At 70.8% G+C, this 56350-nt stretch carries 52 protein-coding genes and 1 pseudogene (2 of these 53 running past the window's edge); 35 read left to right on the top strand and 18 right to left on the bottom strand.

The annotated features are described in order from the left end of the window. The 6 genes from rsfS to HDC36_RS00745 form a co-directional block, all read right to left on the bottom strand. Nucleotides 1-377 carry the 5' portion of a ribosome silencing factor gene (gene rsfS / locus HDC36_RS00770; RefSeq protein WP_179563780.1) on the bottom strand. It extends 37 nt beyond the left edge of the window, so only the first 377 of its 414 coding nucleotides appear in the window; its start codon is at nt 375-377; its stop codon lies beyond the left edge, outside the window. A 59-nt stretch (nt 378-436) separates the two neighbouring features. Beyond that, on the bottom strand, nt 437-1183 hold the full coding sequence (nadD, locus tag HDC36_RS00765; RefSeq protein WP_343204305.1) for a nicotinate-nucleotide adenylyltransferase: 747 nt from the start codon (nt 1181-1183) through the stop codon (nt 437-439). Between the two features lie 50 nt (nt 1184-1233). Next, complete coding sequence (holA, locus tag HDC36_RS00760) at nt 1234-2268, bottom strand: DNA polymerase III subunit delta (protein ID WP_179563778.1); 1035 nt, start codon at nt 2266-2268, stop codon at nt 1234-1236. A gap of 86 nt (nt 2269-2354) precedes the next feature. Further along, on the bottom strand, nt 2355-2957 hold the full coding sequence (lptE, locus tag HDC36_RS00755; protein WP_179563777.1) for an LPS assembly lipoprotein LptE: 603 nt from the start codon (nt 2955-2957) through the stop codon (nt 2355-2357). A gap of 151 nt (nt 2958-3108) precedes the next feature. Beyond that, nucleotides 3109-5751 carry a leucine--tRNA ligase gene (gene leuS, locus HDC36_RS00750; protein WP_179563776.1) on the bottom strand — a complete coding sequence of 881 codons (2643 nt, stop codon included), beginning with the start codon at nt 5749-5751 and terminating at the stop codon, nt 3109-3111. 266 nt (nt 5752-6017) lie between these two features. Further along, a complete protein-coding gene (locus HDC36_RS00745) occupies nt 6018-6641 on the bottom strand; it encodes a DUF998 domain-containing protein (protein ID WP_179563775.1) in 624 nt (207 codons plus the stop codon). A 210-nt stretch (nt 6642-6851) separates the two neighbouring features. On the opposite strand from HDC36_RS00745, the gene trxA reads away from it, so the two are divergent. The 7 genes from trxA (at nt 6852) to HDC36_RS00715 (ending at nt 15894) form a co-directional block, all read left to right on the top strand. Further along, a complete protein-coding gene (trxA, locus tag HDC36_RS00740; RefSeq protein WP_179563774.1) occupies nt 6852-7715 on the top strand; it encodes a thioredoxin in 864 nt (287 codons plus the stop codon). Between the two features lie 157 nt (nt 7716-7872). Beyond that, nucleotides 7873-9552, top strand: coding sequence for a FecR domain-containing protein (locus tag HDC36_RS23370; RefSeq protein WP_255432558.1), 1680 nt, complete (start codon nt 7873-7875; stop codon nt 9550-9552). Then, nucleotides 9549-11198 carry a CHASE2 domain-containing protein gene (locus HDC36_RS00735; RefSeq protein WP_255432557.1) on the top strand — a complete coding sequence of 550 codons (1650 nt, stop codon included), beginning with the start codon at nt 9549-9551 and terminating at the stop codon, nt 11196-11198. Before HDC36_RS23370 ends, HDC36_RS00735 begins: the two co-directional genes overlap by 4 nt. Nucleotides 11199-11400: 202 nt before the next feature. Continuing rightward, nucleotides 11401-11850: a DUF4442 domain-containing protein gene (locus HDC36_RS00730; protein ID WP_179563773.1), complete on the top strand. Its 450-nt coding sequence runs from the start codon at nt 11401-11403 to the stop codon at nt 11848-11850. Between the two features lie 416 nt (nt 11851-12266). After that, complete coding sequence (locus tag HDC36_RS00725; RefSeq protein ID WP_179563772.1) at nt 12267-12944, top strand: DUF502 domain-containing protein; 678 nt, start codon at nt 12267-12269, stop codon at nt 12942-12944. A 10-nt stretch (nt 12945-12954) separates the two neighbouring features. Beyond that, nucleotides 12955-13728, top strand: coding sequence for a queuosine precursor transporter (locus tag HDC36_RS00720; RefSeq protein WP_179563771.1), 774 nt, complete (start codon nt 12955-12957; stop codon nt 13726-13728). A 294-nt stretch (nt 13729-14022) separates the two neighbouring features. Continuing rightward, complete coding sequence (locus tag HDC36_RS00715) at nt 14023-15894, top strand: DUF885 family protein (protein WP_179563770.1); 1872 nt, start codon at nt 14023-14025, stop codon at nt 15892-15894. 165 nt (nt 15895-16059) lie between these two features. Here HDC36_RS00715 and mmuM read toward each other — a convergent pair whose 3' ends face one another. Further along, nucleotides 16060-16986 (bottom strand): homocysteine S-methyltransferase, encoded by a 927-nt coding sequence (mmuM, locus tag HDC36_RS00710; RefSeq protein WP_179563769.1) that lies wholly within the window; start codon nt 16984-16986, stop codon nt 16060-16062. Between the two features lie 225 nt (nt 16987-17211). On the opposite strand from mmuM, the gene HDC36_RS00705 reads away from it, so the two are divergent. The 17 genes and pseudogenes from HDC36_RS00705 to HDC36_RS00625 all read left to right on the top strand — a co-directional run bounded on the left by HDC36_RS00705 (nt 17212) and on the right by HDC36_RS00625 (nt 32875). Next, nucleotides 17212-17577, top strand: coding sequence for a VOC family protein (locus tag HDC36_RS00705; protein ID WP_179563768.1), 366 nt, complete (start codon nt 17212-17214; stop codon nt 17575-17577). Further along, the gene (locus HDC36_RS00700; protein ID WP_179563767.1) at nt 17574-17969 is read left to right on the top strand and encodes a VOC family protein; all 396 of its coding nucleotides are present in this window, start codon (nt 17574-17576) and stop codon (nt 17967-17969) included. Before HDC36_RS00705 ends, HDC36_RS00700 begins: the two co-directional genes overlap by 4 nt. Before the next feature lie 245 nt (nt 17970-18214). Next, nucleotides 18215-18667: a DUF2147 domain-containing protein gene (locus HDC36_RS00695; protein ID WP_179563766.1), complete on the top strand. Its 453-nt coding sequence runs from the start codon at nt 18215-18217 to the stop codon at nt 18665-18667. A gap of 180 nt (nt 18668-18847) precedes the next feature. Then, entirely contained in the window at nt 18848-20917 is a 2070-nt protein-coding gene (metG, locus tag HDC36_RS00690; RefSeq protein WP_179563765.1) for a methionine--tRNA ligase, read from the top strand. Between the two features lie 87 nt (nt 20918-21004). Beyond that, nucleotides 21005-21607: an HAD family hydrolase gene (locus HDC36_RS00685; protein ID WP_179563764.1), complete on the top strand. Its 603-nt coding sequence runs from the start codon at nt 21005-21007 to the stop codon at nt 21605-21607. After that, nucleotides 21501-22067, top strand: coding sequence for an Rnf electron transport complex subunit RnfB (gene rnfB / locus HDC36_RS00680; protein ID WP_255432556.1), 567 nt, complete (start codon nt 21501-21503; stop codon nt 22065-22067). Before HDC36_RS00685 ends, rnfB begins: the two co-directional genes overlap by 107 nt. 294 nt (nt 22068-22361) lie before the next feature. Further along, nucleotides 22362-23150, top strand: a complete 789-nt coding sequence (locus HDC36_RS00675) for a hypothetical protein (RefSeq protein ID WP_179563762.1) — start codon at nt 22362-22364, stop codon at nt 23148-23150. A gap of 88 nt (nt 23151-23238) precedes the next feature. After that, nucleotides 23239-23610, top strand: coding sequence for a DUF4345 domain-containing protein (locus tag HDC36_RS00670; protein ID WP_179563761.1), 372 nt, complete (start codon nt 23239-23241; stop codon nt 23608-23610). A 58-nt stretch (nt 23611-23668) separates the two neighbouring features. Then, nucleotides 23669-24226 carry a sigma-70 family RNA polymerase sigma factor gene (locus HDC36_RS00665; RefSeq protein WP_179563760.1) on the top strand — a complete coding sequence of 186 codons (558 nt, stop codon included), beginning with the start codon at nt 23669-23671 and terminating at the stop codon, nt 24224-24226. Continuing rightward, a complete protein-coding gene (locus HDC36_RS00660; RefSeq protein ID WP_179563759.1) occupies nt 24223-25005 on the top strand; it encodes an anti-sigma factor in 783 nt (260 codons plus the stop codon). The genes HDC36_RS00665 and HDC36_RS00660 overlap by 4 nt, the downstream gene beginning before the upstream one ends. A gap of 1060 nt (nt 25006-26065) precedes the next feature. Further along, nucleotides 26066-26971 carry an acyl-CoA desaturase gene (locus tag HDC36_RS00655; protein ID WP_218848011.1) on the top strand — a complete coding sequence of 302 codons (906 nt, stop codon included), beginning with the start codon at nt 26066-26068 and terminating at the stop codon, nt 26969-26971. Further along, on the top strand, nt 26968-28230 hold the full coding sequence (locus tag HDC36_RS00650; protein WP_179563757.1) for an FAD-dependent oxidoreductase: 1263 nt from the start codon (nt 26968-26970) through the stop codon (nt 28228-28230). Before HDC36_RS00655 ends, HDC36_RS00650 begins: the two co-directional genes overlap by 4 nt. An 80-nt stretch (nt 28231-28310) precedes the next feature. Then, nucleotides 28311-29090: pseudogene (locus HDC36_RS00645) on the top strand (DUF1365 domain-containing protein); the annotation flags it as partial. Continuing rightward, nucleotides 29087-30448: a cyclopropane-fatty-acyl-phospholipid synthase family protein gene (locus tag HDC36_RS00640; protein WP_255432555.1), complete on the top strand. Its 1362-nt coding sequence runs from the start codon at nt 29087-29089 to the stop codon at nt 30446-30448. The pseudogene HDC36_RS00645 and the gene HDC36_RS00640, both read left to right, overlap by 4 nt. Then, a complete protein-coding gene (locus tag HDC36_RS00635) occupies nt 30445-30996 on the top strand; it encodes a DUF2878 domain-containing protein (protein ID WP_179563755.1) in 552 nt (183 codons plus the stop codon). The genes HDC36_RS00640 and HDC36_RS00635 overlap by 4 nt, the downstream gene beginning before the upstream one ends. Further along, on the top strand, nt 30993-31775 hold the full coding sequence (locus HDC36_RS00630) for a DUF1295 domain-containing protein (RefSeq protein WP_179563754.1): 783 nt from the start codon (nt 30993-30995) through the stop codon (nt 31773-31775). Before HDC36_RS00635 ends, HDC36_RS00630 begins: the two co-directional genes overlap by 4 nt. A 23-nt stretch (nt 31776-31798) precedes the next feature. After that, a complete protein-coding gene (locus HDC36_RS00625) occupies nt 31799-32875 on the top strand; it encodes a cyclopropane-fatty-acyl-phospholipid synthase family protein (protein ID WP_179563753.1) in 1077 nt (358 codons plus the stop codon). A 163-nt stretch (nt 32876-33038) separates the two neighbouring features. On the opposite strand, the gene HDC36_RS00620 is transcribed toward HDC36_RS00625, so the two are convergent. Both HDC36_RS00620 and HDC36_RS00615 read right to left on the bottom strand, forming a co-directional pair. Then, on the bottom strand, nt 33039-33383 hold the full coding sequence (locus tag HDC36_RS00620) for a RidA family protein (RefSeq protein ID WP_179563752.1): 345 nt from the start codon (nt 33381-33383) through the stop codon (nt 33039-33041). Continuing rightward, complete coding sequence (locus HDC36_RS00615; RefSeq protein ID WP_179563751.1) at nt 33380-34066, bottom strand: DUF998 domain-containing protein; 687 nt, start codon at nt 34064-34066, stop codon at nt 33380-33382. Before HDC36_RS00615 ends, HDC36_RS00620 begins: the two co-directional genes overlap by 4 nt. A gap of 281 nt (nt 34067-34347) precedes the next feature. Here HDC36_RS00615 and mprF point away from each other — a divergent pair, with 281 nt between their 5' ends. Further along, the gene (mprF, locus tag HDC36_RS00610) at nt 34348-36918 is read left to right on the top strand and encodes a bifunctional lysylphosphatidylglycerol flippase/synthetase MprF (protein ID WP_179563750.1); all 2571 of its coding nucleotides are present in this window, start codon (nt 34348-34350) and stop codon (nt 36916-36918) included. 213 nt (nt 36919-37131) lie between these two features. On the opposite strand, the gene HDC36_RS00605 is transcribed toward mprF, so the two are convergent. The 5 genes from HDC36_RS00605 to HDC36_RS00585 form a co-directional block, all read right to left on the bottom strand. Beyond that, entirely contained in the window at nt 37132-38583 is a 1452-nt protein-coding gene (locus tag HDC36_RS00605) for a virulence factor family protein (protein ID WP_179563749.1), read from the bottom strand. Between the two features lie 133 nt (nt 38584-38716). Then, nucleotides 38717-38905 carry an oxidoreductase-like domain-containing protein gene (locus tag HDC36_RS00600; RefSeq protein WP_179563748.1) on the bottom strand — a complete coding sequence of 63 codons (189 nt, stop codon included), beginning with the start codon at nt 38903-38905 and terminating at the stop codon, nt 38717-38719. Nucleotides 38906-38975: 70 nt separating this feature from the next. Next, nucleotides 38976-39581 (bottom strand): hypothetical protein, encoded by a 606-nt coding sequence (locus HDC36_RS00595; protein ID WP_179563747.1) that lies wholly within the window; start codon nt 39579-39581, stop codon nt 38976-38978. Beyond that, on the bottom strand, nt 39578-40219 hold the full coding sequence (locus tag HDC36_RS00590) for a 2'-5' RNA ligase family protein (RefSeq protein ID WP_179563746.1): 642 nt from the start codon (nt 40217-40219) through the stop codon (nt 39578-39580). Before HDC36_RS00590 ends, HDC36_RS00595 begins: the two co-directional genes overlap by 4 nt. Before the next feature lie 223 nt (nt 40220-40442). After that, entirely contained in the window at nt 40443-40898 is a 456-nt protein-coding gene (locus tag HDC36_RS00585) for a PA2169 family four-helix-bundle protein (protein ID WP_179563745.1), read from the bottom strand. Nucleotides 40899-41367: 469 nt separating this feature from the next. Here HDC36_RS00585 and HDC36_RS00580 point away from each other — a divergent pair, with 469 nt between their 5' ends. Next, a complete protein-coding gene (locus HDC36_RS00580) occupies nt 41368-42471 on the top strand; it encodes a tetratricopeptide repeat protein (protein ID WP_255432554.1) in 1104 nt (367 codons plus the stop codon). Between the two features lie 136 nt (nt 42472-42607). Here the strand turns inward: HDC36_RS00580 and HDC36_RS00575 are convergent, their stop codons facing one another. Next, nucleotides 42608-43816, bottom strand: a complete 1209-nt coding sequence (locus tag HDC36_RS00575; protein WP_179563744.1) for an MFS transporter — start codon at nt 43814-43816, stop codon at nt 42608-42610. Nucleotides 43817-44130: 314 nt separating this feature from the next. Between HDC36_RS00575 and HDC36_RS00570 the strand changes: the two genes are divergently transcribed. Continuing rightward, nucleotides 44131-45219 (top strand): alkene reductase, encoded by a 1089-nt coding sequence (locus tag HDC36_RS00570; RefSeq protein ID WP_179563743.1) that lies wholly within the window; start codon nt 44131-44133, stop codon nt 45217-45219. A gap of 45 nt (nt 45220-45264) precedes the next feature. Here the strand turns inward: HDC36_RS00570 and HDC36_RS00565 are convergent, their stop codons facing one another. Both HDC36_RS00565 and HDC36_RS00560 read right to left on the bottom strand, forming a co-directional pair. Then, nucleotides 45265-47772 (bottom strand): alpha/beta fold hydrolase, encoded by a 2508-nt coding sequence (locus HDC36_RS00565; RefSeq protein ID WP_179563742.1) that lies wholly within the window; start codon nt 47770-47772, stop codon nt 45265-45267. Nucleotides 47773-47855: 83 nt separating this feature from the next. Beyond that, entirely contained in the window at nt 47856-48734 is an 879-nt protein-coding gene (locus HDC36_RS00560; RefSeq protein WP_179563741.1) for a LysR family transcriptional regulator, read from the bottom strand. Nucleotides 48735-48845: 111 nt separating this feature from the next. Here HDC36_RS00560 and HDC36_RS00555 point away from each other — a divergent pair, with 111 nt between their 5' ends. Both HDC36_RS00555 and HDC36_RS00550 read left to right on the top strand, forming a co-directional pair. Beyond that, entirely contained in the window at nt 48846-50039 is a 1194-nt protein-coding gene (locus HDC36_RS00555) for a serine hydrolase domain-containing protein (protein WP_179563740.1), read from the top strand. Continuing rightward, nucleotides 50036-51229 (top strand): MFS transporter, encoded by a 1194-nt coding sequence (locus HDC36_RS00550; RefSeq protein ID WP_179563739.1) that lies wholly within the window; start codon nt 50036-50038, stop codon nt 51227-51229. The genes HDC36_RS00555 and HDC36_RS00550 overlap by 4 nt, the downstream gene beginning before the upstream one ends. Nucleotides 51230-51381: 152 nt before the next feature. Here the strand turns inward: HDC36_RS00550 and HDC36_RS00545 are convergent, their stop codons facing one another. After that, the gene (locus HDC36_RS00545; RefSeq protein WP_179563738.1) at nt 51382-51723 is read right to left on the bottom strand and encodes a zinc ribbon domain-containing protein YjdM; all 342 of its coding nucleotides are present in this window, start codon (nt 51721-51723) and stop codon (nt 51382-51384) included. A gap of 101 nt (nt 51724-51824) precedes the next feature. Here HDC36_RS00545 and HDC36_RS00540 point away from each other — a divergent pair, with 101 nt between their 5' ends. The 6 genes from HDC36_RS00540 to HDC36_RS00515 all read left to right on the top strand — a co-directional run. Continuing rightward, a complete protein-coding gene (locus HDC36_RS00540) occupies nt 51825-52781 on the top strand; it encodes a cation diffusion facilitator family transporter (RefSeq protein WP_179563737.1) in 957 nt (318 codons plus the stop codon). A 123-nt stretch (nt 52782-52904) separates the two neighbouring features. After that, the gene (locus HDC36_RS00535; protein ID WP_179563736.1) at nt 52905-53375 is read left to right on the top strand and encodes a peptidylprolyl isomerase; all 471 of its coding nucleotides are present in this window, start codon (nt 52905-52907) and stop codon (nt 53373-53375) included. A gap of 172 nt (nt 53376-53547) precedes the next feature. After that, entirely contained in the window at nt 53548-54906 is a 1359-nt protein-coding gene (locus HDC36_RS00530) for an Hsp70 family protein (RefSeq protein ID WP_179563735.1), read from the top strand. A 242-nt stretch (nt 54907-55148) separates the two neighbouring features. Further along, entirely contained in the window at nt 55149-55829 is a 681-nt protein-coding gene (locus HDC36_RS00525) for a methyltransferase domain-containing protein (RefSeq protein ID WP_179563734.1), read from the top strand. After that, entirely contained in the window at nt 55826-56161 is a 336-nt protein-coding gene (locus tag HDC36_RS00520) for a YkgJ family cysteine cluster protein (protein WP_179563733.1), read from the top strand. Before HDC36_RS00525 ends, HDC36_RS00520 begins: the two co-directional genes overlap by 4 nt. Nucleotides 56162-56177: 16 nt before the next feature. Beyond that, nucleotides 56178-56350 carry the 5' portion of a hypothetical protein gene (locus HDC36_RS00515; RefSeq protein WP_179563732.1) on the top strand. Its footprint extends 25 nt past the window's final position, so 173 of the gene's 198 nt are visible here — the first part of the coding sequence; the start codon lies at nt 56178-56180; the stop codon falls past the right edge of the window.

The raw sequence follows: 56350 nt of genomic DNA, 5'->3' as shown, positions 1-56350 counted from the left end.
GGCTGGTCGCCGACCGTCCACAGCCGCTCCAGCGCATAGAACTCGCGCACCCGCGGCAGCATCACGTGCACCACCACGTCGCCGAGATCGACCAGCACCCACTCGGCCTCGCGCTCGCCTTCCACGCCCAGCGGCATCACGTCCAGCTTCTTGGCGTGCTTGATCACTTCGTCGGCGATCGACTTGACGTGGCGGGTGGAGGTACCGGAGACGACGATCATGTAGTCGGTGACGCTGGACTTGCCGCGCACGTCGATTTCCACCGCGTCCTTGGCCTTGAGCTCGTCGAGCGCGTTGCGGACGTGGGCGAGCAGTACCGGCAACGACGGCGGCGGGTTGGGCAGTTGGGTCTTGATGACGTGGGCTTGACTGGACAAAGGTGCGAACTCGATGGAATGGGCGAATTATAGGGAACTACGCGAAGACGCGTATTCAGCTAGTCGGCGCGGGCGCCGCTGGGGGCCGCCGCATACAGCCCGGCGGCACGGATGTAGTCCGCGACCGCGGCCGGCACCAGCGCCGCCCAGTCGCCGCCGGCGGCGATGCGCTCGCGCACCTGGCTGGCCGATTCGCTGCGCAGCGGCTGCCGCAGGCACCACAGCAGGCCACCCGGCGCGCCGGCCAGCGCCTGCGGCGACGCCGCCCAGCGCCCGGCCACCGCCTGCGCCAGTTCGGCCGGCAAGGCGCGTTCCCAGCCGCTGCCGGCACGGTCGGCGACGACCAGGTGCGCCGTGTCGAGCAGGCTGCGCCAGTCGCGCCAGGCGTTGAAGCCGACGAAGCTGTCGGCGCCGATCAGCAGCGCCAGCGGCGCGGCGGCGCCGAGTTCGGCGCGCAGCTCGCGCACCGTGTCGATGCTGTACGAGGCCACGCCCGGCTGCGCCAGCGCTCGCTGCAGTTCGTGCCGGTCGAGCAACAGCCCGGCTTCGCCGTCGATCGCCAGCGCCAGCATCTCGCAGCGCTGCCGCGCATTGGCGCCCGGCGCGTCGCGATGCGGCGGATCGGCGGCCGGCATCAGCCGCACCGGCACCCCGAACGCATCGCGCGCCGCCCGCGCGATCGCCAGGTGGCCGTTGTGGATCGGGTCGAAGGTGCCGCCGTAGATCAGGCTGAGAGGCCGGGATTGGGGATTCGGGATTCGGGATTCGTCAACGGCGGCAACTTCTGCGCGGACATCCGACGCCACGGGATCGCCGCTGTTGCCAATCCCGAATCCCGAATCCCCAATCCCGGCGGTCATACCACCAACAACCGCACCGCCCGCGCCTCGGCGATGGCCAGCAGCAGGCGCTCCAGCGCGATCCAGGCGTCGCCGTCGGCGCGGCCCTTGGCGATGCGGTCGATGCGTCCTGCTTCGGCGGCGAAGCGCTCCCAGCGGCGCGGTTCGGCATGCCGCTGCAGGGCGCGCTTGAACGGCGCCTGGCGCGACTCCCAGATGCCCTGCCCCTTCATCTCCGCGGCCAGGTTGCCGCCGGCCGCCTGGACCTTGGCCAGCGCCGCGGTGCGCAGCAGTTCCTTGATCAGGATCGGCAGCAAGGCCGCCACCGCTTCGCCCTCGGCGCGCAGCCCGGCGAGCATGCGTCCGACCACCGGCGCCTGCCCGGCCAGGGTGGCCTCGGCCAGGCGGAACACGTCGTAGCGCGCGGCGTCGGCGACCAGCGACTCCATCGCCGCCACGTCCAGGCTCTGCCCGTCGGCCAGCAACGCCAGCTTGTCGATCTCCTGCGCGGCGGCCAGCAGATTGCCTTCGACCCGCTCGGCCAGGCGCTGCACCGCGCCGGCATCGGCGCGCAGGCCCTTGCTGCGCAGGCGGCGCTCGATCCAGTCGCCCAGTTCGTGCGGCTTGATCGCCCAGGCCACCGCGATCACCCCGAGCCGGCCGACCGCGTCGGCCCACTTGCCCTGGTGCGCCTTGCTCCATTCGTTGCAGGTGATCAGCAGCACCACGTCCGGCGGCGGATCGGCGCAGAACGCGCTGATCACCTCGCCGCCTTCCTTGCCGGGCTTGCCGCTGGGCAGGCGCAGTTCGATCAGCCGGCGCGGGCTGAACAGGCTCGGCGCATTGAAACTGGAATACAGCTGGCTCCAGTCGAACTCGCGGCCGTCGGCGTCGAACACCTCGCGCTCGCCGATGCCTTCGGCGCGCGCACGCGCACGCACCGCGTCGGCGGCCTCGAGCACGCGCAGGGTTTCCGGGCCGGCGATCAGGTAGACCGGATGCAGCGGCTGCGCGGCCGGCTGGGTGACGAGTTGTTCGGGACGCAATTCCATGGCGGCAACCTAGGGCCTGTCGCTGCGCGCCGCCAGCGGATCGCCCGCTACGGGCGAGCGGCGGGCGGCGGGCGGTGGCCGGCGGATCAAGGCTGCGGCGAGGTCGCCGGCGGCGTGCCGGGGTCCGGCTTGCCTTCGACCGGCGTGCCGGTGGCGGCAGGCGGCGCCTCGTTGACGTTCTTGCCGTTGCGCACTTCGGCGCGCACCACGCTGTCGATCCGGCGCAGCATCGAGGCCGACATCTCGCGGCGCAGTTCGTCGGCGAGGATCTCGCGCTCGGTGGTGGTGCCGGTGGCGTCGGTCGGCGGCGACACGTAGTCGCGCGACAGCTCGATCACCTGCTGCGGCACCAGCACGCTGCCGTCGGCGCGGCGGAACACGAAGATCGCCGCATAGCGCAGGCTGTACTCCTGGGCGCGGCCTTCGGCGTCGAGCGCGATCGGCAGGTCGCCCCAGCGCTCGGACAGCACTTCCAGGCGCGCCACGCCGGTGTTGACCTCTTTCGGCGCGATCTCCGCGCCGGCGGCGCGCAGGCCGCGTTCGAGCAGCTTCACCAGCTCGCTGTACGGCGCCGAGGAGACCACCTTCACCGAGGGCGTGCCGGCCGGCAGGGTCAGCTTGTCGCGCAGATGGAAACCGCAGGCGGTCAGGGTCGTCGCGAGGACGAGGGCGAGCAGGAGTCGGGTCATGGACACAGTCTGGAGGAGCCGGCTGGGCGCGGCAACAGGCGGCTAGCCTGCCCGATGCCGCGTGAACGAGGGTTGAGACGAGCCGAAGCGCGCGCCGACGGCGCCGCCGCAGCCGGCGCCGCGGCAACGCGTACGACCGCGGCGGCGCGGTTCACGCCGCCACCAGGTTCACGATCTTGCCCGGCACGATGATGATCTTGCGGATGCTCAGGCCTTCCAGGAACTTGGCGGTGTTCGGCTCGGCCTGGGCCAGCGCCTCGATCTGCTCGCGCGGGGCGTCGGCCGCGACCTCGATGGTGCCGCGCAGCTTGCCGTTGACCTGCACCGCCAGGGTCAGCGCGTCGCGCACCAGCGCGGCCGGGTCCGGCTGCGGGAACGGCAGATCTTCCAGCAGCGTCGGCGCATGTCCCAGCGCCTGCCACAGCGCGTGGCTGGCATGCGGAGTGATCGGGTTGAGCAGCAGCACCGCCGCTTCCAGCGCTTCCTGGCGCACCGCGCGGCCCTGGTCGCCGGCGTCGTCGAACTTGGCCAGCGCATTGGTCAGCTCCATCACCGCGGCGATGGCGGTGTTGAAGCTGTGGCGGCGGCCATAGTCGTCGGCGACCTTGCCGATGGTCTCGTGGGTCTTGCGCCGCAGCGCCTTGTGCTCGGCGCCCAGCGCGGCCGCATCCAGCGCCGGGGCGGCACCGTCGGCGACATGCTTGTGGACCTGCGCCCACAGCCGGCGCAGGAACCGCGCCATGCCGTCCACGCCGGCCTCGTTCCACTCCAGCGACTGCTCCGGCGGCGCGGCGAACATCGAGAACAGGCGCACCGTGTCGGCGCCGTACTTGCCGACCATCGCCTGCGGGTCCACGCCGTTGTTCTTGGACTTGGACATCTTCTCGGTGCCGCCGATCTGCACCGGCTGGCCGTCGGCGACCAGGGTGGCGCCGACGATGCGGCCGCGCTCGTCGCGCTGCACATCCACGTCGGCAGGGTTGATCCAGTCCTTGGAACCGTCACCGTTGTCGCGGTAGTAGGTCTCGGCGATCACCATGCCCTGGGTCAGCAGGTTGGTCGCCGGCTCGTCGCTGTCCACCAGGCGCGCGTCGCGCAGCAGCTTGTGGAAGAAGCGGAAATACATCAGGTGCAGGATCGCGTGCTCGATGCCGCCGATGTACTGGTCCACCGGCAGCCAGTAGTTGCCGCGCTTGTCGACCATGTCCTTGGCGCCGGGCGAGGTGTAGCGCGCGTAGTACCAGCTCGACTCCATGAAGGTGTCGAAGGTGTCGGTCTCGCGCTCGGCCGCCGCGCCGCACTGCGGGCAGGTGGTCTTGCGCCATTCCGGATCGGTCTTCAGCGGCGAACCGGTGCCGCTCAGCGCCACGTTCTCCGGCAGCAGCACCGGCAGCTGGTCTTCCGGCACCGGCACCGCGCCGCAGCTGGCGCAGTAGATCACCGGGATCGGGCAGCCCCAGTAGCGCTGGCGGCTGACGCCCCAGTCGCGCAGGCGGTAGTTGATGCGGCGCTGGCCCTGGCCCTTGCGCTCGAAGCGCTCGGCCAGCGCCTCGAACGCGCCGTGGTAGTCCAGGCCGTCGAACTCGGCCGAGTTGACCAGTTCGAACTCGCGGGTCTTGTCGGTGTACCAGTCGCGCCAGACGCTCGACTCCCAGGTGCGCTCCTCGTCGTTCTTCGGCGCCGTCAGCGCGATCACCTGGCGGATCGGCAGCGCGTACTTGTTGGCGAACTCGAAGTCGCGCTGGTCGTGGCCGGGCACCGCCATCACCGCGCCGGTGCCGTAGCCCATCAGCACGAAATTGGCGACCCACACCGGGACCTGCTCGCCGCTGATCGGATGCACCGCCACCAGGCCGGTGTCCATGCCGCGCTTTTCCTGGGTCTCCAGTTCCGCCTCGGACACGCCGCCCTGCTTCAGCTCGGCCAGCAATGCGGCCAGCTGCGGATTGGACCTGGCCGCGTGCAGCGCCAGCGGATGTTCGCTGGCGATGGAGACGAAGGTCACCCCCATCAGCGTGTCCGGGCGCGTGGTGAACACGCGCAGCGGATCCAGCGCCGCGCCGTCGGCGTCGCGCACCTCGAACTGGATCTCCAGGCCTTCGGAACGGCCGATCCAGTTGCGCTGCATGGTCTTGACCGATTCCGGCCAGCCCGGCAGCTGGTCCAGGCCGTCCAGCAACTCCTGCGCGTAGTCGGTGATGCGCAGGAACCACTGCGGGATCTCGCGCTTCTCCACCAGCGCGCCGGAGCGCCAGCCGCGGCCGTCGATGACCTGCTCGTTGGCCAGCACGGTCTGGTCGACCGGATCCCAGTTCACCACCGCATTGCGGCGATAGGCCAGGCCCTTGCGCATCAGCCGGGTGAACATGCGCTGCTCGTGCACGTAGTACTCGGGACGGCAGGTGGCGAATTCGCGCGACCAGTCGATCGCATAGCCCAGCGACTTGAGCTGGCTGCGCATGTGTTCGATGTTGGCGTAGGTCCACTTCGCCGGCGCGGTCTTGTTCTTGATCGCGGCGTTCTCGGCCGGCAGGCCGAACGCGTCCCAGCCCATCGGCTGCAGCACGTTCTTGCCGTTCATCCGCTGGTAGCGGCTGATCACGTCGCCGATCGTGTAGTTGCGCACGTGGCCCATGTGCAGCGCACCGGACGGATACGGCAGCATCGACAGGCAGTAGAACTTGGGCTTGTCGGAGGTCTCGTTGACCTCGAAGGCGCGGGTGGCGTCCCAGAACTGCTGGGCGGACGATTCGACCTGCTGCGGGTCGTAGGCGGTGGGCTCGACGGCGGACATGGAAACGGGCAAGGGCCAGGCGGCAACAAAGCAGGCAAGGGTACCGCAGCGCAGCAGGCGGCTCCAATCGTGGCGACGAGCGGTGCCGACGCCGCTCGCCTGCGACCGGGCCGGCGAGCCCGACGCGCATCGCTGCCAGTGCGTCGGATACGGGGAAAACCACCCTGACCGCGCCGGCCGGCGCGGCGGGTGGACCGCGCAACGGCCTCGCGCCGGGCCGGTTCGATGCGCTGCGGGACGGCGCCGATTGCGCGGCGGCGACGGTTTCAGCCGCGGCGCGACAGCGCCTGCGGCCCGGGCCAGCAGGCCAGCAGCGCCAGCCAGGCCCACCACAGCGCGAACACCAGCCGCTGCGCCACCGCCGCCGACAGCAGCGCGTCCAGTGCGAACGCGCCGAGCGCGGCCAGCAGCGCCACCGCCAGCGCGGCCCGCGCCCAGCCGCGCGCGCCGGGCTGGCGCCAGGCGCCGACGGCCAGCAGGCTGGCCGCCGCCACCAGCGCCACCACCCACAGCAGCCAGGCGCTGGCATGCAACTGGGTGGCGCGCGATTCCAGGTCGGCCGGATCCAGCGGCAGCAGGCCCATGCCGGCGAAGGCCAGCCCGGCCAGCAGCAGCAACTGGCCGCCGACGCGCAGCGACCAGGGCGCGCCAGGGCCGCTGCGCTGCAGCAGGCGCAGCGCCAGCGCCACCGCCAGCGCCCCGGGCAGCACGAAGGCCAACAGGTCGAAGGCCCAGGCATGGGGGATGCCGCTGGCGCCGAGCAGCGCGACCGGATGCGACCACGGCAGGTAGCCCGGCAGCGCCCGTCCGAAGCCGACCACCGCGGCCACGGCGGCCAGCGCCAGCAACGGCCCTGCATAGCGCAGCGCCTGATCGTATCGGTTGGCCATCGTGTCTCCGGGCACCTGCGCCGCCACGCCACCGCGGCGCGCCAAGCGCCCATTGTCGCCGCTGCGGCCGCGGCTGGCACCCTGCGTGCCCGGCACGGCCGCGATCGCCGCGGCGCCGGCGTGGAGGCCATCGCCGGCCTGCGCGCCCTTGCGTCGCCGCCGGTCTGCCACCATAGAACCCATCATTCTTCGCCAGCCACGATGCCCCCCATGTCCGACATGCCCCACGTTTTCGACGCCAAGACCGAGACCTTCGAAGCGGAAGTGCTGCAGAAATCGCTGCAGACCCCCGTGCTGGTGGACTTCTGGGCGCCCTGGTGCGGCCCGTGCAAGACCCTGAGCCCGATCCTGGAGAAGCTGGCCGCCGAGTACCACGGCGCGTTCGAGCTGGCCAAGGTCGATGTGGACCAGGAGCAGCAGATCGCCGCCGCGTTCCAGATCCGCTCGGTGCCGACCGTGTTCCTGGTCAAGGACGGGCAGCTGGTCGACGGCTTCCCCGGCGCCATGCCCGAAGGCCAGCTGCGCGAGTTCCTGACCCAGCACGGCATCGCGCCGCTGCCGGCGCCGGCCGAGGTCCAGGACGACGCTCCCGCGGCGCCGCTGGACCCGCAGGCCGAGGTGCTGCGCCTGCGCGACGCGGTGGCCGCCGAGCCGGACAAGGACGAACTGAAGCTGGACCTGGCGCTGGCGCTGGTGAAGACCGGTGCGGCCAGCGAAGCCGAGGCGTTGATCGACGCGCTGCCTGCCAACCTGGCCACCGACGAGCGCGCGGTGCGCGCGCGGGCGCGGCTGGGCTTCGTCGGCGCGTTGCAGGCGGCGCCGCCGGTGCAGACGCTGCAGGCGGCGATCGCGCAGGACCCGGCCGACCTGAAGTCGCGCTACCTGCTCGGCGTGCAGCGCCTGGTCGGCGGCGAGGACGAAGCGGCGCTGGAGCAGTTCCTGGAGATGCTGCGCCAGGACCGCAGCTTCGAGGACGGCCTGCCCAGGAAGTCGCTGATCGACGCGTTCCGGGTGATCGAGGACGAGGACCTGGTCGGCCGCTACCGGCGCAAGATGTCGGCACTGCTATTCTGAGATTCATGTCACGGATGGGATCGGTTGGCGATGATCCCGCGGTTCGGCCACCCAGTGGCGGGACGAGTGGTCCGGCTCCCTCCGCGACATCACGACCAGGGGAAATCCACAGGCCCGGCCCGTCCGGCGTCGCGCACCCGGTCCTTGCCAGGGCGAGATGTTGAGCAGCCAGAACCGCACCCCCTCCCGCCGTGCCCTGCCCCTGCCCGTCTGGCGGCTGCTCGCCTTGCTGCTGGCCTGCGCGGTGCTGACCGCCGCGCCTCCGGCCGCGGCCCAGGATTGGATCTATCGCGTCCGCCCCGGCGACACCCTGTGGCAACTCAGCGACCGTTACCTCAAGCCCGGCCTGGACTGGCAGCGCCTGGGCCGGCACAACGGCGTGTCCGACCCCTATGCGCTGCCGCCGGGGCAGCCGTTGCGCTTCCCGATCGCCTGGCTGCGGGTGCAACCGGCGCCGGCGCGGGTGATCGCGCTGCGCGGCGTGGCCAGCGTGCGCGGCGTCGGCGCGGCGCCGGCACCGGTCCATGAGGGCATGCTGCTGCCGATCGGCAGCGCATTGCAGACCGAGGCCGAGGCCAGCGTGACCGTGCAGTTCGCCGACGGTTCGCAGATGCAGGTGCGCGAGAACAGCCGCGTGCGCTTCGACCAACTCGCCCGCTACGGCGCCACCGGCATGGTCGATACCCGCGTGCGGCTGGAACAGGGCCGCGCCAGCAACGAGGTGGTCCCGGCCCAGGGCCCGGCGTCGCGCTACATCATCCAGACCCCGGCCGGCACCAGCAGCGTGCGCGGCACCCGCTTCCGCGCCGCCGCCGGCGGCGACGGCCAGTTGGCCGCCACCGAGGTGCTGCACGGCGTCGTGCAGGTCGGCAATACCCACGGCCGGCAGGTGCTGCATCCCGGCGAGGCCTCGCGCATGGCCGCCGACGCCTCGCCGCTGCAGGAACAGCTGCTTCCCGCGCCGGCGCTCGACGAGGCGCGCAGCCGCCTCGACCGCGCGCCGTATCTGCTGGCCTGGCAACCGCTGCCCGGCGCGGCCGCGTACCGGGTCGAAGCGGTGGATGCCGAGCGCCGCCAGGTGCTGCGCTTCGCGCGCCAGACCACGCAGGCGCAGATCGCCCTGGACGACCTGCCCGCCGGCCGCCTGCTGTTGCTGGTACGCGGCATCGCCGCCACCGGCGTGGAAGGCGAGGACGCCGAACGGCCGCTGCAGGTGTGGGCCACGCCGCTGCCGCCGCTGACGCTGCAACCCTTGCAGCAGCAGCAATTGCGCACGCCGCATCCGCGCTTCGAATGGACCCGCAGCACCGATGCCACCGCCACCGTGCTGCAGCTGGCGCGCGATGCCCAGTTCAGCGAGCTGCTGTTCGAGCGCGCGACCGACGCCACCCGGCTGCGCGCGCCGGTGCAGTTGCCTCCCGGCGAATACTTCTGGCGCGTGGCCTCGCGCGATGCGCAGGGGCGCCAGGGCCCGTTCGGACAACCGCTGCTGCTGCGGATCAGCGACGCGCCGCTGGACCCGTCGCTGCAGCCGCCGGAAGCGGCCAAGGGCCAGCTGACGCTGCGCTGGCAGGCCGGCGAGCCGGGCCAGCGCTACCACGTGCAGATCGCGCGCACGCCGGACTTCGCCGCGCCGCTGCTGCTCGACCGCACCCTCGACACCCCGCAGATCTCGCTGCCGCGTCCGCGCGGCGGCACCTGGTACGTGCGCGTGCAGGAGGTGGACGACGACGGCTACGCGGCGCCGTTCTCGCCGACCCAGGCGATCTCGCTGCCGTGCCGCGGCTGCTATCTGGGCGGCGGTGCCGGCGCGCTGCTGTTGTGGTTGCTGCTATGAAGGCGCCCACGCCGCTACGCTGGCTTGCGGCCGCGGCGGCGGCACTGCTGGCCGCCGCGCTCGGCCTGTCCGACGGCCTGTGGCGGCTGGACAACACGCTCTACGACACGCTGGTGACGCACTGGCGCTACACGCCCGATTCCACGGTGGTGCTGGTGCTGGTCGACGACCGCAGCCTGCAGGCGCTCGGGCAGTGGCCGTGGCCGCGCAGCACCCACGCGCGACTGCTCGACCGGCTGAGCGCGGCCGGCGTCAAGCGCGTGGCGCTGGACCTGGTGCTGAGCGAACCCGACCAGGCCGACCCGGACAACGATGCGCGGCTGGCCGCGGCGCTGCGCCGCAACGGCAACACCGTGCTGCCGGTGACCACCAGCAGCACCGACGCCGGCGAGATGCCGCAGGAACTGCTGCCGGTGCCGGCCATCGGCCGCGCCGCGGCCGGGCTGGCACATACCGACATCGAGATCGATGCCGACGGCGTGTCGCGCGGCATCTACCTGCGCGCCGGCCTGGGCAATGCGCACTGGCCGGCCCTGGGCGTGGCCCTGGCCGGCCTCGCCCCGCCGTGGCCCGGCCTGGCATCGGATGCCGGACAAGCGGACGCGATGCCTTATCGCTGGCATCGCGACGACTACGTCGGGGTCCGCTACGCCGGGCCGCCCGGCAGCTTCCCGCAACTGTCCTACGTCGACGTGCTGGAAGGTCGTGTGCCGGCGCAAGCGCTGCGCGGCCGGCGGGTGATCGTGGGCGTCGGCGCCACCGGCCTGGGCCAGCGCTTCCTGACTCCGATGTCACACGAAAGCTGGATGAACGGCGCCGAATATCAGGCCAACGTGGCCGCGATGCTGCTCGGCGGACATGCGATCACGCCCTTGTCGAAGAACCAGCAAATCGCCACCTCGGCGCTGCTGGCCCTGCTCGCCGTGCTCGGCATGACCTATTCGGTCCGCCAGCGGCGCTGGCCGTGGCTGGCCTTGCCGGTGATGCTGGCCTTGATCGTGGCCGGCAGCCTGCTGTACGCGCTGACCACCGGCCGCTGGTTCGCGCCGACCGCATGCCTGGCGGCAGTGACGCTGGTGTCGGCCTGCTGGCTCGGCCTGCGCATCGCGCACTGGCGGCGCCAGGCCCATCGCGATGGACTCACCGGGCTGGCCAACCGCCACAGCTTCGAACTCGCCTTCCATCAGGAACTGGCGATGGCGCAGCGCAGCGGCAAGCCGCTGACCCTGATCGTGGTCGACGTCGATCATTTCAAGCGCTACAACGACGCCCTCGGCCACCACAGCGGCGACCGCGCGCTGACCCTGGTCGCCGCGGCGGTCGCACGTCATGCGCGGCGTGCGCACGACGTGGCCGCGCGCTTCGGCGGCGACGAGTTCGCGATGATCCTGCCCAACACCGCGCTGGACGATGCGCGCCAGATCGCCGAAGCGCTGCTCGAGGACATCCGCCAGCTGACTGTGCCCGGACCACAGGGCCCGGTGCCGATCACCGCCACCCTCGGCGTGCACAGCACCACGGTCGATGCGGATACCCGCCAACGCGACTTCTTCGCCCAGGCCGACGCGGCGCTGTACCGGGCCAAGACCGCCGGCCGCGACGGCTATGCCTGCAGCACGCCCGGACAGCGTCCGGCACAGCGATGAAATAGCCCACGCCGCGGTTCGGCGTGCACGCGGCAAGGAACAACGCGGAGCCGACGGGCGATACGCGACGGCGCGACGCCGCCGACCGCGAACGTGGCACGTTGCAAAACCGTGGGCGGCCGCACCCACGGATGCCAAAGACCCCAGCACACCATACCCATGCGAATGGTAAGCTCGCCGCTTCGTCCCGCCCCCGCCCGTCATGAACGCTTCGCTGTTCCGCTTTGGCCTGAACCTGTGGCCGCCGTTCCTGTTCGCCGGTATCCACCTGGTGGAGCTGAGCCCGGACTACCGCTACGCGCGGGTCGAGCTGCGCATGCGGCCGTGGAACCGCAACTACGTCGGCACCCATTTCGGCGGCAGCCTGTTCGCGATGACCGATCCGTTCTGGATGCTGCTGGCGATGCAGAACCTGGGCAGCGCCTACTACGTCTGGGACAAGGCCGGCAGCATCGAGTTCGTGCGCCCGGGGCGCGGCACGGTGAGCGCGCAGTTCCGCCTGGACGACGCGCTGCTCGACGAACTGCGCACCGCCACCGCCGGCGGCGACAAATACCTGCGCTGGTTCGACAACGAGATCCTCGACGCCCAGGGCGAGGTGGTGGCGCGCACGCGCAAGCAGCTGTACGTAAAGCGCAAGCCGGCGCGGTAATGCCGGCGAGATCGGCCGCCGCAGCGCGCGCGACACGACGCCTGGCGCGATCGATGCCCGGCCGATTGCGCAGCAGTCTTGCAGATGAGTTCCGTGCGCGGTCGTGCAACCGGCTCGACGGCTTCCGAAGCACGGAGACCATCCCGCTGCGCTCGTCGCGACTGAAGTCGCTCCCACAGGGACTTGCGGCCAGCGCGCAGGTGCGCTGCAAGAACTCCAGCTAACCGCGATCGATGGCCCGAAGCCAACGAATCCCGCGTCCAGAGGCTGCGACAGCAAAATGGACGCGCCGAGCCCGCCCCCACCAGCCACCTGCCGATCCTTGCCACGCCGCTTCCCCAATCGCACCTGCACGGAGTGCGCCATCTTAGCCGTCGGGCGCAGCGGCAGGCGCAGCGCGCCGCTACACTAGGCGGATGTCGCCCGATACCCCCGCTCCGCACCCCCGCCCGTCCCTGCAACGGCTGTTCTTCACCGGCCTGCTGACCCTGCTGCCGATCTGGCTGACCTGGGTCGTGGTCAAGTTCGTGTTCGTGCTGCTGTCGGGCATCAGCAGCCCGTGGGTGGTGCCGCTGTCGGCGCGCATCGCCGCCTCGTTCCCGCACGAGATGGGCTGGGCCACCGCGCTGTGGGTGCAGAACACCATCGCGCTGGTCGCCACCCTGGCGGTGATCCTGCTGGTCGGCATCCTCAGCCGGCGGGTGATCGGGCAACGCCTGCTGCGCTGGTTCGAGGCGGTCATGCGCCGCATCCCGCTGGCCAGCGTGGTCTACGACAGCGCGCGCAAGCTGCTGGACATCCTGCAGACCCAGCCCGGCAGCACCCAGCGCGTGGTGCTGATCGACTTCCCGCACCGCGACATGAAGTCGGTGGGCCTGGTGACCCGGGTGATCAAGGAACAGGGCACCGGCCGCGAGCTGGCTGCGGTGTACGTGCCGACCACGCCGAACCCCACCTCCGGCTACCTGGAGATCGTGCCGGTGGAGCTGCTGACCCCCACCGACTGGAGCGTGGACCAGGCGATGAGCTTCATCATCTCCGGCGGCGCGGTGGCGCCGGACAGCGTGCCGTTCACCCGCACCATGGACCGCTGAGGGAAGACGCATGCGCAACGGCACGCTCGACGATCGCGCCGTTCGCCTGTTCATCGGCCTGGCCGCGTTCTTCTGCGTCAATGCCGCGCTCGCCGAATTCATCGGGGTCAAGATCTTCGCGCTGGAAGACACCCTGGGCATCGCGCCGCTGAACTGGAACCTGTTCGGCCAGACCGGCTCGATGAACTTCACCGCGGGCACGCTGCTGTGGCCGCTGGTGTTCATCCTCACCGACACCATCAACGAGTTCTTCGGCCGCCGCGGGGTGCGCTTCATCTCCTGGCTGGCGGTGGCGCTGATCGGCTACGGCTTCCTGTTCGCGTTCGCGGCGATCGCGCTGGCGCCGGCCGGGTTCTGGGTCGGCGCGGCGCAGCACCAGGGCGTGCCGGACTACCAGGCCGCGTTCGCGGCGGTGTTCGGCCAGGGCCTGTGGACCATCGCCGGCTCGCTGGTCGCGTTCCTGGCCGGGCAGCTGATCGACGTGGCGGTGTTCCACCGCATCCGCAACGTTACCGGCGAAAAGCACGTGTGGCTGCGCGCCACCGGCTCCACCGCGGTGTCGCAGCTGATCGACAGCTTCGTGGTGATCTACATCGCCTTCGTGCTCGGCCCGCAGCACTGGTCGATCCCGCTGTTCCTGGCGGTGAGCACGCTCAACTACATCTGCAAGATGCTGCTGGCGGTGCTGCTGATCCCGCTGCTGTACCTGATGCGGCGGCTGATCACCGACTACCTGAGCCCCGAACGCGCCGAGCAGCTGCGCGAGGAAGCCGCGGCCGACTGAGTGCGCGGATCGGCCGCGCCGGCGCGGCAACGACCGGATCCGCGCGCCCGGACGCATCCCGTATTCGCACGGCCGTCGCACCGCCGGCGCGGCCGTCTTCTCGCCCATGCACGGCCGGCGCAAACGCCGAAGACAACCGCCCCGCCTGGGTCGCGTGCGCCAGGCGCACCCGCCGCCCCGGCCGCACCCGCCCTCTGGCTTCCCGGGTTTTTCCTGACCGCGCGCGCGGCGGTGGGTGGCCTCCACGGTGCGGATCGGGCAAGCTCCCGTGCTCGCTTGTCGTTGGAGCCCGCAATGCCGCCCAGCTTTCCCCGCCTGCTGTCGCTCGCCATCGCCGCCGTCCTGAGCCTGTCGCTGGCCGCACCGGCGGACGCGGCCAAGAAGAAGGCCGTCAAGAAACAGCAGACCGTGCAGACCCGCAGCAAGGCCAAGAAGGCGCGACCGACACCGGCGCCGGTGGTGCGCAGCAAGGCCGAGCAGCTCAACCGCCTGTACGACGACTACTGGGAAGCGTCGCTGAAGCTCAATCCGCTGCAGGCCACGTTCCAGGGCGACAGCCGCTACAACGACCAGTTGCCCAACTTCCTGTCGCCGGCGTTCCGCCAGCAGTCGCACGACTTCACCGTGCTGTGGCTGGGCAAGGCCGAGGCGATCGGCAAGGACGGGCTGAGCGGGCAGGACCTGCTCAGCTACGAGATCTTCGTCAGCGATGCGCGCACTGCGCTGGAAGCGGAGAAGTACCCGAGCTGGATGCAGCCGGTGAACCAGTTCTACAACGTCGGCAGCATCATGGTGATGCTCGGCTCGGGCACCGGCGCGCAGCCGTTCCGCACGGTCAAGGACTACGACAACTGGTCGCGGCGCGCGCTCGGCATTCCCGCCCTGTTCGACCAGGCCATCGCCAACATGCGCGACGGCATGAAGGCCGGCGTGGTGCAACCGCGCGCCTTGATGGAAAAGGTGCTGCCGCAGCTGGACGCGATCATCAAGCCCACCGCCGAGGAGAGCCTGTTCTGGGGTCCGGTGCGCAACCTGCCGGCGGACATGCCCGAGGCCGACAAGCAGCGCATCACCGCCGACTACAAGCGCCTGATCGAATACCGGATCATGCCGGCCTACCGCGCGCTGCGCGGCTTCATCGCCACCGAATACCTGCCGGCCACGCGCAGCACCGCCGGCGTCGGCGCGCTGCCCGGCGGCGCGGACTGGTACGCGTACAACGTGCGCCAGAGCACCACCACCGACCTGAGCCCGGCGCAGATCCACCAGATCGGCCTGGACGAGGTCGCGCGCATCCAGGCGCAGATCCAGGTGGTGATGAAGCAGGTGAAGTTCCGCGGCTCGATGCCGAAGTTCTTCAAGTTCATGCAGAGCGACAAGCGCTTCACCTTCAAGAGCGAAGACGAACTGCTGAACTACTACCGCGGCCTGGAGACGCGGGTGGACGTGGCGGTGCCGCGCCTGTTCGCGCTGAAGCCGAAGGCGGCGTTCGAGATCCGCCCGGTGGAGCCGTACCGCGCGCAGTCGGCGGCCAGCGGCTCGTACATGCGGCCCAGCGAAGACGGCACGCGCCCCGGCATCTTCTACGTCAACACCTACGACCTGCCCAGCCGCAAGACCTGGGACGCGGAAGACCTGTATCTGCACGAGGCCATCCCCGGCCACCATTTCCAGCTCGGCCTGCAGCAGGAGCTGAGCAACCTGCCCAAGTTCCGCCGCTTCGGCGGCGAGACCGCCTACATCGAAGGCTGGGGCCTGTACACCGAATCGCTGGGCAAGGAACTGGGCCTGTACCAGGATCCGTACAACTACTTCGGCTACCTGCAGAACGAATTGTGGCGGGCGATCCGCCTGGTGGTGGATACCGGCCTGCACAGCAAGGGCTGGACCCGCGAGCAGGTGATCGACTACATGCTCGAGAACTCGGCCACCAGCCGCACCGATGCCGAAGCCGAGGCCGAGCGCTACATGGCCATCCCCGGGCAGGCGCTGTCCTACAAGATCGGCGAGATGAAGATCCTGCAGCTGCGCGAATACGCCCGCACCCAGCTCGGCGCCAAGTTCGACATCCGCGAGTTCCACGCCGAGATCCTGAAGGACGGCTCGGTACCGCTGGACGTGCTGCAGGAGAAGATCGAACGCTGGGTGGCGAGCAAGAAGGGTTGAGCGACGCGGCCCGGCTCGTATGGGAGGGGCCTCGGCCCCGACCGGGCCTTGCCGGTAAAAGCGGTCGGGGCTGAAGCCCCTCCTACAGTGGACTCCCGGCGCGTCGGGGCAGCCTGCGTTGCTCCCCAGAGCCGACGTCGGTACAGCGCCTACAGGTTCGCCGAATCAACCACCCTGCAACGCGTTCGCGCGCAACCGCTGCGCCAGCTGCGCGATAGCGCGCGGCGTGGTGCGGCAACAGCCGCCGATCAGGCGCGCGCCGGCAGCGCGCCAGGCATCGACACGGCCGGCCAGACCGCAGGCATCAGCGGCGTCGTAGCGCTCGCCGGAGTTCGGATACGCCACCAGCGGCAACCGGGTCAGGGTCGCCAGATGCTGCAGCGCCGGGGTGCACAGCGCCGGCGCGATGCAGTTGACGCCGAGCGCGACCACCTGCGGATGGCCATCGAGCAGCGCCGCCACCTCGCGCAGCGGCGTGCCGTCGCTGAGGTGCATGGCATCGCGCAGGTTGAACGAAAACCACGCCGTGCCCTGCGGGAACTCCTGCAGCAGCGCCAGCAGCGCAGCGACCTCCGCCGCCGACGGCTGCGTCTCGCAGGCCAGCAGGTCCACGCCCGCCTCGACCAGCGCGGCGATGCGCGGGCGGTGGAAGTCCAGCATCTGCGCCTGCGGCAGCGCATAGTCGCCGCGGTATTCCGAACCGTCGGCCAGATAGGCGCCATACGGCCCCACCGAGCCGGCGACCAGCAGTGGGCCGGCCTCGGGATGCGCGGCCCGATGCGCGTCGCGCGCCTGCAGCGCCAGCTGCGCGCTCAGCACGATCAGCCGCCGCGACTGCACCGGATCGATGCCGCGCGCGGCGAACCCCAGCGGCGTGGCCTGATAGCTGGCGGTGATCGCGCACTGCGCGCCGGCTTCGAAATAGTCCAGGTGCACCTGGCGGATCAGCTGCGGCTGCTCGAGCAGCACCTTGGCCGACCACAGCGCATCGCCGAGGTCGCAACCGCGCGCCTCCAGCTCGGTGGCCAGTGCGCCGTCGAGCACGATGCAGCGGTCGTCGGCCAGCAGCGCGGTCAACGGGTTGTGCGGCATGCTCGCGTCCTCGCCGGCGAAACGTGATGCCGCCATTGTGTCAGGCGGTGGCCGCTGCGCGGAATGTGGGCGGTCGCGCGCACCGCCATTTGCGCACACGCAGCAGACGGCACCGCCGCCGTATGCGAACGCATATCCCGCGCAACGCATCGCACAGACTCACACCTGACGCTGCGCTATGCTCGGCGCATGGCCGACCCTCTTCCTTCCTTGCCGGAGCAGCGCATGACGTTCACCGCGTTGACGCCGATGCTGCGCAGCGCCGACCTTGCCGCGGCGCTGGCGTTCTACACCGACACGCTGGAGTTCCGTCTCGACAGCGGTGGCGCAGACGCCGGCTGGGCCTCGCTGCGACATGGATCGCTGGCGCTGATGCTGGCCGCGCAGCAGGCCACCACCGAGACTGCCGTAGCCGGTTTTCCCGGCTCGCTGTACTTCCGCACCGACAACGTCGACGCCTGGTGGCAGCGGCTGCAGCCGCGCGCGCGCATCGCCTATCCGCTCGGGGACTTCGCCTACGGCATGCGAGAGTTCGCGATCCACGATGCGGACGGCCACCTGCTGCAGTTCGGCCAGGCGCTGTGCCGATGAGCCTGACCCTGCGCGGCGTGCACCATGTGGCGATCATCGCCTCCGACTACGCCCGCTCGAAGGATTTCTACTGCCGCATCCTCGGCCTGCGCGTGATCGCCGAGGTCTACCGCGACACGCGCGACTCCTGGAAGCTGGACCTGGCCCTGCCCGACGGCACCCAGATCGAACTGTTCTCGTTCCCCGCGCCACCGCCGCGGCCCAGCCGTCCGGAAGCCTGCGGCCTGCGCCACCTGGCGCTGCGCGTGGCCGACCTGGACGCCGCCGTCGCCCATCTGCAGGCGCACGGCGTGGTGACCGAGCCGATCCGCATCGACGAATACACCGGGCGCCGCTTCACCTTCTTCGCCGACCCGGACGACCTGCCGCTGGAGCTGTACGAGATCGCGTAAGCGACGCAAGCCCACGTCAATTGGACTGCGTACTCCTAGCGCGCTGCGTTCGCGTCGCACGTTACGCAAACGACCCCGGGGCGCCGCGACCAAGCAGCCCGGCTTCCACTGCCGGACCCCAAGAGCGCTGCCGACTCGCTGAACCGCCCGCGTCCGGCGATTCCCAGCACCATACGCTTGGGTATACAGTCGGCTCCAGGTCGGCATCGCGCCGGCCGCTTCGCACACACCCTGGGAGGGGACACATGCGCACCACTTTCAAGACCCTGCTGCTGGCCCTGCCGCTGAGCGTGGCCGCGTTCGTCGCGCAGGCCGCCGACACCTCGCCGGTCGGCCGCTGGCAGACCATCGACGACGAAACCGGCAAGCCCAAGTCCATCGTGCAGATCGAGCAGGCCGGCAACGGCACGCTGAGCGGCAAGGTCGTCGAGATCCTGCAGTCCAACCACGGCCCGAACCCGATGTGCGACAAGTGCGACGGCGCGCAGAAAGGCAAGCCGATCAAGGGCATGACCATCCTGTGGGGACTGAAGCCGGACGGCACCGCGGTGTGGAGCGGCGGTTCGGTGCTGGACCCGGCCAAGGGCAAGACCTACAAGGCCAAGGTCACCCTCACCAACGGCGGCAAGAAGCTGCAGATGCGCGGCTACATCGGCATCGAGGCGCTGGGGCGGACGCAGACCTGGATCAGGGAGTGAAGAGCTGGGATTCGGCATTCGGGATTCGGGATTGGCAAAAACGGGGCGCCTTCGGGCGCCCTTTTTTTGCAGGCAGCTACTACGCCCCTGCAGGTACTGGGATATCTCCAATCCCCAATCCCCAATCCCGGCTTTCCAGACTAGTGCGATAATCGCGATCCCCCAGGATCGCCGTTCGCCATGACCCGCACCGCTCTCGTCACCACCGCCCTGCCCTATGCCAATGGTCCGCTGCACCTGGGCCATCTGGTCGGCTATATCCAGGCCGACATCTGGGTGCGCGCGCGGCGGCTGCGCGGCGACCGCACCTGGTTCGTCTGCGCCGACGACACCCACGGCACGCCGATCATGCTCGCCGCGGAGAAGGCCGGGGTCACCCCGGAGAACTTCATCGCCAACATCCAGGCCAGCCACGAACGCGACTTCGCCGCGTTCGGCGTGGCCTTCGACCACTACGACTCGACCAACTCGGCCGCCAACCGCGCGCTGACCGAGGCGTTCTACGCCAAACTCGAGGCCGGCGGCCACATCGCGCGGCGCTCGGTGGCGCAGTTCTACGATGCGGCCAAGGGCATGTTCCTGCCCGACCGCTACATCAAGGGCATCTGTCCCAACTGCGGCAGCGCCGACCAGTACGGCGACAACTGCGAAGTCTGCGGCGCCACCTATGCGCCGACCGAGCTGAAGGAGCCGAAGTCGGTGATCTCCGGCGCCACTCCGGAATTGCGCGACTCGGAGCACTTCTTCTTCGAGGTCGGCCGCTTCGACGGCTTCCTGCGCGAATGGCTGGCCGGCGACGTGGCCCTGCCCGGGGTCAAGGCCAAGCTGATGGAGTGGCTGGACAGCGAGGGCGGGCTGCGCGCCTGGGACATCTCGCGCGACGCGCCGTACTTCGGCTTCGAGATCCCCGGCCAGCCGGGCAAGTACTTCTACGTGTGGCTGGACGCGCCGATCGGTTACCTGAGCAGCTTCCAGACCCTGTGCGCGAGCCTGGGCGAAGCGTTCGAACCGCACCTGGCCGCCGGCACCGCCACCGAACTGCACCATTTCATCGGCAAGGACATCGTCAACTTCCACGGCCTGTTCTGGCCGGCGGTGCTGCACGGCACCGGTCACCGCGCGCCGACCCGGCTGCACGTCAACGGCTACCTGATGGTGGACGGCGCGAAGATGTCCAAGTCGCGCGGCACCTTCGTGATGGCGCGCACCTACCTGGACGTGGGCCTGGAGCCGGAAGCGCTGCGCTACTACTTTGCCGCCAAGTCCTCCGGCGGCGTGGACGATCTGGACCTGAACCTGGGCGACTTCGTGGCGCGGGTCAATGCCGACCTGGTCGGCAAGTTCGTCAACCTGGCCAGCCGCTGCGCCGGCTTCATCGACAAGCGCTTCGGCGGCCGGCTGGCCGATGCGCTGCCGGACCCGGCGCAGTACGCGCGCTTCGCCGCCGCGCTGGCGCCGATCCGCGACGCCTACGAGCGCAACGACGCGGCCAGCGCGATCCGCCAGACCATGGCCCTGGCCGACGAGGCCAACAAATACATCGACGAACACAAGCCGTGGGTGATCGCCAAGCAGGACGGCGCCGACGCGCAGTTGCAGGCGGTGTGCACGCAGGGCCTGAACCTGTTCCGCGTGCTGGCCGGCGCGCTGAAGCCGGTGCTGCCGCGCACCAGCGCCGAGGCCGAAGCCTTCCTGTCCGCGCCGCTCACCGCCTGGGAAGATCTCGACGCGCCGCTGCTGGCGCACGTCATCCAGTCCTACACCCCGCTGTTCACCCGAATCGACCCCAAACTGATCGACGCCATGACCGACGCCTCCAAGGACACCCTCGCCCCCGCGCCCGCCGCCGCCAAGCCGGCGCCGGCCAAGACCGAAGCGAAAGCCGCCGCGAATCCCGAATCCCCACTCCCCAATCCCGGCCTCATCGGCATCGACGATTTCGCCAAGCTCGACCTGCGCATCGGCAAGGTGCTGGTCTGCGAATTCGTCGAGGGTTCGGACAAGCTGCTGCGTTTCGAACTGGACGCCGGCGAACTGGGCAAGCGGCAGATCTTCTCCGGCATCCGCGGCAGCTACGCCGAGCCGGAAAAACTGGTCGGCCGCAGCGTGGTGTTCATCGCCAACCTGGCCCCGCGCAAGATGCGCTTCGGCCTGAGCGAAGGCATGATCCTGTCGGCCGGCTTCGACGGCGGCGCGCTGGCGCTGCTCGACGCCGACAGCGGCGCGCAGCCGGGGATGCCGGTGCGCTGAAGGCCGGGATTCGGGATTGGGGAGTGGGGATTCGTTGAAGCGAATCCCTTGCCCGATCCGCTCCATGACGCGCTTTGCGAATCCCCAATGCCGAATCCCCAATCCCTTGCTCTTTTCGACTTCGACCACACCGTCACCACCACCGATACCTATTCGCGGTTCCTGCGCCGCGTCGCCACGCCGCGGCAGCTGGCGCGGGCGAAGTGGTCGGTGGGGCCGTGGCTGGCCGGCTATCGGCTGGGCCTGATCTCGGCGCAGGCGATCCGCAGGCCGGTCACCCGGATCGTGTTCGCCGGCCGGGCCGCCGAAGAGATCGCCGCGCATGCCCAGGCGTATGCGCACGAGGTGCTGCCGACGCTGCTGCGCCCGGAGACGATGCAGCGCATCACCTGGCATCGCGCGCAGGGCCACAGCCTGGTGCTGGTGTCCGGATCGTTGGACCTGTACCTGCAGCCCTGGTGCGAGCAGCACGGGCTGGCGTTGATCTGCAACCGCCTGGAAGCGCGCGACGGGCGGCTGACCGGCCGCTACGCCGATGGCGATTGCGGGCCGCACAAGGCGCGCCTGATCCGCGCGCGCTACGATGTGGCCGCCTATCCGCGCGTCTACGCCTACGGCGACAGCCGCGAAGACCGGCCGATGCTGGCGCTGGCGCACGAGCGTTGGTACCGCGGACGCCGCATCGCCTGACCCTCGTCCTGCAGCGCGCCGCATCCGGCACGCCGAATCCGCCATGAAGCCCGCCCAAGACAATCTGCTGGAACGCCTCGATCGCCTGCTGCCGCAGACCCAATGCGGCCAGTGCGGCTTCGATGGCTGCCGCCCGTACGCCGAGGCGATGGCGCGCGGCGCGGCGCAGGTGGACCGCTGCCCGCCCGGCGGCGATGCCGGCGCGCGGGCGCTGGCGCGCGCGCTGGGCACCGTGCCGCTGCCCTACGACCGCCGCCGCGGCACGCACAAGCCGCCGCAGGTGGCGTTCGTGATCGAGGCCGACTGCATCGGCTGCACCAAGTGCATCCAGGCGTGCCCGGTGGACGCCATCGTCGGCGGCGCCAAGCACATGCACACGGTACTGGCACCGCTGTGCACCGGCTGCGAGCTGTGCGTGCCCGCATGCCCGGTGGACTGCATCGAGCTGCGCCCGGTCTAGGCGCCAGCGCCCCGCACGGATCGCGCCACGCTTGCGCGTGCATGGTGCAAGCAAGCGGAAAGGGATGAGCGCATGTCCGCGCCCGCGAGATGCCGCAGCACCGTGCAGGCGCGGGAGCGCGCTTGCGAGCCGGGCTTGCCAGGACAGCCGCCGGGTCCGCGCCGCGCGACCTGACGCGGCCTGCCCGGAATGGATGACGCGCCCCGGCGTCCGGCGTCGGCGCGGCCGTCAGCGCATCCGGATCGGCGCCCGCTGCGTATTGCCAGCTGTCACCGTCTCGCGGAAGCGCCACGCATGCCCATGCCGATCGCCCTTTCCCCACTCGCCCGCGCGCGCCAGCCGCTGGCCGCCGCTGTGTGCCTGACCGTGTTGGGCGTCGCCGCCCCGGCGCAGGCGATGCTGCACTACGACGGGCTGGCCTATGCGCCGAACGGCCAGCAACTGCTGTACCGCGAGAGCCACTGGGTGCGCGACGACGGCGCGCGGCTGGTGCTGTACCGCTGCGCCGACGGCACGCCGTTCGCGCGCAAGCGCATCGCCGACGGCAGCATCGCCCCGGATTTCGAACTGGTCGACGCGCGCAGCGGCTACCGCGAAGGCGTGCGCCGTGCCGGCGGCGGCCGGGTGATGTTCAGCCAGCGCGACGGCGAGCCGGAACGCAGTGCGCCGTTGCCGGCGACGGCGGCGCCGCAGGTGATCGATGCCGGATTCGATGCCTTTCTGCGCCTGCACTGGGACGCGCTGAGCCAGGGCACACCGCAACGCGTCGCCTTCGTGTTGCCCAGCGCCCTGCGCACGCTGGAGTTCCAGATCAAGCCCGCGGCGGCCGACGCCGGCGTGCAGCGCTACACCCTGTCGGTGGACGCCTGGTACGGCGGCGTGCTGCCGAATATCGCGGTCGCCTACACGCGCAACGACCGCCGCCTGCTCGAATTCCGCGGCATCGGCAACGTCCGCGACGCGCGCGGCCGCTACGCGCAGGTGCGCATCGATTTCCCCGAGCGGCTGCGCGGTCAGGCCGACGCCGCCGCATGGAACCAGGCGCTGCAGCAACCGCTGGTCGCGCAATGCGCCGCGCGCTGAATCGCGCCGGCGCCACCTTCACGTCCGTCTGCGTCGCGGCCGCTACACCTATGCAGCGGTCTCCCACACCTCCCGACAAGGAACATCCATGGCCAAGGCCTATCTGTGGTTCAACGCTGCACTCTATGCAGTCCTCGCGCTGTGGTGCACGCTGTTGCCGGCGCAGACCGCCGCCGCGGTCGGCTACATCGGCCTGGACCGCTCCGGGCAGTCCGAATACCTGGTCATCTACGGCGGCCTGCAATTGGGGATGGCGTTCCTGTTCGGCTATTTCGCCCGCAGCGGGCAGATCCGTAACGGGCTGGTGCTGGCGCTCGCCTTCTACGTGCCGATCGTGCTCTACCGCAGCGCCAGCCTGCTGCGGCTGTGGCCGGTCGGACCGACCACCACCGGCCTGGCCGTGTTCGAGATCGCGCTGCTGCTCGCCGCGCTCGCGCTGTGGCGCGGGCAGCGTCGTTGAGCGACGCGCGCGCCGAAAGCCTGTAGCATCGCTGCCACCTTCGCCACCGCTCCCCGGCATGACCGAGACGCCCGATCACGACGAAGCAGGCCAATTGCTGGTCGCCACTGCGGCCGGCGACAGCGCCGCGTTCGAACGCCTGTACCGCACCACGTCGTCGCGCCTGTTCGGCGTATGCCTGCGCATCGTGCCGCAGCGCGGCGAAGCCGAAGACGTGCTGCAGGAAGTGTTCACCTCGGTCTGGCGCAAGGCCGCGCAGTTCGATCCGCAGCGCGCGCGCGGCCTCACCTGGCTGACCATGATCGCGCGCAACAAGGCCATCGACTACCTGCGCGCGCGCGCGCCGGCGCGTCACTCCGTGGCGCTCGACGACGCCGGCGAACTGCACGACGACGGCCGCGACCCGCTGGCCGAGACCGAGTGGCGCGTCGCCGGACGGCGCCTGGACGTGTGCATGGGCGAACTGGAGCCGCCGCGCGGCGACCTGATCCGCACCGCGTTCTTCGAGGGCATCACCTACGAGGAGCTGGCTCACCGCAGCGGAACGCCATTGGGCACGGTCAAGAGTTGGATCCGGCGCGGTCTGGCCAAGCTGAAGGCGTGCCTGGAACGATGAACGCATCCGTGCCCGATCCGCAGGAAACCCCGCCGCCGCGCGACGTGCTGGCCGGCGAATACGTGCTTGGCGTGCTCGATGCAAGCGAACGCCGCGCCGCCGAACAACGCATCGACGCCGACGCCGAGTTCGCCGCGGCGGTAACGCAATGGCAGCAGCACCTGATGCCGCTGGCCGACGAGATCGCGCCGGTCGCGGTGCCGGAACGCGTGTGGGTGCGCATCCGCGCATCGCTCGGCCTGGATGCGCCGGTGCCGCGCGCGCCGACGGCATCGCCTGGCTTCTGGGAAAGCGCGCGCACCTGGCGTTGGCTGAGCGCCGGCGGTTTCGCCACCGCAGCGGCGTGCATGCTCACGCTGATGGTCGCGCGGCAGCCGCTCCCGCCGCAAACGCCCACCCCGCCGGTCGCCACGGCGCCAGCAGACACCGGCATCGCGATGACCTCGACGCTGATGCAGGACGACGGCAAGCCCGGCTACGTGGTGCTGATGGACGCCGACAAGAAGCGCATCACCCTGACCCCGCTGGCCGGCAGCCGCGACCCCGCGCGCGTGCCGGAGCTGTGGCTGATCCCGGCCGACGGCAAGGCGCGCTCGATGGGCGTGTTCGACGACGCGCAGGCGCGCGCGGCGCGCATTCCCGACGCGCTGATGCCGTTGCTCAGCGACGGTGCCTTGCTGGCGGTGACGATGGAACCACCCGGCGGCGCGCCCGGCGGCGTCGCCACCGGTCCGATCGTGGCAAAGGGCGGTATCAGCACGCTGCGCCTGGCGCCGTAGCCAGGCCGCCGCGGCGCCAGCTGTTCCTTCTCCCTGCGGGAGAAGGGGCGGATGAGGGTACGGGCGAAGCCTCAAAGATCCAGACGCGCCCGCCTGTCCGTGCCGACGTACCCTCACCCCAACCCCTCTCCCGGCGGGAGAGGGGCTACTGCGGCTCGTAGACAATGCAACGCAGACTGCGCACCTCCCTTCTCCCTGCGGGAGAAGGTGCCGCGAAGGGGCGGATGAGGGTACGGACGAAGCCTCACAGATCCAGATGCGCCAGCCTGTCCGTGCCGACGTACCCTCACCCCAACCCCTCTCTCGGTGGGAGAGGGCTACTGCGGCTCGTAGACAATGCAACGCAGACTGCGCACCTCCCTTCTCCCTGCGGGAGAAGGTGCCCCGAAGGGGCGGATGAGGGTATGGGCGAAGCCTCAAAGATCCAGACGCGCCCGCCTGTCCGTGCCGACGCACCCTCACCCCAACCCCTCTCCCAGTGGGAGAGGGGCTACTGCGGCTTGTAGACAATGCAACGCAGACTGCGCACCTCCCTTCTCCCTGCGGGAGAAGGTGCCCCGAAGGGGCGGATGAGGGTACGGGCGAAGCCTCAAAGATCCAGATGCGCCAGCCTGTCCGTGCCGACGCACCCTCACCCCAACCCCTCTCCCGGTGGGAGAGGGGCTTGAGCGCCGTGTGTCGGTGACACGCTCGGCGCTCGCGCTGCGCGTGATCATCAGAAGCACCGCGAACCCGCACGTTCACCCGGCCACCACTCGCGCGCAGGCAGCATCGCCGCAGCCGTCGCGCATGCGCCGGGCAGCCTGATCCTCCGACGATTCGACCTGAGTGGACGCCGCCGCTAGCGGCGACCGCATGCGCTGCCGTGGCCGGCCATCGATGCCGGCCGCAGTGCGCACAGACGCCGCGACGCGAGTGCATCCGTCTTCCGGCTTTGTCCGTATCGCTATCCGAATCCCCACGAGATGCGCTTGTGCCAAGCCCCGTTCCGGACCAGCCCCGTGAACCCACCGCTGCGCCTGCCGAGGCGCCCGCGCGCCGCGGCGGCGTGGCGCGCACGTTGCGGCGCTGGTTCGACACCGGCGCGGAGATCGAACTGGACGAGGCCCGCGCCGATCGCATCGACTGGCTGCGCGCCGCACCCTATTTCGCCCTGCACCTGGCCTGCCTTGGCGTGTTCTGGGTCGGCGCGTCGTGGTTCGCAGTGGGCATGGCGGTGGCGATGTACGCCGTGCGCATGTTCGCGCTCACCGGTTTCTACCACCGCTACTTCGCGCATCGCGCGTTCAAGACCTCGCGCGTGGTGCAGTTCCTGTTCGCCGCGCTCGGCGCGACCTGCGTGCAGCGCGGGCCGCTGTGGTGGGCCGCGCACCACCGCAACCATCATCGCCACACCGATACCCCGGCCGACCCGCATTCGCCGCGGCAACACGGTTTCTGGTGGAGCCACAGCGGCTGGTTCCTGACCCCGCGCGGCTTCCGTACCGACTGGGAGGCGATCCCGGATCTGCGCCGCTTCCCGGAACTGCGCTTCCTCGACCGCTTCGACCTGCTGCTGCCGGTGCTGCTGGCGCTGGCGCTGTTCCTGCTCGGCGGCTGGCTGCAACGCCACCATCCGCAACTCGGCACCGACGGACCGCAACTGCTGGTGTGGGGCTTCTTCGTCTCCACCGTGGCGCTGTTCCATGCCACCTTCACCATCAACTCGCTGGCGCACCGCTTCGGCAGCCGCCGCTTCGACACCCGCGACGACAGCCGCAACAACGCCTGGCTGGCACTGCTGACCTTCGGCGAGGGCTGGCACAACAATCACCACTTCTTCCCCGGCGCGGCGCGGCAAGGCTTCCGCTGGTGGGAAATCGACCTGACCTGGTATGGCCTGAAGGCGCTGTCGTGGACCGGCCTGATCCGCCAGTTGCGGCCGGTACCGGCAGGGCTGGTACGGGCGCAGGCGCGCGCACGATGAGCCGCATCGCGGTAGTGGGCTCGGGCATCGCCGGGCTGGGCTCGGCCTGGCTGCTGTCGCAACGGCACGAGGTCACCCTGTACGAGGCCGCCAATTACTTCGGCGGGCACACCCATACCCATGCGATCGAACTGGGCGGCGTGGAGTACGCGGTGGACAGCGGCTTCATCGTGTTCAACCCGCAGCACTATCCGCTGCTGAGCAAACTGTTCGCGCAGCTCGGCGTGGCCGCGCAACCGACCACGATGAGCTTTTCGGTACACGAAGCGCGCAGCGGCCTGGAATACAACGCAGGCAGTCTCGGCGGCCTGTTCTGCCAGCCCGGCAACCTGGCCAGCCCGCGCTTCTGGCGCATGCTGGGCGATCTGCGCCGTTTCTACCGGCAGGCGCCGCAGGTGCTGGCCGATGCCGCGCAGGCGCAGCTGACGCTGGGCGAATTCCTGCAGCGACATGGCTACTCGGACGTGTTCCGCGACGCGCACCTGGTGCCGATGGCGTCGGCGCTGTGGTCTTCGCCGTCGCAGCGGATCCTGCAGTTCCCGATGCGCCAGCTGATCGGCTTCATGGCCAACCATCACATGCTGCAGATCAGCGGCCGGCCGCAGTGGCAAGTGGTGCAAGGCGGCTCCAACAGCTACGTGCGCGCGCTGCGCAGCCGCTGGCGGGTGCACGAGCGCATCGGCACGCCGGTGCGTTCGGTGCAGCGGCTGTCGCAGGGCGTATCGGTGCTGACCGAGGCCGACAGCGACGCCGATGCGCAGCACTACGACCACGTGGTGCTGGCCTGCCACGCCGACGACGCCCTGCGCCTGCTCAACGACGCCAGCGCCGCAGAGCGCGAGATCCTCGGCGCGATCGCCTACCAGGACAACGACACCGTGCTGCACACCGATGCGCGCGTGCTGCCGCGCAACCGCCGCGCCTGGGCCGCCTGGAACGCGCACGTGCCGGCCGATCCGGACGCGCCATGCACGGTCAGCTACTGGATGAACGCACTGCAGTCGATCGCCTCGCCGCAGCCGTTCATCGTCAGCCTCAACCGCAGCGACGACATCGATCCGGCCAAGGTGCTGCGGCGCATGCGCTACCGGCACCCGCTGCAAACCCACGCTTCGGTCGCCGCGCAGGCGCGCAAGGGCGAGATCCAGGGCCAGCGCGGCACCTGGTTCGCCGGCGCCGGTTGGGGCTTCGGCTTCCACGAGGACGGCCTGCGCAGCGCGGTCGACGTCGCCGCCGGGCTAGGGGTACCCTGGCCATGAATCTGCTGCGCAGCGCTACCGTGTCCGCCCCGCCGGCTGGCGCCGTCTCGACAACGCCGGCGGCGGCGGGCACGACCAAGCGCGGGCTGCACAGCGCGCTCTACAGCGGCTGGGTCCGGCACCGCCGCCATGCGCCCAAGCCGCTGGCGTTCCGCTATCCGATCTTCCTGATGTACCTGGACTTGGCCGAACTCGAGCAGGTGTTCGCGCGGCGCTGGCTGTGGTCGGTCGGCCACCGCAACCTGGTCGAATTCCGCCGCAGCGACTACCTCGGCGATCCGGCGCAAGCGCTGGACGAAGCCGTGCGCGACCGCGTGCAGCAGCACTGCGGCGAACGCCCGCTCGGCGCGGTGCGCATGCTGACCCACCTGCGCTACTTCGGCCACTGCTTCAATCCGGTCACCTTCTACTACTGCCACGACGCGCAGCAGCGCCTGCACAGCATCGTCGCCGAGATCACCAACACGCCGTGGAAGCAGCGCCACGCCTACGTGCTGCCGGTGGCCGCCGCGCGCAGCCACGGCAGCGTGCATGCCTGGCGTTTCGACAAGCGCTTCCACGTCTCGCCGTTCATGGCGATGGCGCACGAGTACGCATGGCGCTGCAGCGAGCCGGGCGCGCAGTTGCGCGTGCACATGGACGTGCTGGATCCGCAGCCGACGGCCAGGCGCTTCGACGCCACGCTGGTGCTGCAGCGGCGCGAACTCTCCGGCGCCAGCCTGGCGCGCGCGCTGCTGCGCTATCCGGCGATGACCCTGCAGGTCGTGGCCAAGATCCACTGGCAGGCGTTGCGCCTGTGGCTGCGCGGCAATCCGGTGCACGACCACCCCGACCATTCCCTTCCGCGAGAACGCCGATGAACGCTCCGCACGCGCCCTCCTCCGCTTCCGTCGCGCTGACCCCGGCCGCGCCGCCGCTGCGCGGCCTCGACCGCCTGCTGCGGCGGCGCCTGCTGGCCACGCTCGACGGCTTGCGCGACGGCCAGCTGCGCATCGAGGAAGCCGGCGCGATCACCACGTTAGGGAGCGCCACGTTAGGGAGCGCCACGTCAGGGAGCGCCCCCCTGGGCAGCGCCACGCAGGCGGACAGCGCACTGCACGCGCACCTGCGCATCCGCGATCCGCGCTTCTACCGCCAGGCCGCGCTGAACGGCAGCGTCGGCGTCGGCGAGGCGTACATGGACGGACTGTGGGAATGCGACGATCTGGTCGCGCTGGTGCGCCTGCTGGTGCGCAACCGCGAGCGCCTGGACGCGATGGAGACCGGCCTGGCCCGTCTCGGCGGCATGGCGATGCGCGGCCTGCACGCGCTGGCGCGCAACACCCGCGCCGGCAGCCGCCGCAACATCGCCGCGCACTACGACCTGGGCAACCCGCTGTTCGAACTGTTCCTGGACCGCAACCTGATGTATTCCTCGGCGATCTTCCGCGATGAAGACGCCGCGCTCGGCGACGCCGCGCTGGAGCGTGCCGCCGAGCGCAAGCTGCAGCGCATCTGTGCCAAGCTCGACCTGCAGCCGCACCACCATGTGGTCGAGATCGGCACCGGCTGGGGCGGTTTCGCGCTGCATGCGGCCAGACATCATGGCTGCCGCGTCACCACCACCACGATCTCGCGCGAGCAGTACGAACTGGCCCGCCAGCGCGTGGACGCGGCCGGCGTGTCCGATCGGGTCGAGGTGCTGTTGCGCGACTACCGCGACCTCGACGGCCGTTACGACCGGCTGGTCTCGATCGAGATGATCGAGGCGATCGGCCACCAGTACCTGGACACCTATTTCGGCAAGGTCGGCAGCCTGCTCAAGGACGACGGCCAGGCGCTGATCCAGGCCATCACCATCGAGGACCACCGCTACGCGCAGGCGCTGAAATCGGTGGATTTCATCAAGCGCCACATCTTCCCCGGCAGCTTCATTCCCTCGGTGGCGGCGATGACCGGCGCGATCGCGCGGGCCAGCGACCTGCGCCTGTTCAACCTGGAAGACATCGGCCCCAGCTATGCGCTGACCCTGCGCGCCTGGCGCCAGCGTTTCATGGCCAAGTTGCCGCAGGTGCGCGCGCTGGGCTACGACGAACGTTTCATCCGCATGTGGGAGTTCTACCTGGCCTATTGCGAGGGCGGCTTCCTGGAGCGCTCGATCGGCGACGTGCACCTGTGGCTGAGCAAGCCGGGCGCGCGCCCGGCGCAGTTTGCGCCGGCGTTGGCAGGCGACGCATGAGCAACCTCGCCAACTACGTCGCGCTGCAGCTGCTGTGGCTGGCGGCCGTGATGGGCGCCGGGCACGGGCTGGCCTGGGCCGGCCCGGCGGCGCTGGCGCTGTTCGCGCTGTACCAGTTGCAGCCGCGCCGCCGCGCGCGCGGCGATGCGGCGCTGATGGCGCTGGCGTTATTGCTCGGCGCCGGCGTCGATACCGTGCTGGCCGCGGGCGGCTGGGTACGCTACGCCGCGGCGCTGCCGCCGGCGCCGTGGCCGCCGTTGTGGATCCTGGCGCTGTGGGCCGGCTTCGCGCTGACCTTCAACCATTCGCTGGCCTGGGTCATGCGACACCCGTGGCGCGCGGCGCTGTTCGGCGCGGTGTTCGGCCCGCTCGGCTACGTGCTGGCCGCGCGCGGCTGGCAGGCGGTGACGCTGAGCGCGCCGCTGCTGCACCCCGTGCTCGCGCTGGCGTTGGCCTGGGCCGCGGCGCTGGCCGTGCTGAGCGTGGCGACGCGGCGGTTGTCCGCGACGGCGCAGCCCGCGCCACGCATCGCAGGCGCCGCGCCATGAACGCCTGGCCGCTGCTGCACGTGGGTGCGTTCACTGCGCTGGTCATGCTCGCCGGCTGGGCCTGGCAGCGACGCAGCGGCAACGCCGGCGTGGTCGATGTGCTGTGGGCGGCGTGCATGGCGCTGGCCGCGCTGTACTGCGCCTGGCGCGCCGACGGCGCCGCGCTGCCGCGCGTGCTGACCGCGGCGATGGGCGGAGTGTGGGGCGCGCGCCTGGCCTGGCACCTGGGCGTGCGCGTGTTCGGCGATGCGCACGAGGATGGCCGCTATCGCGCGCTGCGCGAACACTGGCACGGCGACCAGCGCCGCTTCCTGCTGTTCTTCCTCGGCCAGGCGCTGGTCGTGGTGCTGTTCGCGGTGCCGCTGTCGATCGCCGCGCACGCTCCGCTGCCGCAGTGGAGCGTGTGGACCACGCTGGCGCTGGCGACCTGGCTGCTCGCGGTGGGCGGGGAAAGCCTGGCCGACCGCCAGCTGGCCGCGTTCCGCGCCGATCCGGGCAACAAGGGCAAGACCTGCCGCCGCGGCATGTGGCGCTACTCGCGGCATCCGAACTATTTCTTCGAGTTCGTGCACTGGTTCGCCTACGTGTTCCTGGCGGTGGGCAGCGGCGCGCTGTGGGTCGGCATCGCCGCGCTTGGGCCGTTGCTGATGTTCGCGTTCCTGTACCGCGTCACCGGCATTCCCTATACCGAACAACAGGCGCTGCGCTCGCGCGGCCAGGACTACGCCGACTACCAGCGCAGCACCAGCGCCTTCTTTCCGTTGCCGCCACGGCAATGACCCCGCTTCCAGGAGATTGCCCGATGTCCAGCACCCTCGCCCCTTCGCCTGCGCCCGCGCTGCCGGCCGAACCGCTGGCCACCCGCGTGGCCGAATCCGGCCTGCTGCCCGATGCGCTGCTGCGTGCGGCGATGCGCAAGCTGTGCACGCAGCGCCTGCGCGATGAGCGCCGCGGCGGCGCCGACGCGGCCTGGGAACGCCAGCGCGCCTTCGTCGAGGCCCTGCGCGGCAGCGCCATCGCGATCGAGACCGATGCCGCCAACCGCCAGCATTACGAACTGCCGCCGCGCTTCTTCGAGCTGTGCCTGGGCAAGCGCCTGAAGTACAGCAGCTGCTACTGGGACGCCGGCACCCCGGACCTGGACGCGGCCGAGGAACGCATGCTGCACCTGTACGCCGAACGCGCGCAGCTGCGCGACCGCCAGCGCATCCTCGAACTGGGCTGCGGCTGGGGTTCGCTGACGCTGTGGATGGCCGAGCACTATCCCGGCGCGCGCATCACCGCGGTGTCCAATTCGCGGCCGCAGCGCGAGCACATCGAGGCGCAGTGCCGCGCACGCGGGCTGCGCAACGTGGAGGTCATCACCCATGACGCGAACACCCTGACCCTGCCGCACGCGAGCTTCGACCGCGTGGTGTCGATCGAGATGTTCGAGCACATGCGCAACTACCGCGAACTGCTGGCGCGGATCGGCCAGTGGCTGGTGCCGGGCGGTCGGCTGTTCGTGCACATCTTCTGCCACCGCGACCTGGCCTACCCGTTCGAGGTGCAGGGCGAGGACAACTGGATGGGCCGGCACTTCTTCACCGGCGGGCTGATGCCGGCCGCCGACACCCTGCTGCAGTTCCAGGACGACCTGGCGCTGGAACGGCGCTGGCTGCTGTCCGGCGAACACTACGAGAAGACCGCCAACGCCTGGCTACGCAACCAGGACCGGCACCGCGCCGAACTGATGCCGGTGCTGCAGGCCACCTACGGCCGCGACGCGAAGATCTGGTGGCAGCGCTGGCGCATGTTCTGGATGGCCTGCGCGGAGCTGTTCGGCTACGAGCAGGGCCAGCAGTGGGGCGTGGCGCATTACCGGTTCGTCAGGCGTTGAAGCGCCGGGATTGGGGAGTCGGGATTGGGGAGTCGCAAAGGCGGGGCTGCGTGCCCTGAAGGGCGACGTGATGCGGAGCGGCCCTTGCAGCGATCGCATGGTGCAGGCAGCCGGAAGTGGGGATCGAATCCCGACTCCCCAATCCCCAATCCCGGCCTTCCACTCACACGGCAGCGGTGATCACGATCTCGATCTTCCACTCCGGGTTGGCCAGCTTGGCCTGCACGGTGGCGCGTGCCGGGGTGCTGCCCGGGCAGACCCAGGTTTCCCAGACCTTGTTCATCTCGGCGAACTCGGCCAGGTCGGTCATGTAGATCTCCGCGCGCAGCACCTTGCTCTTGTCGCTGGCGGCGCGCGCCAGCAGTTCGTCGATCGCCGCCAGGACCTGGCGGGTCTGGCCGGCGATGTCGGCGCTGGCGTCGTCGGCGATCTGCCCGGCCAGGTAGGCCACGCCGTTGTGCACGGTCATTTCCGACATGCGCGGGCCGGTATCGAATCGCTGGATCATGAGGCGGTGTCCTGAAGAGGGGAAACCCGGGCATTGTCGCGCGATTGCGCCAGGCCTGCAGGCCGCCACAGCCGGTAGGCGACCAGCAGCAGCCAGGCCAGGATCAGCACGATCGCCAGCTTCTGGGTCAGCCCGCGCGGCGGCGCGCGCCACAGCACATGCACCCACAGCGCCACGAACGCCGCCACCGCCAGGGCCATCACCGTGCCGGCATGGCCCTGCCACGGCGCTTGCCGGCGCAGCCAGGCGCTCTGCAGCAGCATCGCGCTGGTCGCGCACAGGAACGCGGTCTGCGCGAACAGCGCGTGCAACAGCGGCGCCAGCAAGGGAGCGCGCTGCGGCAGGTAGCTGTCGCCGATCGCCACCCCGCACAGGCCCAGCCCGGCGACCGCGAACAGCAGCAGGGGCGCGGCGCTGCGTGCCGGCGGCGGGGCCTGCGCATACAGGCCGGCGGCCAGCGCGACGATGCCCGCCGCCAGCAGCACGTAGACAATCCGCAGCAGCAGCCCGCCGGGGCCGTGCAGGTACAGGCTCAGCGTCGCCTGCTGCCAGTGCAGGTCGGCGCGCAGCAGCTGCAGCGCCAGCGCCACGCCGAGGAACAGCAGGCACAGCAGCGTGGCGAGGGCGCCGGCGGCGCGCGGCCAGTGCGGCGGCGCGGCGGCGCGGGCCAGGGGCGTCGGCATGGGATCGGCTCCGGGTCGTAGCGGGAAACGCGATGCGCGACGCATGCGCGCGCCCGCACCCTCCGCGCACACCGACGCGGTGCCGACGTGCGATTCCACTATGATGCGCGTCGCCGGTGTCGCCGGTACAGCCCCAGGCCACCCGATATCGCGATGCACCAGCCCCGTTCCGCCTGCAGGCGCGCCATTGCGCTGGCCCGCACCGCCAACGCCACATGCCTGCGCGACGCCGCTGGCGCCTGCGCACAGTTCCCTCTCTCCTTCGCTTACGCTCCCCTGCAATGACCGACGCCGCGCCCTCCGTTTCCCCGTCCCCCTCCGCCGCTGGCTGGCGCCGTGCGCTGCCGGTGGTGTTCAGCCTGGCGATCCTGGCGCTGGCGCTGCGCGCGCTGGCCACCGAGTTCAGCACTCACGGCTACGCCGCGATCCGCCATGCCTTCAACCAGCTCAGCGTCGGCCAGATCGCGTTGACCCTGCTGCTGGGGCTGAGCAGCTACGCCTGCCTGATCGGCTTCGACGCGGTCGGCCTGCACCGCAGCGGGCGCAAGCTGCATCCGATGCGGATCGGCGTCACCGCGTTCCTGGCGCACGCGGTCGGGCAGACCCTGGGCTTCGCCGCGCTCACCGGCGGCGCGGTGCGCCTGCGCGGCTACGGCCGGGTCGGGCTGAGCCTGGCCGAGATCGGCCAGGTGGTGCTGATGAGTACGCTCGGTTTCGTGTTCGGCGCCTGGCTGCTGCTGGCATTGGCGCTGACCCTGGAACCGGCGTCGGCGGCGCTGGCGCTGCCGCTCGGCGCCTCGGCGGTGCGCGCGTTCGGCATAGCGCTGCTGGCCGGCTTCGGCCTGATGCTGCTGCTGGCCGGGCGCGAAGGCCGCATCCTGCGCTGGCGCACCCACGAACTGTGGCTGCCGGACCGGCGCACCGCGCTCGGCGTGACCGCGCTGAGCGTGGTCGAACTGGGCCTGGCCAGCGCCGCGTTCTACGTGCTGCTGCCGAACGAATCGGGCATCGAGTTCGTCGGCTTCGTCGGCCTGTACCTGGTCGCGGTGGTGGCCGGCCTGATGTCCACCGTGCCGGCCGGCCTGGGCGTGTTCGAATGGAGCCTGCTCAAGCTGCTGCCCGGCGTGGCCCCGGCCGCGGTGCTGGCGGCGGCGCTGATCTACCGCATCACCTACTACGTGGTGCCGCTGCTGCTGTCGGTGCTGATGGCCGCGGTCTCGGGCCTGCGCCGGCCGCTGGCGGCCAGCGCCGGCGGGGTGCGCGTGGCCTGGGGCACGCTGCGCCCGTGGCTGCCGCAGATCATCGCGATGGCGGTGTTCGCGGTCGGCGCGGCGCTGGTCATCGACGGCACCCTGCCGACACCGAAGCGGCGCCTGGGCATGGCGCCGCTGTCGATCGTGGAGACCTCGCACCTGCTGGCCAGCCTCGGCGGCGTGGTGCTGCTGCTGATCGGCCAGGGCCTGCAGCGGCGCAGCCATGCGGCCTGGGTGCTGGCGATCGGCATCTGCGTGCTGCTGCCGCTGCCGGCCTGGCTGCGCGGCGGCCACGCCTCGGTGGCGCTGTCCTCGCTGGTGGTGGCGGCCGGGCTGTGGGGCGCCCGGCGCGAGTTCTACCGCCAGGGCGCGCTGCTCGACGAGGCCTGGTCGTGGCCGTGGCTGCGCAATCTGGGGCTGGTGCTGATCGCCACGGTGTGGCTGCTGTTCTTCGTCTACAGCCACGTCGAATACCAGAACGAACTGTGGTGGCAGTTCGCCACCTCGGCCAATGCGCCGCGGGCGCTGCGCGCGGTGCTGCTGGTCAGCGTGGCGGTGGTGGTGTTCGGGCTGGCGCGGCTGCTGCACAGCACGCGTTCGCCGCTGCCGGCGGCCGACGCGGCGCAGCTGGACGCGCTGGCGCCGGTGCTGGCCGCGGCCACCGACACCCAGGCCTGCCTGGTGCTGACCGGCGACAAGGCGCTGCTGCCCGACGAAGGCGGCCAGGGTTTCGTGATGATGCAGCGCTACGGCGGCTCGCTGGTGGCGATGGGCGACCCGGTGGGCCCCCCGGAGGTCGCGCGGGCGCTGATCTGGCGTTTCCGCGAGGAAGCCGACCGGATGGGCCTGCGCCCGGTGTTCTACCAGGTCGGCGAGCAGCACTGGCAGACCTACCTCGACCTGGGCCTGACCCTGGTCAAGCTCGGCGAGGAAGCGATGGTGTCGCTGGAAGACTTCCACCTGGAAGGCCGCGACCGCGCCGACCTGCGCCAGGCCTGGAACCGCGGCAAGCGCAGCGGGCTGAGCTTCCGCATCGTGCCGCTGGAGGAGATCGACGCGCTGATGCCGGTGCTGGCCGACGTCTCGCAGCAATGGCTGGAGGAAAAGGCCGGCGAAGAGAAGGGCTTCTCGCTGGGCAGCTTCGACCCGGCCTATCTGCGCCGCTTCCCGATCGCGGTGGTCGAGGCCGAGGGCAAGGTCGTGGCCTTCGCCAACCTGTGGCAGGCGCCGGCCGGACACGAGCTGTCGGTGGACCTGATGCGGCACATCGCCGATGCGCCGAAGGGCACCATGGATTTCCTGTTCATCGAGCTGTTCCTGTGGGGCCGCGAACAGGGCTACAAGCGCTTCTCGCTGGGCATGGCGCCGCTGTCGGGCCTGGCCCAGCACCGCCTGGCCGGACGCTGGAACCGCTTCGGCAACCTGATCGTGCGCCATGGCGAGCGCTTCTACGGCTTCACCGGCCTGCGCCGCTTCAAGTCCAAGTTCGCGCCGGCCTGGCGCACCCGCTACCTGGCCGCGCCCGGCGGCATGCATCTGCCGGCGGCGCTGCTGGACGTGACGCGGCTGATTTCGCTGGATCCGCGTAAGCCCGATTGACGGCCGGGATTGGGGATTGGGGATTTGGGATTGGTAGCCATTCGGCTGCGGAAACAGGGATTTGAGGGGACCGGGGATGACGCCCCGCGGCAACGGTCGGTTTGTGGGAGGGGCTTCAGCCCCGACGCTTCAGCGGCACTGCGTCGGGGCTGAAGCCCCTCCCACACATGCCGCTCTTGCGAATCCCCAATCCCCAATCCCCAATCCCGGCCCTCAATCGATGCGCTGCAGGATCTGCTTGGCCAGTTCCGCGTAGTCGCCCTTGAAGTGATGGTCGCCCGGCAGCTTCACCTGTTGCGCGCCGCCGTGCGGCAGGTCCGGGCACAGCGTGTCGTCGTCGTCTTCGCCGTAGATGCACAGGGTGTGCGCGCCCGGCATCTTCGCCACTTCCGGGGCGATCGGCAGGCCGTCGTCGCCGGAGCTGATCCAGTTGGAGACGTGGAATTCGTAGTCGGCGGTCTTGCCCAGCGACAGCAGCGCGGTGGCCTGCACCTGCTCGCGCATCGCCGGCGGCAGTTGGTTGTAGGCCGCCGGCAGCACGTCGGCGCCCTGCGAGAAGCCGATCAGCACCACGCGTCCGCGCTGCCACAGGTGGCTGTAGTGGCGGTAGATGCGGTCCAGGTCGGTGGCGAAGCCCTGCGGGGTGCGCTCGCTCCAGAAATAGCGCAGCGAATCCACGCCGACCACCGGGATGCCGGCCTGGGCCAGCGCGCCGGCGACCTGCTGGTCGAGCCCGGCCCAGCCGCCGTCGCCGGAAACGAAGATCGCGAACACCTGGTCGTTGGCGTTGCCGGTGGCCGCTGCGCCTGCCGCGGCCGGCGCAGCGACCGCAGGCACCTCGACCACCGGCAGCCCGGCCAGGTCGACCGGCGTCGGCGGCAGGCTGACCCCGCGCTGCGCGCCCAGCGAACGCACCGCCGCGCGCAGTCCGGGCAGCGGATCGCCGCTGGCGCTGCGGCGGAACTGCCGCGCCTGCGGCACCTTCTGCAAGAACGCATCGCTCTGCTGGGTGCAGCGGCGCTTGCCCGGCGCATCGATCGCCGCCAGCCACGGCAGCGGCAGCGTCGCCGGCTGCAGCGCGCGCGCCGGCGCGGTGATGCCGGCGCCGCAGATCTGGTCGTCCAGCACCTGCACCGGGCAGAAATCCTCGGTGACCAGGCCGGCCAGCAGGTGCTTGGGCGCCTGCGCCGCGACCGCATAGGCCAGCGCGGCGCCGTCGCCATCGCCGACCAGCAGCGGCAGGCGGTAGGTCGGCACATGGTAGTAGGCCTGCACGTAACGCGAGAAGTTCTCCACGTCGCCGGCGGAGAAACCGCAGGTGCCGGGGATCTTGGCCAGCACCGCCTGCAGGTGCGCGCCATCGATCACCACCACCATCGCGCCGTCGTCGCGCAGCGCCTCGATCTGGCGCATGCGCGCCGCCTCGCCGTGCTTGCCGCCGGCGAACCACAGCACCACGCGCTGCGCCTCGCCATGCGGCAGCAGCACCGGGACCTGTTCGAAGCGGCCGTGGCTGAGTTTCTCCGGGACCGCAGCCGGTGTCGCCGCTGGCGCGGCTGGCGCTGGCGCCGCTGCCGTCGTCGCAGGCGCCGCCGAGGCGGCAACCGCGGCGGCCAGGCCGGCCAACGCACATCCCCACATCCATCCGCCACGCATTCGCATCATCCGGCAATCCTGAAAAGGCGTGTAAAGATAATCCCGAACGGCGGCGGCGCGAAGCACGGCGCGGGCGCCGGTTCATGCGGGGTACGCCGGGACGTTGCACGCGGGGCCGGCGCGGCCGCCCGCAGGCGGGCGCTCACGCGCCCGGGTCGGCCTCGGGATGGCGCAGCCGCCACGCCGCCAGCGCCAGCCGATAGCGCGCCACTTCGTCGTTGTACAGGTCGTGGACGCACAGCGGGCAACCGCTGTTGCAGCAATCACTTGGCAGCGGCGGCTGCGGCGCTTGCGGGCACGGATCGGCAGGGGCGGAATCGGGATCGGACATCACGGTGCGCGGCGGGTGGCACGCCAGCGGCGTGAACAGGTGCGCATTGTAGAACGCCGGCGCGGCCGGCTCAGCCGATCGCCTGGCGCAGGTTGGCGCGCGCCGCCGCGTCGTAGCGCGCATGGAACCAATCGCTGAGGAAGATGCGCGGCTGCGCCAGCACCGTCTTCAGGAACGCCCGGCGCTTGCGCCGATACAGCCAGCCCGGCACCACGCCGCGGTATTCCTCGGCGATGGCGCGATCGTAGGCGGCGAACCCGGCGGGATCGGCGCCGAGAATGGCCATGTCGCAATCCAGGAACAGCGCCGCCTCGGCATCCACCGCAGCGGCGGACAGTTGCCCATGGCGCGCCGTCAGTTCGATCAGCGCGGCGACGCGCGCCGCGTCCAGCCCGGCAGCGGGCAGCCACTGCGCGATCGCCGCCTGCGCCATGCGTGCCGACTGCGCCTCGTTGTCGCCACGCCCGGCCTGATACACCGCGTCGTGATAGAGCACGGCCAGGTAGACCTCGCGCGGCTGCCGCCAGCCCAGGGCCGCGGCGACCTCGGCATAGTGGCCCAGCACCGCCTGCACATGGCCGAAATGGTGATAGGCGCGCGGCGGCGTGGCATAGGCCGCCTGCAACTGCTCCCATTGCGCGGCGGGCAGGGTCAGCGGCGGCGCCGGTTCGCTCATCGGATCGCCTCGCCACCGGCAGACGCAGGCCCGGCCGCATCCGCCGACAGCGGCCAGGTCGCCTCGTGCACATAGCGTCCCTGCCCTTGCACGCTGCGGATCAGGCTCAGCGCGGCGACCGTGCAGCGCAGTTCCGGCACGGTTTGCGGCGGCACTGTCTGCTCGTCGTAGCTCAGGGTGATATGCGGGACATAGGCCGCGTCGGCGCGCGTGGCCACGCCCTGGCGGCCGAGTTGCCGCTGCAGCGCCTCGCGCAGCCGGCGCAGCGCGGGCGGCTCGGCGTCGCCAAGCAACACCAGCGGCCGCGTGCGCGCGCGGCCGCCGAAGCTGGCGACCCGATCGAAACACAGCTCGAACGGCGCCGCCGCCAGTGCCTGTCCGGCGGCATGCGCCTGCTGCAACAGCCGTGGCGGAATGCCGGCGTATTCGCCGAGGTAATGCAGGGTCAGATGCAGACGTTCCACCGGCAACGCGCGACCGCGCAGATCATGCGCGGCACGCAGGCGCTCGCCAATCGCGAAGGCGCGCTGCGCGGTGGCCGGGTCCGGCAGCACGGCGAAGAACAGGCTCTCGCGCGGCGCGGGCGCAGCGAAGCCGAGCGAGAACTGCGCGTTTGCGGAAGAAGGATCGTGGGCCATCGGCAGGGTGCGGACGCCGCAGGCGCTGCGGCGACGGGACAGGGACCGCCATGGTAGCAAGCGCGTTGCGCCCGGCGCGCGACCGCTCGCTGCGCAACGCAAAAGGCCGACCGGATGGACTCCGGTCGGCCTTTGCGCATTTCGGCATCGGCACGCTGCGATCCGCGCGGATCGCAACGTGCGTTGCCGTCGATGAAGGCCAGGCGCTAGCCCGGCCTGCGGCTCAGGCCGCGTTCTTCATCGCCAGCTTGCGGTTGCGCATCACGTCGTGACAGGCACGCACTTCCGGCAGCAGCTTGGTGGCGGCATCGCGCGCGGCGACCGGAGTATCGCTGTCGGCGATGGTCTCGTTGAACGCCTTCAACAGGCGATCCTCGGACTCTTCCAGCTCGGCCACGTAACCGTACTTGGTGTCGCCCAGCGTCGCGCGCACCTTGCCATACATCTGCTGCATGCTGCCGACCAGCGTGCCGTGCTCGTCGGGCTTGCCGCCGACCGCCTGGACCACGGCGCTCAGGCTGCTGACGATGTCGGACTTGACCCCGGCAATGCGCAGGAACAGCGCGGACAGCTCGGTATCGCCGACCTTCTGCGCCGCTTCTTCGTAGAAATCCTTGCCGTCGCGGGAAATGGCGATCAGGTCGTTGAGGCTGTGAGTGGTCTTGCTCTGAATGCTCATGGATGGAACTCCTTCTGCAATGGGCCGGCGAACATCGCGCAACGGGCACGTCGGGTCGTGTTCCCTGGATGTCGCTTGGCCGCGGGATGAAGAGTCTTGCCGCGTTGCGTCGTGGGAGAGATGCTGGACGCCGGGGCATAAAGTGCACGTGAGCCGAAACGGCCGCGTCCTCACGCGACGCTGGCAGGCATGAACGAACATTCATCGCCAGCGCGCGGCACTCATTGGCGATATTTTCGCCGTGCCGTGCATGCGCCCGGCACGGCACGCCGCGGCGGAGTTATCCACATGCTTGCCCCGCACTCATCCACAATCGCTGTGGATGAATACGCGGCGCCGGCCAGCCAGCCGGCAGGCACGGCATCGGACGCGGCCGCGATGGCCGCATTCCCTGGCACGTGCGACGCGTCGGCAAAGGGCTATATTTGCCGAAAGACCCTCCCATCCGGGATTCCCCACGAGGTGCGCCATGTTCGGCTGGACCGCATTCGCCCTGGTCGCCGCGACGGCGATCGCGCCGCCGCCCGCACCGCCGTCGCCGCCCGCTCCATCTGCGCCACTCGTCCCCGAAGAGATCATGCGCGTCCCGCCCGCGCTGCATGCGCTGGTGCAGCAGCGCATCGACCGCCACAGCCCGCCCGAGCAGCGCCTGCAGCAGTTGGTGCGGCTGGCCTTCGACGTGGACGGCCTGGATCTGCAGTACGACGCCAAGGCCACCAACAGCGTTGCCGAGAGCTATACGACGCGACGCGTCAACTGCCTGTCCTTCACCCTGCTGTTCGTGGCCCTGGCGCGCGACGCCGGGGTGGACGCGCAGGTGCAGGAAGTGGGCCGCGTCCTGAGCTGGTACGAGGACGGCAACGCGCTGTACAACGCCGGCCACGTCAACGTCCTGGTGCGCATCGACGGCAGTCGCCGCAGCGTGGACCTGGACCGCAGCGTGCTGATGGACCGGCGCGGTCCGCAGCCGATTTCCGACCGCCGCGCAATGGCGCACTACTACAACAACCGCGGCGCCGAGCTGATGGCCAACGGCGACCTGCCCGCCGCGCAGCAGCACATGGAGATGGCGCTGCGGATGGACCGCGACTTCGCCGCCGCCTGGAACAACCTCGGGGTGCTGGCGCTGCGCCAGGGCGATCCGCAGACTGCCGCGAACAACTACGCGACCGCACTGTCGATCGATCCCGGCCACGTGTCCGCGCTGTCCAACGCCGCCATCCTGTACCGGCACCTGGGCGACAGCCGGCACGAAGCGGCGATGCTGGCGCGGCTGCAACGGGTGCAGCTGACCGACCCGTTCCACCAGTACCTGCTCGGCAACGAGGCGGAACGGCGCCAGGACTATGCCGCGGCGATCGGCTACTACCGGCATGCGCTGCGCCTGTACGACAACGCGCACCTGCTGTATTTCGCCCTGGCCCGCGCCTATCTGCTCAATGGCGATCCGCGCCGCGCCAACTGGGCGTTGCAGCAAGCCGTGGAGCACGCCGACAAGACCGCGCAGCCGCGCTACCAGGCCAAGCTGGAAGCGTTGCGGCGGTTGACGCACAACACCCAGGCGCAGCGCTGAGCCGCAGCGGGCGAGCAGCCGATCAGGCCGCGCGCGTGGCGTCGGCGTCGGCGTCGCGCATCCACGCAGCCACACCTACCACAGCGCGCCGCCCCACCCGCCTGGCGCGATCGCACCAGGCCCTATGCCGCCCGGCTCAACAGGCTTGCGCCAGGCGCTGCGCACGGCGCGCGTCGTGGCGCGCCCACAGGTACACCAGCAGGCCGCCCAGCGCCGCCGCCGCGCCGACGTAACCGGTCGACGTCCAGCCCAGCCCGGCACTGATCGCGATCCCGCCCATCCACGGTCCCAGCGCGTTGGCCAGATTGAAGGCGGCATGGTTGGACGCCGCGGCCAGGGTCTGCGCCTCGCTGGCCACGTCCATCAGCCGGGTCTGCAACACCGGCGCCAGCGCGCCCATCGTGCCGACCGCGACCACCGCCGGCAGCACCGCCCAGGGCGAGTGCGCGGCCAGCGGCCAGGCCAGCAGCACCGCCATCGACCACAGCAGCACCAGCGGCACCGCACGGAACTGCAGCCGGTCGAACAACCAACCGCCGGCGAGGTTGCCGAGCAGGCCGCCGAAGCCGAACGCGCACATCGCGAACGGGATCCAGCGTTCGGACACGCCGGTGACCTGGGTCAGGGTCGGTGCCAGATAGCTGAACACGCAGAACATGCCGGCGAAACCGACCGAGCCGATGCCCAGCGCCAGCCACACTTGCGGACGGTTGAACGCGCGCAGTTCGCGCAGCGGCTGCTGCCGCGGCTCCTGCGGATCGGCCGGCAGCAGGCGCGCGACCAGCACCACGGTCAGCACCGCGATCGCCGCCACCAGCGCGTACGCGTAGCGCCATTGCGCCACCTGGCCCAGCCAGGTCGCCAACGGATTGCCGACCAGCACCGCCAGGTTGAGCCCCAGCAGCACCCGGCTCACCGCCGCGCCGCGCTGGTCGGGGCGACTGATCGACGCGGCGACCAGGGTAGCCACGCCGAAATAGGCGCCATGCGGCAGCCCGGCGATGAAGCGCACCAGCAGCATGCTGTGGTAATCCGGCGCCAGCGCACTGGCCAGGTTGCCGACCGCGTAGAACCCCATCAGCGCCAGCAGCAGCGTGCGCCGCGGCCAGCGCGCGCCGACGATCGCCAGCAGCGGCGCGCCGACCACCACGCCCAGCGCGTAGGCGCTGATCAGGTGCCCGACCTGCGGTTCGTCGATCGCCAGCCCGCGCGCGATGTACGGCATCAGGCCCATCGTGGAGAACTCGCTGGTGCCGATCGCGAAGCCGCCCATGGCCAGCGCGAACAGGATCAGCACGTAGCCGCGGCGCGACAGCGGCGCCTGGGGAGTGACGGGAGTGGACATGCCCTGGGACCTGATCGAGGGCTGCCCATTATTGTGCATCGCAGCATGCAAAGGCACCCATGCGCGTGCAACACCGCGTTGCGCGCGGTCTTCGCCGGCGTCGCGCCAGCCGTCCGCCTCCCGCCTGGCGAGGCAGGCCGCGCAGCGCCGCCAGCACGGCATCGCCGCCGCTGGCGAGCCTGCCGCCAGCAACGCACTGTCCCATCGCGGCGACGCGCAACCGGGGCGACCATCCCCATGTCTTAGCGGGAGACGGCGACGCCTTCGGCGCTGTGCCGTCCATGCCCCCATTCCTAGTTCGAGAAACCCTGCCGATGACCGCTACCGCTTCCCCCCTGTTCGCCCCGCTGCGCCTGGGCGCGATCGAACTGGCCAACCGCATCGTGATGGCGCCGCTGACCCGCAACCGCGCCGAAGGCGAAGGCCGCATCCCCTCGCCGCTGGCGCCCGAGTACTACGGCCAGCGCGCCAGCGCCGGGCTGATCGTCGCCGAGGCCACCCAGATCAGCCCGATGGGCCAGGGCTACATGGATACGCCCGGGATCTACAGCGAGGCGCAGGTCGCCGCCTGGAAACAGGTCACCGCCGAGGTGCACCGCCGCGGCGGCAGGATCGTGCTGCAGCTGTGGCACGTCGGCCGCATCTCGCACGTCAGCCTGCTGCCGGACGGCGCCGCGCCGGTGGCGCCGAGCGCGCTGCGCGCCAACGCCAAGACCTATACCGCCGAGGGCTTCAGCGACGTCTCCGCACCGCGCGCGCTGCGCCTGGACGAGATTCCGGCGCTGCTGGAGGACTTCCGCCACGCCGCGCGCAACGCCATCGCCGCCGGCTTCGACGGCGTGGAAGTGCACGCCGCCAACGGCTACCTGATCGATCAGTTCCTGCGCGACGGCAGCAACCACCGCGACGACGCCTACGGCGGCAGCATCGAGAACCGGACCCGGCTGCTGTTCGAGGTGGTGCAGGCGGTGGCGCAGGAAATCGGCGCCGAGCGCACCGGCGTGCGCCTGTCGCCGGTGACCCCGGCCAACGACGCGCACGACAGCGACCCGCAGCCGCTGTTCGAGCGCGCGGTCGAACGCCTGGATCCGCTGGGCCTGGCCTTCCTGCACGTGATCGAGGGCGCCACCGGCGGCCCGCGCGACAACATCGCCTTCGACTACGCCGCGCTGCGCGCCAAGTTCCGCGGTCCGTGGCTGGTCAACAACGGCTACGACAAGGCGCTGGCCGAACGGGTGCTCGGCGCGGGCGCTGCCGACGCGGTCGCGTTCGGGCGTCCGTTCATCGCCAATCCGGATCTGGTGGAGCGGCTGCGCCGCGACGCGCCGCTGAACCCGCTGGATGCGGACACGCTCTACGGCGGCGGCGCCAAGGGCTACACCGACTACCCGACGCTGGACTGAGAAACCAGACGCGCGGCGGCACACGCGTGCCGCCGCCGCTGCACCTCAAGGCGTCGCCGCCTGCTGCGGCGGCGCATCCGCAGACAGATGCGCCTGCAGGAAGCCGGCCACGCCGCTCCACAGCGCGGCACGGTGATCGACGTCGGCGAAGCCGTGGCCCTCGCCCGCGAAGGTCAGACCCACCGGCGGGTTGCCGGCCATCTCCAGCATCCGCAGCATGCGCCGGGTGTGTTCGTAGTCCACGCGCCGGTCCTCCAGCCCGTGCGCCAGCAGCACCGGCACCTTGATCGCCTCGTAGCGGTACAGCGGCGAAGTGCGGGTCATCTGCTCCAGCTGCGTGTTCGGATTGCCCAGCAGCCGCTCCAGGTCGGCGCGACTGTCGGCATCGCGCGCGCCGTCGCTGGCGGTGTAGATCAGGATCCGGTCGGCGACCCCGGCGATCGACGCCACGCAACGGAAACGCGCCGGCCAGCGCATCGCCATCACCAGCGCCGAGTACCCGCCATAACTGGCGCCGAGCACGCACATGCGCTGCGCATCCAGCGGATAGCGCGCCAGCGCCTGTTCGATCGCCGCGTCGATGTCGTCCTCGATCAGCGTGCCGAAACCGTCGCGCCCGGCTTCGCGGAACGCGCGGCCGTAGCCGTCGGAGCCGCGGAAGTTGACCCGCAGCACCGCATAGCCGAGCGAGGCCAGGAACTGGGTGTCCGGATCGAAGCCCAGCGAATCGGCCACGCCGATCGGCCCGCCGTGCGGGAACACCACCAGCGGCTTGCGTCCGCCGCCCGGCGGCAGGGTCAGGAACGCTTCCAGCGGCAGCCCGTCGCGGCCCTTGAACTTGAGCACCTCGCTGGGCGCGAAATGCAGGCCCTGCAGCCACGGCATGTCCTCGGCGATCGGCGTGGCGGCGCGCTTGTCCAGGTCCAGGTGGTACAGCTGCGGCGGCTGGTCGGCGGCGTCGGCCCACAGGATCATCTGCCGTCCGTCCGCGTTGCGCGCGGCGATCTGCACGTTGCGCCCGGGCAATGCGGCGCTCAGCGCGCGGCCGAGGCGTTCGTCGGTGCTTTCGAAGTAGTGGGTGACCAGGCGCCCGCTCTCGTAGTAGGTGACCCCGATCGGCGTGCGCCGCGGGCCCTGGATCAGGTCGACCACATCGACCCCGGGCTGGCTGAACAGGGTGCGCACGATCTTGCGCGCGGTGACGTCGTAGGCGACCAGATCGCGCTGGCCGCGCCCTTCGTCGGTCACCGCGTAGATCTCGCCGGCATCGAAGGACAGCCCGACCGGCTGGAAATCGCGCAGGTCGCTGAGCCTCATCACGTCGCGGTAGGTCGCGCCCATGCCGTCGCGGTACAGAAGCACGTAGTCGTCGTCGCGCCGCACCACCGCCAGGCGCAGCCGCCCGTTGCCGTCGGTCAGCCAGCCCACGTCGCGTTCCAGGCCGATGTTCAGCCGTTCCTGGAAACGCGGCCGCCAACGGTCGATCGCCGCCTGGCTGGACACGTCCATCAACTGCACCGCGTTGTCGCCGTTGCGCAGCGTGGTGGCGTACAGCACCGTGTTGGGCGCCTGCGGCAAGGCATCGACGATGTAGCCGCCATCGGGCAGGGTCAGCGCGCTCCACTTGCGCTTGCCGTCGGCGCCGACATCCACGCGCATGCCGCGCACCACGTCCTGGCCATGCGGCACGCGCACGGTGAACAGCAGCGCATCGTTGCCGGCCCACAGCAGTTGCTTGATCGGCTCGACGCTGGTGGCCAGCAGGCGCTGCTGGTTGCTGGCCAGATCCAGCAGTTCGATGCGCCATTCGTCCTTGCGCTCGTGCAGCTGCAGCGCCAACAGGTCGCCGCGCGGATTCAGCTCCAGCGCGTTGACCAGACCGCCGCGGAACACGGTGGCGGGGGCGATCGGCATTGCGGCCGGCGGCGGCGGCGCGCGCAACGCCACCTTCGCCGCCGGCGTGGCGTTGGGATGCTGGGCCAGCGCCTGGCGGTAGAACTGTGGGAACGGATCGGGATAGTGCCCCGAATAGCCCAGTTCGTAGTGCGTCCACACTGCCGGATGGGTCTGCTGCAGCCAGTCCATCGCCGCCAGCGAACGGTTGACCATGCCCAGGTCGAAATTGAACAGGGACTTGGGCCGGAACAACAGGTCGCCGGGATAGGTGATGCGTCCGGGCTGGATGCGGAAGCGGAACTCGTCGCTGTCGCGCATGTTGTAACTGAATCCCAGCAGCAGCGAGATCTTGCGCCAGGCGTAGTTGCCGACCGGCGCGATGTACAGCCGGTAGCTGATCCCCGGCTTGAGCTGGGACATGGTGCCGGCGCCGAAGATCTTGCCGTCCTTGTTCAACTCCACGCCGTACAGGTCGACATCGGTATCCACCGCGACCAGCACCAGGCCCTCGTCGGGCGCCAGCTGCGGCGTCTGCCCGGGTTTGACTTCCTGCATCCGCGCCCACGCCGGCAATGCCAGCGTGCACAACGCCAGCAGCAACAGCCACGCCAGCCGGCGCCCCACGCGACCGCCGGCCGCGACAACGTGCTTTTCCATGATGTCCCCTGTTTCCTTGCCGGGCGGCAGCCCCCTGCGCCCAGCGCGCATCATAGCCGCGCCGCAGCCGCCTACGGCAGCCGCTAGAGCACCAGCCGCGCGCCGAGGAAATCGACGAACACGCGCAGCTTCGGCAGCATGTGCCGGCCGGACGGCCACAGCAGGTGGAAGGTGCCGGTGGAGTCGACGTAGTCGTCGAGCAGCGTGCGCAGCGTGCCGGCCGCAAGCTCCGCGCGCACCGAGTGCTCCGGCAGGAAGGCGATGCCGCAGCCGCGCAGGGCGAAGCTCAGCCGCGTCTCGATGTTGTTGCAGACCATCGACACCGGCAACTGCAGGCCGGCTGCCGCCGCGCCCATCGGCCAGGCTTCCAGGCGCCCGCTGCTGCGGAAGCGGTAGTGCAGGCACTGGTGGGCGAGCAGATCGGCCGGCCGCAGCGGCGTGCCGCAGCGCTGCAGGTAGTCCGGCGCGGCGACCAGGCAGCGGCGGAAGCGGCCCAGGCGGCGCGAGGCCAGCCGCGAGTCGTCCGGCTCGGCCACGCGCAGCACCGCATCGAAGCCCTCCTCGATCACGTCCACCAGACGGTCGTCGAAATCCAGGTCCAGCTGGATCTGCGGATAGGCGCGCATGAAGTCGGCCAGCACCGGCAGCAGCACGTTGTTGTTCATCGGCAGGCTGATCCGCAGCCGCCCCTTCGGCGTCGTGGCCAGGCTGCCCAGCTCGCCGCGCGCCGCTTCGGCCTCGGCCAGGATGCGCCGGCAGCGTGGCAGGAACAGCTGGCCTTCGGCGGTCAGGGTCAGGCTGCGGGTGCTGCGATGGAACAGACGCACGCCCAGCGACTGCTCCAGGCGCGACACGCTCTTGGCCATCGCCGACGCGGACAGGCCCTGCACCCGCCCGGCCTCGGCGAAGCCGCCACTCTCCACCACCTGTACGAAGCCACGCAGGCTGCCCAGACTGTCCATCGCACCGCCACCATTGCGGACATTTACGTCCTCATAGCCAGGAACTCTACCCGTCTTTTTCCGCAATCGGCATGCGCCCACGCTGCACCTCCCCCTCCACGAGTCGCGCCGATGCCCACGTCCCCCACCGCCGCTCCTGCGCCGACGCTGTCGCCGCACCACGCCGCACCGCTCGATGCCGCGATCGACGCCGCGCTGCGCCAGCAACGCCTGGTCGGTGCGGTGGTGCTGGTCGCCCGCCGCGGCGCCTGCCTGTACCGCCGCGCCGCCGGCTGGGCCGACCGCGAGGCGCAGCGGCCGATGCGCGAGGACACGACGTTCCGCCTGGCCTCGGTCAGCAAGCTGGTGGTGGCGACGGCGGCACTGGTGCTGGTCGCGCAGGGCCGCCTGGCGCTGGATGCGCCGGTCGCGCGCTGGCTGCCCTGGTTCCGTCCCGCATTGCCCGACGGACGGGTGCCGGACATCAGCCTGCGCCAGTTGCTCAGCCACAGCGCCGGACTCGGCTATCGCTTCCTGGAGCCGGCGGACGGCGCGCATGCGCGTGCCGGCGTCTCCGACGGCATGGACAACAGCGGGCTGAGCCTGGAAGACAACCTGCGCCGCCTCGCCGGGGTGCCGCTGCAGTACGCGCCCGGCACCGGCTGGGGCTATTCGTTGTCGATCGACGTGCTCGGCGCGGTGCTGCAGGCGGCCAGCGGCCAGGCGTTGCCGGCATTGGTGCGCGACCTGGTCACCGCGCCGCTGGGCATGCACGCCACCGCCTTCCATGCCGAGGACGCGGCCCGCCTGGCCGTGCCCTACGTCAACGGCGCCCCGGCGCCGCACCGGCTGGGCGAAGGCGAAGTCGTCGCGCCGTTCGCCGAGGGCGCCGGCATCGTGTTCCATCCCTCGCGTGCGCTGGACCGCGACGCGTTCGCTTCCGCCGGCGCGGGCATGGTCGGCAACGCCGGCGACGTGCTGCGCCTGCTCGAGACGCTGCGCGGCGGCGGCGCGCCACTGCTGCCGGCCGCGCTGGTCACCGAGATGGGCCGCGCGCAGGCCGGCGACTTCGGCCCGCCGGACGGGCCCGGCTGGGGCTACGGCCTGGGCTTTGCGGTGCTGCGCGATCCCGCGCCGACCGCGACCCCGGAAGCGCCCGGCACCTGGCGCTGGGGCGGCGCCTACGGGCACAACTGGTTCGTCGATCCGGCGCGGCAGCTGAGCGTGGTGGCGTTGACCAACACGCTGTACGAAGGCATGTCCGGGGCGTTCGTGGTCGAGCTGCGCGACGCGGTCTACGCCAGCCTGCGCGAGGTATCGGCATGAGCGGCGAATGCCTCGTGCCGTGCCCGGCTGCGTCCGCCGCGACCGCGCCGCCGGCGGCGCGGCGCCTGCCCTGGAACGGATTGCTGGCGCTGGCCTGCGCCGGCTTCATCACCATCCTCACCGAAGCGCTGCCGGCCGGCCTGCTGCCGGCGATGGCGGCGGGGCTGGGCGTCGGCGAAGCCTGGGTCGGCCAGTTGGTCACGCTCTACGCGCTCGGCTCGCTGCTGGCGGCGATCCCACTCACCGCCGCCACCCGCCGCTACCGGCGGCGCCCGTTGCTGCTGCTCGCCATCACAGGCTTCGCGCTGGCCAACACGGTCACCGCGATCTCCGCCAGCTATCCGTTGATCCTGGCCGCGCGCCTGCTCGCAGGGGTCAGCGCCGGGTTGCTGTGGGCGCTGCTGGCCGGCTACGCGCGCCGGATGGTGGCGCCGGCGCAGCAGGGCCGCGCGATCGCGGTGGCGATGGTCGGCACGCCGCTGGCGCTGGCGCTGGGCGTGCCGGCCGGCACCCTGCTCGGGCAACAGTGGGGCTGGCGCTGGACGTTCGGCGCGATGTCGCTGCTGAGCCTGGGCCTGCTCGGCTGGGCGCGCGGCGCGCTGCCCGATTTCGCCGGCCAGGCGGCGACTGCGGCGCTGCCGCTGCGCCGCGTGCTGGGCCTGCGCGGCGTGGCCCAGGTGCTGGCGGTGATGCTGTTGTTCGTGCTCGCGCACAACCTGCTCTACACCTACGTGGCGCCGCTGCTGGCGCTGTCGACCGCGGCGGCGGCGCTGGACCGCTGCCTGCTGTTGTTCGGCGCGGCCTCGCTGCTGGGCATCGTCGTGGTCGGCGTATGGATCGACCGCTGGATGCGGCCGCTGCTGCTGGCCAGCATCGGCCTGTTCGCGCTCGCCGTGCTGGCGATGGCGCTGTGGCCGCGTTCGCCGGCGTTGCTGGCGGTGGCGCTGGCGACCTGGGGCGTGGCGTTCGGCGGCTGCGCCACGTTGTTCCAGACCGCGATCGCGCGCCGTGCCGGCGACGCCGCCGATCTGGCGCAGTCGCTGGTGGTCACCGGCTGGAACCTGGCGATCGCCGGCGGCGGCATGCTCGGCGGCGCATTGCTGCAGCGTTCCGGCGCCGCCGCCCTGTCCTGGGTGGCGCTGGCGCTGCTGGTGCTGGCGTGGGCATTCGCGCAACGCCGGCACGGCTGAGCGAACGCCGACGAGTGAGCCGCAGCGCCACCACCGGCGCCGGCCATGCGCGTGCCGAGTGCCGGCGTCCCGTGCGCAACGCCCGCTACGCGGCGCCGCGCACCGCCGCTGCTCGCCGCGAACGCGATGCCGGCGCCGGCGGCCGACGCGGCTCAGGCCTTGCGCAGGAAGCAGGTCTTCAGCACCAGGCCCTTGATCTTGTCCGAATTGCCTTCGATGTGCTCGGCATCGTCCTCGACCAGGCGGATGCCGCGGATCACCGTGCCCTGCTTCAGCGGGATCGACGAGCCCTTGACCTTCAGGTCCTTGATCACCACCACGGTGTCGCCGGCCTGCAGCACGTTGCCGTTGCTGTCGCGCACCACTGTTTCCGCGGCGGCTGCGGTGTCCGCCGCCGCCGGCCATTCGTAGCCGCAGTCGGCGCAGATCCACAGCGCCCCGTCGACATAGGTGTTTTGCAGGGTGCATTGCGGACAGGCGGGTGCGGCGGACATGGCGTTCCTTGATACGGCGACGACGGGAGGACGCCTATTGTAGCCGCCCGCTCCACGCCGCCGCGTGCCGCGGCCCCGGCCGCTCTTCCCGCAGGAATCCCATGTCCGCCGCTTCCGGTTCCCGCTTCGCGATCTATGCCGCGCTCGCCGGCAACCTGGCCATCGCCATCGCCAAGTTCGTCGCCGCCGCGTTGTCCGGCAGTTCGGCGATGCTCAGCGAAGGCGTGCATTCGCTGGTGGATACGGTCAACGAGCTGTTGCTGCTGTACGGCCTGCGCCGCGCCGCGCGGCCTGCCGATGCCAGCCATCCGTTCGGCTACGGGCGCGAGCTGTATTTCTGGAGTTTCATCGTCGCCCTGCTGGTGTTCGCGCTCGGCGCCGGGGTGTCGCTCTACGAAGGCATCGCGCATGTCCGCAATCCGGAGCCGGCCAGCAACCACACCCTCAACTACGTGGTGCTGGGCCTGTCGATCCTGTTCGAGGGCGGTTCGTGGTGGGTGTCGCTGCGCGAGTTCCGCGCGCGCAAGGGCGCCATGGGCTACGTGCAGGCGTTCCGCGAGAGCAAGGACCCGAGCCTGTTCACCGTGCTGCTGGAAGACAGCGCCGCGCTGATCGGCCTGTTCATCGCCTTGCTCGGCCTGCTGGCGGCGCAGTGGCTGCAGATGCCCGAGCTGGACGGCGTGGCCTCGATCGGCATCGCCGCGGTGCTGGCCTGTTCGGCCTTCGTGCTGGCGCGCGAGAGCAAGGGCCTGCTGATCGGCGAACCGGCGGCGCGACCGCTGAGCGATGCCTTGCGCCGCATCGCCGGCGCCGATCCGGACGTGCGCGCGGTCAACGGCGTGCTGAGCGTGCAGATGGGGCCCGAACAGGTGGTCGCCGCGCTCAGCGCCGAGTTCGAGGACCAGCGCAGCACCGCGCAGATCGAGGCCTGCATCGAACGCATCGAACGCGCCGCGCGCGCCGAGCACCCCGAATTGCAGTCGCTGTTCGTCAAGCCACAGACGCCCGAGGCGTGGCGGGCGCGACGCAGCGCGTTGCGCGCCCCGCCGCCGGCCTGAACGCGCGATCCGGCGCACAGACTTGCGATCCGCCGCCGCTTTTCGTTAGGGTATTCGGGTAGCACCTCCCATCGCGCTGTGACTGTGCCGGCGTATCCCACTTCCTACTGAATGAGGTTTCCCATGGAGATCGCCAATGGCCTTGTCGCCACCATCCACTACACCCTGACCGACGACGCCGGCGAGGTGATCGATCAATCCGCGCCGGACAATCCGCTGAGCTATCTGCACGGCGCCGGCAACATCGTGCCTGGGCTGGAAAAGGCACTGACCGGCAAGCGCCCCGGCGAACGCGTGCAGGTCGACGTGATTCCGGCCGAAGGCTACGGCCCGCGCCACGAGCAACTGCAGCAGCAGGTGCCGCGCAGCTCGTTCCCGGATGCCGAGGGCCTGCAGCCCGGCATGCAGTTCCAGGCGCAGACCGACCAGGGCCCGCTGCTGGTCACGGTCACCGAGGTCGGCGCGGAGCTGGTGACCATCGACGGCAACCATCCGCTGGCCGGGCAGGTGCTGCATTTCGCGGTGGAAGTGGCCGGCGTGCGCGATGCCACCGAGCAGGAAAAGAACCAGGGCCACGCGGGCGCGGCGCTGTAACCGCCCGCATCCCGGCTTGCAACCGCACGAGGCCCGCAATCGCGGGCCTCGTGCATTGTGCGGCGGCGGCAGCGACAGGCGCGGCCACGCCCCGGCAAGCGGCCGCCGCCGGCTTGCGCCGCGCTGCGGCTTGCCGCACAGTGCGCGGCCCCCTGCCCGGCCCCGCAGCGACATGAGACTCGGCATCGATTTCGGTACCAGCAACTCCGCCGCCGCCGCGGTGATCGATGGCCGCGTGGTGCCGATCGGCTTCGGCGACCAGCACCAGTTCCGCACCACCGTGTACTTCCCGGAAGTGATGCGCGATCCGTCTGATTTCGAGCTGACCCCGGTGCTGGAGCGGCAGGTGGACGAGCTGATCGAGGCCGGCCGCCGCGATGCCGCCGCCGCCGGCCGCGAGCGCAGCCGCGACGAGTTGCGTCGCGACGCGATCCGCGTGGTGCGCCGGCAATGGATGGAAGCGCAGATGCGCGAGCCGCGCAGTTCCGCGGCGCTGCTGCAGAACGCGGTGTACGGCGACGCGGCGCTGGACGCGTATTTCGTCGAAGGCGAAGGCAGCCTGGTGCAGAGTCCGAAATCGATGCTCGGCTACAACCTGCATCCGCGCGCCAAGCAGACCATTACCGGCATCGCCACGCACATCCTCGAGCACATCCGCCTGACCGCCTCGCAGCAACTCGGCATGCAGGTGCGCAGCGCGCTGCTCGGGCGCCCGGTGCAGTTCCGCAGCTCGATCGGCGAGGCCGGCAACGCGCAGGCGCTGGATATCCTGCACAGCGCCGCGATCGCCGCCGGCTTCGACGACATCGCGTTCCTGGAAGAACCCGCCGCCGCGGCGATGCACTACCACGCCGGCAGCGGCGAGCGCCACGACACGGTGGTGGTGGACATCGGCGGCGGCACCACCGACATCGCCCACGCCAGTGTCGGCGGCGACGGCGCGCCGCAGGTGCATCGCGCCTGGGGCATCGCCCGCGGCGGTACCGACATCGACCTGGCGCTGAGCCTGGCCAGCTACATGCCGCTGTTCGGCCGCGGCAGCACCCGCGTGCCGGCGCACCACTACGTCGAAGCGGCGATGGTGCAGGACACCACGCGCCAGCGCGATTTCCGCCAGCATCGCTACGACGACGTGCCGCACCCGTACGACACGCGGCTGCAGGCGTTGCAGGACACCGGCAACACCGCGCGCCTGTACCGCGCGGTGGAGCGCAGCAAGATCCTTCTCAGCGACAGCGCGCAGCACGAGGAGGCGCTGGATTACATCGAAGCCGGGCTGCAGGTGCAGGTGCGGGCCGACGAGCTGACCCACGCCGCACGCAGCTATCTGGAAGCGCTGGGCGAACTGCTCGCGCAGGTCCGCAGCGACATCGCCTGCGATCCGGCCGCGGTGTTCCTGACCGGCGGCATGTCGCGCGCCGGCTACATCCAGCAGGTGGTCGCCGCCGCGTTCCCGCAGGCGCGCCTGGTGCACGGCGATCCTTCGTTCGGCGTGGTCCAGGGCCTGGCCCTGGCCGCCGCGCAGCGCTGACCGGCGCAGCCCGCGGCGTCTCGCCAACCGCGCCGCAGCGCGCGCTGGCGCGGCCGCGCGTGCGCAAGGCGCTAGCGCAGGTTCCGTTCATACGCAAGAGGCGCGACTGGCGTAATATGCGCGGTCACGCTTCAGCGTCACGTTTCTACACGCGTCTCGTCCGGCCGTTTCTGTCGCCCGACTCGCCCCTCTTCTCGCGCCAGCCTCCGTCCCGCTTCGGGCCGGATCCACCGGGAGCGCCTGTGTCCGGCTACACCACCCAGATCAACACGCTCAACCTGGGCGGCCAGGACTATCGCATCCGTTCGCTGCTCGACACCCAACAGTTCTCCGATCCCGACGCGCAGGCCGAAGCGGCCGGCATTTCCTCGGCGCAATGGAGCCTGTTCGGCAACGTGTGGCCGGCCGGGCGGCTGCTCGCCGAAGCGATGGCGCTGTACGACTTCGGCGGCAAGCGCATCCTCGAGATCGGCTGCGGCCTGGGCCTGGCCAGCCTGGTGCTGCGCCGCCGCGGCGCCGACATCGTCGCCAGCGACCGCCATCCGCTGACCGAGGTGTTCCTGGCCTACAACGCCGCGCTCAACGAAATGCCCGCGGTACCGTACCGCCGCCTCGACTGGGACCAGCCCAACCTCGAGCTGGGCCGTTTCGACGTGATCATCGGCAGCGACGTGCTGTACGAACACCAGCATCCGGCGCTGCTGGCCGAGTTGCTGGCGCGGCATGCGACGGCGAGCGCGGAAGTGCTGATCGCCGATCCGGGCCGCGGCAACAGCGCCGCGCTGACCCGCGCGCTGGCCACGCAGGGCTATGCGCTCAGCGAACAGCGCGAAATGCCGTTGGGTCCGGACGATCTGCCGCCCTACCGCGGCCGCGTATTGCGCTTTCGCCGCGATGCCATGCCCATCGGCGGCAACGCGTGAGCGCGCAACCGGCAACACCGCGCGCCCCGGCCGAAAAATCCGTCGCCTGCGACCGCTGCGACGCGATCTGCTGCCGCCTGACCGTGCTGCTGATGCCCGACGACAAGGTGCCCGACCACTACACCGAGCATACCGCCGAGGGCCTGCACGTGATGGCCCGCGACGAGGACGGCTGGTGCGTGGCGGTGGACAGCAAGCGCATGTGCTGCTCGATCTACGAACAGCGCCCGGCGATCTGCCGCAAGTTCACGATGGCCGGCCCGTATTGCCGCGACATCCGCCGCATCCACAACGATCAGTTGGCGCGCGGCATTCCCCTGACGATGTACTGACTCCAGGAGATTCACCATGGCACGTCCCACCAGCAAGACCCCGCCCCCGACCGCCAAGACCGCACGCAGCGGCGCCGGCGACAAGGCGCAGAAAGGCCTCAGCCGCGAGCGTATCGAGGCCGACATGGCCGCGTTCCGCAAGGCCGGCGGCCGCGTCGAAGTGCTCGGCACCACCCGCGTGCTGAAGAA

This window comes from Xanthomonas sp. JAI131 (genome assembly GCF_013410075.1).
GTDB lineage: Bacteria > Pseudomonadota > Gammaproteobacteria > Xanthomonadales > Xanthomonadaceae > Xanthomonas_A > Xanthomonas_A bonasiae.
This window is presented reverse-complemented; position numbering and strand designations above follow the sequence as displayed.

Bases quoted from the DNA above. Each gene is read 5' to 3' on its own strand.
- holA (WP_179563778.1), bottom strand. From the start codon at position 2,268: ATGGAATTGCGTCCCGAACAACTCGTCACCCAGCCGGCCGCGCAGCCG.
- lptE (WP_179563777.1), bottom strand. From the start codon at position 2,957: ATGACCCGACTCCTGCTCGCCCTCGTCCTCGCGACGACCCTGACCGCC.
- leuS (WP_179563776.1), bottom strand. From the start codon at position 5,751: ATGTCCGCCGTCGAGCCCACCGCCTACGACCCGCAGCAGGTCGAATCG.
- HDC36_RS00745 (WP_179563775.1), bottom strand. From the start codon at position 6,641: ATGGCCAACCGATACGATCAGGCGCTGCGCTATGCAGGGCCGTTGCTG.
- trxA (WP_179563774.1), top strand. From the start codon at position 6,852: ATGTCCGACATGCCCCACGTTTTCGACGCCAAGACCGAGACCTTCGAA.
- HDC36_RS23370 (WP_255432558.1), top strand. From the start codon at position 7,873: ATGTTGAGCAGCCAGAACCGCACCCCCTCCCGCCGTGCCCTGCCCCTG.
- HDC36_RS00735 (WP_255432557.1), top strand. From the start codon at position 9,549: ATGAAGGCGCCCACGCCGCTACGCTGGCTTGCGGCCGCGGCGGCGGCA.
- HDC36_RS00730 (WP_179563773.1), top strand. From the start codon at position 11,401: ATGAACGCTTCGCTGTTCCGCTTTGGCCTGAACCTGTGGCCGCCGTTC.
- HDC36_RS00725 (WP_179563772.1), top strand. From the start codon at position 12,267: ATGTCGCCCGATACCCCCGCTCCGCACCCCCGCCCGTCCCTGCAACGG.
- HDC36_RS00720 (WP_179563771.1), top strand. From the start codon at position 12,955: ATGCGCAACGGCACGCTCGACGATCGCGCCGTTCGCCTGTTCATCGGC.
- HDC36_RS00715 (WP_179563770.1), top strand. From the start codon at position 14,023: ATGCCGCCCAGCTTTCCCCGCCTGCTGTCGCTCGCCATCGCCGCCGTC.
- mmuM (WP_179563769.1), bottom strand. From the start codon at position 16,986: ATGCCGCACAACCCGTTGACCGCGCTGCTGGCCGACGACCGCTGCATC.
- HDC36_RS00705 (WP_179563768.1), top strand. From the start codon at position 17,212: ATGACGTTCACCGCGTTGACGCCGATGCTGCGCAGCGCCGACCTTGCC.
- HDC36_RS00700 (WP_179563767.1), top strand. From the start codon at position 17,574: ATGAGCCTGACCCTGCGCGGCGTGCACCATGTGGCGATCATCGCCTCC.
- HDC36_RS00695 (WP_179563766.1), top strand. From the start codon at position 18,215: ATGCGCACCACTTTCAAGACCCTGCTGCTGGCCCTGCCGCTGAGCGTG.
- metG (WP_179563765.1), top strand. From the start codon at position 18,848: ATGACCCGCACCGCTCTCGTCACCACCGCCCTGCCCTATGCCAATGGT.
- HDC36_RS00685 (WP_179563764.1), top strand. From the start codon at position 21,005: ATGCCGAATCCCCAATCCCTTGCTCTTTTCGACTTCGACCACACCGTC.
- rnfB (WP_255432556.1), top strand. From the start codon at position 21,501: ATGTGGCCGCCTATCCGCGCGTCTACGCCTACGGCGACAGCCGCGAAG.
- HDC36_RS00675 (WP_179563762.1), top strand. From the start codon at position 22,362: ATGCCCATGCCGATCGCCCTTTCCCCACTCGCCCGCGCGCGCCAGCCG.
- HDC36_RS00670 (WP_179563761.1), top strand. From the start codon at position 23,239: ATGGCCAAGGCCTATCTGTGGTTCAACGCTGCACTCTATGCAGTCCTC.
- HDC36_RS00665 (WP_179563760.1), top strand. From the start codon at position 23,669: ATGACCGAGACGCCCGATCACGACGAAGCAGGCCAATTGCTGGTCGCC.
- HDC36_RS00660 (WP_179563759.1), top strand. From the start codon at position 24,223: ATGAACGCATCCGTGCCCGATCCGCAGGAAACCCCGCCGCCGCGCGAC.
- HDC36_RS00650 (WP_179563757.1), top strand. From the start codon at position 26,968: ATGAGCCGCATCGCGGTAGTGGGCTCGGGCATCGCCGGGCTGGGCTCG.
- HDC36_RS00640 (WP_255432555.1), top strand. From the start codon at position 29,087: ATGAACGCTCCGCACGCGCCCTCCTCCGCTTCCGTCGCGCTGACCCCG.
- HDC36_RS00635 (WP_179563755.1), top strand. From the start codon at position 30,445: ATGAGCAACCTCGCCAACTACGTCGCGCTGCAGCTGCTGTGGCTGGCG.
- HDC36_RS00630 (WP_179563754.1), top strand. From the start codon at position 30,993: ATGAACGCCTGGCCGCTGCTGCACGTGGGTGCGTTCACTGCGCTGGTC.
- HDC36_RS00625 (WP_179563753.1), top strand. From the start codon at position 31,799: ATGTCCAGCACCCTCGCCCCTTCGCCTGCGCCCGCGCTGCCGGCCGAA.
- HDC36_RS00620 (WP_179563752.1), bottom strand. From the start codon at position 33,383: ATGATCCAGCGATTCGATACCGGCCCGCGCATGTCGGAAATGACCGTG.
- HDC36_RS00615 (WP_179563751.1), bottom strand. From the start codon at position 34,066: ATGCCGACGCCCCTGGCCCGCGCCGCCGCGCCGCCGCACTGGCCGCGC.
- mprF (WP_179563750.1), top strand. From the start codon at position 34,348: ATGACCGACGCCGCGCCCTCCGTTTCCCCGTCCCCCTCCGCCGCTGGC.
- HDC36_RS00605 (WP_179563749.1), bottom strand. From the start codon at position 38,583: ATGATGCGAATGCGTGGCGGATGGATGTGGGGATGTGCGTTGGCCGGC.
- HDC36_RS00600 (WP_179563748.1), bottom strand. From the start codon at position 38,905: ATGTCCGATCCCGATTCCGCCCCTGCCGATCCGTGCCCGCAAGCGCCG.
- HDC36_RS00595 (WP_179563747.1), bottom strand. From the start codon at position 39,581: ATGAGCGAACCGGCGCCGCCGCTGACCCTGCCCGCCGCGCAATGGGAG.
- HDC36_RS00590 (WP_179563746.1), bottom strand. From the start codon at position 40,219: ATGGCCCACGATCCTTCTTCCGCAAACGCGCAGTTCTCGCTCGGCTTC.
- HDC36_RS00585 (WP_179563745.1), bottom strand. From the start codon at position 40,898: ATGAGCATTCAGAGCAAGACCACTCACAGCCTCAACGACCTGATCGCC.
- HDC36_RS00580 (WP_255432554.1), top strand. From the start codon at position 41,368: ATGTTCGGCTGGACCGCATTCGCCCTGGTCGCCGCGACGGCGATCGCG.
- HDC36_RS00575 (WP_179563744.1), bottom strand. From the start codon at position 43,816: ATGTCCACTCCCGTCACTCCCCAGGCGCCGCTGTCGCGCCGCGGCTAC.
- HDC36_RS00570 (WP_179563743.1), top strand. From the start codon at position 44,131: ATGACCGCTACCGCTTCCCCCCTGTTCGCCCCGCTGCGCCTGGGCGCG.
- HDC36_RS00565 (WP_179563742.1), bottom strand. From the start codon at position 47,772: ATGGAAAAGCACGTTGTCGCGGCCGGCGGTCGCGTGGGGCGCCGGCTG.
- HDC36_RS00560 (WP_179563741.1), bottom strand. From the start codon at position 48,734: ATGGACAGTCTGGGCAGCCTGCGTGGCTTCGTACAGGTGGTGGAGAGT.
- HDC36_RS00555 (WP_179563740.1), top strand. From the start codon at position 48,846: ATGCCCACGTCCCCCACCGCCGCTCCTGCGCCGACGCTGTCGCCGCAC.
- HDC36_RS00550 (WP_179563739.1), top strand. From the start codon at position 50,036: ATGAGCGGCGAATGCCTCGTGCCGTGCCCGGCTGCGTCCGCCGCGACC.
- HDC36_RS00545 (WP_179563738.1), bottom strand. From the start codon at position 51,723: ATGTCCGCCGCACCCGCCTGTCCGCAATGCACCCTGCAAAACACCTAT.
- HDC36_RS00540 (WP_179563737.1), top strand. From the start codon at position 51,825: ATGTCCGCCGCTTCCGGTTCCCGCTTCGCGATCTATGCCGCGCTCGCC.
- HDC36_RS00535 (WP_179563736.1), top strand. From the start codon at position 52,905: ATGGAGATCGCCAATGGCCTTGTCGCCACCATCCACTACACCCTGACC.
- HDC36_RS00530 (WP_179563735.1), top strand. From the start codon at position 53,548: ATGAGACTCGGCATCGATTTCGGTACCAGCAACTCCGCCGCCGCCGCG.